We start from the raw sequence: 54,324 nt of genomic DNA, 5'->3' as shown, positions 1-54,324 counted from the left end.
TCGCCATCCCGATCGCCGTTCCGACAATTCCGGACTCGGCCAGCGGGGTGTCGAAGCAGCGCGCCTCGCCGAACTCCGCGGTCAGCCCGTCGGTCACCCGGAACACCCCGCCGAGCGCACCGACGTCCTCGCCGAACATCAGCACGGTGTCGTCGGCCCGCATCGCGTCCCGCAGGGCCTGGTTGAGCGCCTGCGCCATGGAGAGCTTCACGTGCGTCATCTCAGGCCTCCTCACGAGCCAGTTCGTCGGCCAGGAACGCGGCCTGTTCGCGCAACTGCGGCGTCGGCGTGCTGTAGAGATGCTGGAACAGCTCCGCCGGATCCGGGTGCACGTCCTCCATCAGACCGACCCGCAGGTACTCGGCGGTCTGGTCCGCGGCCGACGCAGCAGCCGCGCGCTTGTCGTCGTCCAGCAGCCCGGCGCCGGTCAGGTAGGCGTCGAGCCGCTTGATCGGGTCCCGCTCCAGCCACGGCGCGACCTCCGCGTCGTCGCGGTAGCGCGAGGCGTCGTCGGCGTTGGTGTGGGCCTGCACGCGATAGGTGTGCGCCTCGATCAGCTGCGGTCCCTCACCGGCCCGCGCTCGCCCGACCGCGGCGCCCAGGACGGCGAGCAGCCCGGCCAGATCGTTGCCATCGGCCCGTTCACCCGGTACGCCGTACCCGATGCCCTTGTGCGCCAGCGACGGCGCGGCGGTCTGCTTGGCCAGCGGGACCGAGATCGCGTACTCGTTGTTCTGGATGAAGAAAACGACCGGCGCGTGCCAGACGGCCGCGAAGTTGAGCGCCTCGTGGAAGTCGCCCTCGCTGGTGCCGCCGTCGCCGACCAGCGCCATCACCACGGTGTCCTCGCCCTTGAGCCGGGCGGCGTGCGCGACGCCGACCGCGTGCAGCAGCTGGGTCGCCAGCGGCGTGGACTGCGGCGCGACCTTGCGCTCGTACGGGTCGTAGCCGGAGTGCCAGTCGCCGCGCAGCAGGGTCAGCGTCTCGATCGGGTCGACGCCGCGGCTCACGATCGCCACCGTGTCGCGGTACGTCGGGAACAGCCAGTCCTGGTCGCCCAGCACCATCGTCGCCGCGACCTGGCACGCCTCCTGGCCGTGCGACGACGGGTACACCGCGAGCCGGCCCTGGCGCACCAGCGCACTCGCCTGGTCGTTGAGCCGGCGGCCCTTGACCAACTGTGCGTAACCGTCGACCAGGGTCTCCGCAGGCGGCAGCTGGTACTGCGCGTGGTCGTGCGCGGCGCCGTGCTCGTCGATCAGCCGGACGGGCTCGGCGGACGGAAGCAGACGCTCCTCGACGGTGGACATGGGGCCCTCCTGCAGGGAGACGGACTGATGCCTCATCGTCGTACTTGTGGCCATTCGCTGCCAGACCCTGCAGAATTGCGAGACGATCGGTCCACGCCGCAGCGTCATTGAGGAGCAAAATGTCCGAAGAAGTCGTGACCGACGCCGGGCGGCCTGGACAGATGGTCGTCGCCCCCGCGCTGGACGAGCTCGACCGCCAGATCCTCGAGGCGCTGACCCGCGACGGCCGCCTCTCGATCCGCGCCCTGGCCGACCAGGTCCACATCTCCCGCGCCAACGCCTACGCCCGCGTCGAACGCCTCACCGCGACCGGCGTGATCACCGGTTTCACCACCACCGTCGACCCCCTCAAACTCGGCCTGGCCACGTCGGCGTACGTCACGCTGAGTCTCCGCCAAAGCTCCTGGCGAGCCCTGCGCGAGCAACTCCAGACCATCCCCGAGATCAAACACATGGCCCTGGTCGGCGGCGACTTCGACGCCATCCTCCTGGTCCGAGCCGCCGACAACGAGGGCCTCCGCCGGGTGGTCCTGGAAAAACTCCAGGCCATCCCCGAAGTCCTCGGCACCCGCACGGCCCTGATCTTCGAGGACCTGGGGACGCTCTGACCAGGTGCTGTTGCTACCGGTCGTCGGCCTGTGCGCCGGTACTGTGCGGCGGATGCGGATCTTGGGCACGTTCATCGGGGGTAGTGGGCACTTCCGGCCGCTGGTTCCGGTTGCTCGGGCGTTGGAGGCTGCCGGGCACGAGGTTCGGGTGGCTGGGTCGGGCAAGGTGACGCCGGTGGTCGAGGCGGCGGGGTTCCGGGCGTTCGCGACGAGTGCGCCGCGGGATGCGGGTGCTCCGGCGCCGGTTCCTGAGGCGTTGGAGCCGGTGGAGGCTGCGGCGGAGGAACGGCACTTCGCCGAGGCGTTCGGTGGGCGGGGAGCACGACGGCATGCGGCGGCCCTGGTGGAGATCGCCGCGGAGTGGCGGCCGGACGTGATCGTGCGCGACGAGGCCGACTTCGGTGCTGCCGTTGCGGCGGAGAAGCTCGGAATCCCCTGTACGACGGTGCTGGTGCTCGCGGCCGGCTCGCTGCTGCGGCGGGAGCTGCTGGCGGGTCCGCTCGGCGAGGTCCGCGCCGAGCACGGCCTCGCACCGGACCCCGACCTGACGATGCTCGAGCGCGACCTGGTCCTGTCTCCGTTCCCGCCGAGCTTCCGGCATCCGGCGTTTCCACTGCCGGCCGGCACGTTCTCCTACCGCGCGACGGACGTCGTCCGGGCCCGGTCGGAAACTCCGACGGTCTACTTCACCCTCGGCACGCTGTTCCAGCCGGACACCGACGACCTGTTCTCCCGCGTCGTCGCCGGCCTGCGCGACGTCTCCGCGAACGTGGTCGTCACCGTCGGGGAACGCAACGACCCCGCGGCCCTCGGCCCACAGCCAGATCACGTGCGGATCGAGCGCTTCATCCCGCAGGACGAACTCCTGCCGAACTGCGACCTCGTCGTCTCCCACGGCGGATCCGGCAGCGTGCTCGGCGCCCTCGCGCATGGTCTGCCGTCGGTCGTCCTCCCGCTGGGCGCGGACCAACCCCACAACGCCCAGCGCATCCTGGACCTCGGCCTCGGCAAGGTCCTCGACCCGGTCACGCTCACCCCGTACGACGTCACCACCGCCGTCACCGAGGTTCTTGCCGGTAGCAACTACCGCCGAGCGGCCGAGCGCCTTCAGGCAGAACTCGGCGCCCTGCCCGACGTCACCCGCGCCGTCCCTCTGATCGAAGCACTCGCGAAGCACAACGACCGATGACCGCCTGGACCCTGCGCGACCACACCCCCGCCGACGAGCCGAGCTGGCTCCGCTGCCGAGTCCTCGGCTTCCTCGACACGGCGTACTTCGACGACGTCGCTACCCGCAAACCGTCCCGCGACCTCGAACTCGTCGCGATCGACAACAACGAGGTGGTCGGCCTGCTCGACGCCAGCATCGACGGCACGGACGCGACCATCGAGACGATCGTCCACCCCGACCACCGTCGCCGCGGCATCGCCCGCGCCCTGCTGGACGAGGCCTGCACCCGGCTCGCGGCCCGTGGAGCACTCCAGGTCGACGCCTGGACCCGCGACGACGACGGCACCCTCGCCTGGTACGACGCGCACGGGTTCGTGGAGGCGATGCGCTACCTCCACGTCTACGCCTCGACCCCGCAAGAGGCAGCCGCCTTCGCGGATCGGTCCGACCTGATGCCCCGCAGCGGCTTCTTCCACGCCTGGATCGAGCACGAGGACACGCTTCGCGCCGAGTTCCAGCGAGTCCACATCTGCCGCCAGTTCGTCAGGTCACTCGAGACCCCAGCGCGCTGACCGAGGGCCGGGTGCGGACCGACCCTCGGCTTCACCAGACCTGAGGCTGCCCGGGGACATGCGTCCCGAAGGTCCACTCGTACCCCTCGGGATCGACCACGCGGCACCGGTAGTTGCCCCACTCGGTGTCGCCCGGAGCCCAGATCGACTCCGCGCCGGCCGCGACCGCCGACGCGTGCACCGCGTCGACCGTCATCTTCGACGCCACCGCGACGTACAAGCCCCAGCCCGCCGTCTCCCCCTTGCGCGCCGGCCGTTCGTACCCGGCCTCGTCGGTGAACACCGTGAAGGCGACACCAGTTCCGTAGCGGACCTCGGCGTGCATGATCCCGCCCTGGTCGTCGGCGAACTCCATCGTCGTCTCGAACCCGAACGCCTTCTCCAGCCAGCGCAGCGCGGCCGGAGCGTCGCGATAGGAGAGCACGGCGTGCAAGGTGGCAGTGGTGTTGTTCTCGGTCATGAGTCCCAACCTGCCGGGAGTAGCGGCCACTTGACGGCCGCTACTCCGCCGATCTTCAGCGCCGGAACTGCCCCGGCCCGAACACCTGCCATCCGGCCGACACCGGGTCCTGGATCGACCGCACCGGCATCGTGAAGCTCCGGACCTGCCTGGACGGCCGGCTGATCGCCCAGAACGTCGGGTTCTTCGCCGTCGACCGGTCCCACGCGATGCCCTGACCCTCGATGTCCGGCAGGTGAACCGTCGCCACCCACCGCAGCTCCGACCCCGCCACCGGCAGCTTCATCACGTACGCCTCGCCGAGGTCGTGCCCGGTCAGGTAGAGCCGGCCGTCCGGACCCCACGATCCACCCGAGTTGCTCATCGGCTTGAACCGGTCGAGGATCGGCTTCGGGATCGTCCACCCGGCGACCACCTCGAAGTTGTCGTTCAGCTTCGCCACCTGGGTGGTGTAGGTCTGCCCGTACGGCGTGGCGGCGTCGTCCTCGCGCGGCTTGTCGTAGTTCGCGAAGCCGGCCCACCAGGCGCCGTCGTACCGGTCGAGCCAGGTCAGCGATCCGCGCTCGATGCCGAAGCTGTGCGTGCCGACGTGCCGCATCGTGCGGGTGTCGAACACCTCGATCGAGGACTCCATCGGCCACTCGGGGTAGTTCGAGTGCGCGGCGTACAGCTTGCTGCCGACCACGGCGGCGCTGTCCAGGTGCTCGAGCGGACCGTCGGTGTCCCCGGCGAACTGCAGCAACGGCTCACCCGTACGCCGGTCGTGCTTGGTGATCGTGCGGTTGTTCACCGCGTAGAAGTATTTCGCGTCCACCGCGACCGCCTGGTTGGCGTCGAAGGCGGGGAACGACTTGACCGGCGTCGCCGAGTACGCCGGCGGCTCGGCGGCCTGGACGACGGCGTCGGCGCGAGCGGTGGAGACGCCGTCCGGGCGGGCGGTGGCGACCGAGGGGACCGCGGCGGCGACCAGCACGGTCGACGCGGCGAGCAGGGCGGGGAGCTTGTTCATCGAGACCTCCGAGAGGAAAGGGGACTCCGGCAGCCTTCGCCGGACGCCGGAACGCGCGTCGTCCACCGAATGAACCTGCTTCGTCAGGCAGATGACCGGCACATAGGCTTGCCAGGACAAACCCAAGAAGCGAGGGAGATCCGATGGCCCGCCCGATCGTGTTGATGCCCGGTCCGATGAACCGCTCGGTGCCGGACGGGCTGGCCGACGCGTTCGAGGTGATCCGGCTGTGGGAGGCCGACGACCCGGACGCCGTGCTGGCCGAGCGGGCCAAGGACGTGGTCGCGGTGGCCACCGGCGGGACGGCGATCGACGCGGCCTTCCTGGACCAGCTGCCGAACCTGCAGATCGTCGCGAGCTTCGGGGTCGGCTACGACAAGATCGACGCGAGCGCCGCCGCCGAGCGTGGAGTCGTGGTCACGAACACTCCCGGCGTACTGGACGACGAGGTCGCCGACACCGCGATGGGCCTGCTGCTGATGACGGCCCGCGAGCTGTCCCGCGCCGAGCGCTACCTGCGCGACGGGCACTGGCAGGAGCGGGCCTACCCGTTGACCAAGGCAACCTTGAGCGGCCGGAGGATGGGCATCCTCGGGCTCGGCCGGATCGGTGAGGCGATCGCGCACCGGGCCGCGGCGTTCGGGATTTCTGTTGCCTATCACAACCGTCACCGCAAGGACGTGCCGTACGACTACTACCCGACGCTGGTCGAGCTCGCCACCGCGAGCGACATCCTGATGGTGGTGATCCCGGGTGGCGCCGAGACCGAGCACCTGGTGAACGCCGAGGTCCTGGCCGCGCTCGGCCCGGACGGCATCCTGATCAACGTCGCCCGCGGAACGGTCGTCGACGAGGCCGCCCTGGTCGAGGCACTGAAGGCCGGGACAATCCTGAGCGCCGGCCTGGACGTCTTCGAGCACGAACCCGAGGTCCACCCCGGCCTGCTCGAGCTGGACAACGCCGTCCTGCTGCCGCACGTCGGCTCGGGCAGCATCCCGACCCGGGACGCGATGGGCCGCCTCGTGGTCGAGAACCTGGTCAGCTGGTTCGAGCGCGGCGTACCGGTGACGCCTGTGCAGGAGTCGGCCGAGCTGGTACGAAAGACGCGTGGCTGATCAGGACGACGTACGGCGCCTCGCGCTGGAACTGCCCGAGGTGACGGAGGACGACGACCGCTTCGCGTTCTCCGTCGGCACCAAGGGGATCGCCTGGGTCTGGCTGGAACGCTCCGCACCGAAGGCACCGCGGGTCCCGAACGACGGCGTACTGGCTGTTCGGGTCGCCGGTGAGGCCGGCAAACAGGACTTGCTCGCCGCCGATCCGGACAAGTTCTTCACCGAACCGCACTACAACGGCTACCCGGCGGTCCTGGTGCGCCTGGCGGCCGTGAACGAGGCAGAACTGCGCGAGCTGCTCGTCGACGCCTGGCGAATCCAAGCACCGAAGACCTTGGTCAAGCAGCACCCTGACCTCTGAGTACGGCGTCAGTCGGCGACCTTTTCCAGGTCCCAGATCCGGCCGGTGTGCCAGGCGTACTCCCAGGCCTGGGTGTCCGGGGGTTCGATGCCGAAGCCGGTCAGGATCGCGTTGACCTGCTCGCGGTGGTGGTTGGCGTGGTTGAGCGCCTGGGCGATGAAGATCCCGGCGCGGGTGCCGCGGGTGTTGTCGTCGATGATCACCACCCGCTCGACCTCGATCGGCTTCGACAGCACGTCCTCCCAGATCAGCCGGCACTGCTCGTTCCAGCGCCCGAGGTTGTCGAAGTCGGCCGGCTCGTCGCTGTCCACGAAGTCCAGCTCCTGCTGCGCGAGCCGGCTCCCGTCGCAGCGCACGATGTGATCCAGCGTGGCCAGGATCCCGCCGTACGTCCCGACGCCGGTCACCTCCAGCTGCTCGGACGTGAACCCCTGCGCCCGGCAGAACTCGATCAGCTGTCCGGTCGCCCAGTTGTTGTGCCGGACCGCGTCCAGCAACACCTCGTTGGTCATGGCGTAGCCCCTCGTCGACGTCACCTTCGACGCTAACCCGGTCGCCCGTTCGGCCTGAACTGATTTAACGCAGCGCAGTGAGCAGCTCGGGCCAGTGGTTGTGCAGGGTGGTGAGGTGCGCCGTGGACCGCAGCTCGAGCTCGGCGTTGGGCAGCCGCTCGGCCAGCCACCGCGCGTTGCGGATCGAGACCTGCGGGTCGGCCATACCGTGCCAGACCGTGGTCGGGCAGGTGACGTCCTCGGGCCGGAAATCCCAAGTCCGAAAGGAGATCGCGGCATCCCTGAGGTAACCGTCTTGGTTCGCCAGCGCCTCGCGCGCAGCCGCGGCCAGCTCGCTCGCCGGCTGCAGCGCGAACCACTCCGCGTCGAGCGGCGGATGCCCCGTCGTCCATCGCGCGGCGAGCGCTTCGTCGTCGGGATCGGCCGGGTCGAGCCGCGCCACGTACTGCGCGAAGTCCGGGCGGATCCGCTCGACCGACTCCTCGACCTCCGCCTGGGCCAGGCCGGTGAAGAACTCCTGCTGGTCGGGCCCCAGGTCGTCACGGTGGTACGGCGGATCGAGCTCCGGCACGCTAGCCGGACTTGCGACGACCGCGGCCCGGGTGACCCGATCGGGATGCCTCGCCGCACAGGCCAGCGCGTACGGACCACCGATCGACATCCCGAGTACGGCGTACCGGTCGATGCCGAGCTGGTCCGCGACCGCCGCGACGTCGTCGGCGACCGACAGGTGATCGGAGGCGGCGGCGTCCGACCTGCCGTAGCCCGGCCGGTTGACCGCGACCAGGCGTACGCCGTACTCACGTGCCGCGGCCGCTCCGGGGAACGCCGCGCGCCGCGTGTCCGGGCAGCCGTGCAGGAAGAACACGGTCGTCGCGCCGACGCCGCTGTCCCAGTACTGCGCCTGCCGGCCGTCCGGCAGCTCGAGGGTGCTCAATCAGCTCTGCGGTGCGCCGATGTTGACCATCCAGGCGATGCCGAACCGGTCGGTACACATGCCGAACTCGTCGCCCCACATCTGCTTCTCCAGCGGGACCGACACCGTGCCACCCTCGGAGAGCTTCTCCCAGTAGCCGTGCAGCTCGTCGGTGTCGTCACCACTGAGGCTGATCGAGACGTTGGTCCCCCGGCTGTAGTCCATGCCCTGCGGCGTGTCCGAGCCCATCAGCGTGTATCCGCTCGGGGTCTCCAGCTGGCTGTGCATGATCTTGTCCGCGTCGGGCGACTCCGGCGCGCCGAACTCCCCGAACGTGTTCATCACCAGGTCACCGCCGAACACCTCGCGGTAGAACTCCATCGCCTCCCGGGCGTCGCCGTCGAACGCGATGTAAGGATTGAGCCGAGACGCCATCACACACTCCCCTTTGACCGAACCGCCCGCCTGATGCTTCGCACCCTAGACCGCCCCACCACCCCGGCGCGACGGCTCAGCCCCACAGTTGTTCGGCAACCTCGTCACGTCACCGTGCCAGCCCCCTCCGTAGTCATTGCCTAGGACAACCAATGCCCGCGCGCCGGGGTTCGTTCGGTCCGGTCGAGCAGGTGGCCGAGCTAATTCTCAGCGGGCTCCGGGAGCGCGGGCTAGGGTGACCCGATGATCCCCCGACACATCACCGTCGACGCCGAGAATCCTTACCAGCTGGCGACTTTTTGGAGCCAGGCGACCGGCTGGCCGGTCTCGTCCGACGACGCCCCCGGCGACGACGAGGTGCTGATCGAGGCGCCGGCGCCGATTCCCGGGCTGCTGTTCATCGCCGTACCGGAGAGCAAGGCCGTGAAGAACCGGGTCCACCTCGACTGGGTCCCCGAGGGCCGGACGCGGGACGAGGAGGTCACCCGGCTGCTCGGCCTCGGCGCCACCGTCCACGAGGACCACCGCACGCCCGAAGGTCCGGGCTGGGTCACCCTGCTCGACCCCGAAGGCAACGAGTTCTGCGTCGAGCGCAGCGCCGCCGAACGCGGGGCCTAGCTTGACGGCCCGCAGCGTCGCCGAGCGTGGCGGCTATCCGACGGCCCGCAGCGCCGCCGCGAGCCGGCCCATGTCGTTGGTGATCGCGTCGGCGCCGGCCTCGGCCAGCTGCGCGCCGCGCTCGGCCGACTTGGCGTAACCCACCGACCGCGCGCCGACCCGGCGGCCGAACTCGATGTCGCTCACCGAGTCACCCACCATGAGGCAGTTCGCGGCCGGCACGTCCAGCTCCGTCAGCACACCGTCCAGCAGCGCCGGGTTGGGCTTCATCAACCCCGGCTGCCCGAACGGCCGGCCCACCACGCCGGCCACCTGCTGCTGCAGGCCTTCCCGCTCCAGCCACTGCACGATCGACGGGGCACAGTTGTTGCTCACCACAACCACCGGCCGCCCGGTCTCGGCACAGGCGGCGAGGAAGTCGACCACCCCGGCCGTCACCGGCGCCGTACCGGCCGCCTCGATCTCGCCCGCGACCGAGGCCCGCTCGACGTCCTCGACGGTGTCCGGCGCGTGGGCGCCCGCGAACTCCAGCACCACCAGGTGCTCCACCGTCCGCCGGACCGCCTCGGGCAGCTCGACACCCGCCCGCATCAAGGGCTCCCGCGCCGCGTCCCCGATCCGGCTCCCGCTCCCCGTCGGGAACAAGTCCGCCACCGGCCCGTCGAAGTCGAGCAGCACCACTCGACTCCCCCGCAGCATTTCCGCAACCGTCACGAACCAAGTCTCACAGACCCCGCCGACAATCAGTCGATCGACGTGGCCTGGGACCACCGAACCTGCCAGCTCCCGTCGTGCCCGAGCCGGTAGACGTCCAGATGCCAGGCCGACAACCGCGCCGGCGGATTGCCGTCCACCGAGATTTCGATCGCCGACCGGTACCGCAGTACGGCGAGCGCCGCGTCCAGCATCACCTCGATGTCCGACACCGCCTCGAACCGCCGGTAGTCGATCCGCCCCTCCCCGATCCCCCCGAGGTACTCGTCCTTCGACCACACCACCCCACTCGGCGTGGCGATCCGGAAGTCGTCGGCGTGCAACGGCGCCGCCACCGCCAGGTCCGCCGCCACCAGGGCCCGCAGCCGGTCCCGCTCGATCTTCCGCAACGCGCCAGCATCCATGGGTTCAAGTTACTCGGGGCATGATGGACGGTATGACGCCGGACGAGATCCCCGAAGCCGCGCCTGATGAGCTCGCGTTCTCGCTCAGCTGGGAGGACGACGACGGCGGTCTGCGCGGCGAGCTGACGGCGGTGAACGTCGGCGATCGTCTCGTACGTCTGACCGGGAAGCCGGGGGTCACCCCGATCGGCACCGACGGCGTACCGCTCGACACTCTCACGGCCGTGACGCTCGAAATGCGCTCGCCCGGGTACGTCGTACTGGCGCCTGGTGCGCGGGCGACCGCGACCGTCTGGTGGGGCGCGTGGGACGGTCCGCCCGCCGGGGACAGCGCGCGCATCACCTGGGAGGGCGAGGCCGAAGCCGGCGTCACCGGCCCTCTCCAGCCGGAGCGCCGAGAGGGCGCGACCAATCTGTCGAGTTCCTGGTTCGCCCGGGCCGACTGATACTCGGTTGCCCCGCGGCACCCCCGCTGCCAAGGTCGGCGGCATGCCCACCTTCACCTCGTACGACGGCACCGAGCTCGCCTACCACCTGATCGGTGACGGCGAGCCGCTCGTCTGCATTCCCGGCGGCCCGATGCAGGCCTCCGCCTACCTCGGCGATCTCGGCGGTCTGCCGCGGCAGCTGGTCATGCTCGACCTGCGCGGCACCGGCGACTCCGCCGTACCGGCCGATCCCACGTCCTACCGCTGCGACCGCCAGGTCACCGACGTCGAGGCCCTGCGCAACCATCTCGACCTGGACCAGATCGATCTCCTGGCCCACTCGGCCGGCACCAACCTCGCCGCTCTGTACGTCGCCAAGCACCCCAACCGGGTACGCCGGTACGCCGCGATCTCGCCGAGCTCGTTCGCCGTCGGAATCCCGATCACCGCGGAAATGCGGCTCGAGACCGCCCGTCAGCGCGCCGGCGAGCCGTGGTTCGACGACGCCTACGCGGCGCTCGAGCACATCACCTCCGGCAACTTCGCCGACAACCTCTGGCCGGCGATCCGCCCGCTCTCGCACGGCCGCTGGGACGCCGCCGCGCAAGCCCTCGAAGCCGCCACCCCGTCCCAGCAGAACGAGGAGGCAGCCGCCATCTACGCCTCAGCTCTGACTCCCGACGAGACCCGTCCCGCGCTGGCGACGTTCGCCAACCCGGTCCTCGTGCTCGCCGGCCGGACCGACGTCGGCACCCCACCCGCCTTCGCCACTCAGTACGCCGATCTCTTCCCGAACGCCACCCTCACCATCCAGCCGGCCTCCGGCCACTTCCCCTGGATGGACGACCCTGCCGCCTTCGCCGCGGCTGTCGGCGACTTCTTCAGCCCGGTCCGTCCCGCAGCACACCACGGACCTGGTCGACAGTGACCGTTGCCGGGTCGAAGTTGCTGAGCAACCAGGTCGCGCCGGCCCGCTCGTACGGCGTACCGTCCTGGCCTGGTTCGATCTCGGCAACGTAGTCGTACGGCGCCGAGCTGTTGCGCAGGGCATCGATCTGTGCGACAGCCTCGGCGAACTGCTCCGGCGAGCTCAGGTTGACCGGGAAGAAGCCGTCGAGCCGCGCGGCTCGTTGCCTCGGGCGACTGTTGCCGGGGAACCCGGCCGCCCAGACCGGCACGTGCCGGCGTACCGGCGTCGGCAGGAACTGGACCCCGTCGACCGTGTAGTGCTCGCCGCGGTGGTTCACGACCTCGCCGGACCAGGCGGCGGCGAGGATCTCCAGGGACTCGTCGAGCATCCGCCCCCGCACCCGGTCGTCCAGCTCCTCACCGGTCCGCGAGAACTCCTCCCCGAACCGGTCGCTGCCCAGCCCCACCCCGAGCACGAGCCGACCCCCACTGAGCCGATCGAGCGTCGCCGTCTCCCGCGGCTTCCTCGGCCTCGGCCGCGATCCGCGCGACCACCACCGGATCGGCCAGCTCGTCGAACAACGGAAACCACAGCGCACGTCTCATACGCCGACGCTAGGAGAACCACCTGCGGGAGGGAACCGCTCGGCTCTATCCTGCACCCATGGACGTCCACTTCACCGGCGAGATCTTCCACTGGCGCGGCCCGTCCCCGTACCACTTCGTCGCCGTGCCCGAGGACGAGTCGACCGACATCCAGGCAACCTCGACGTCGGTCAGCTACGGCTGGGGCATGATCCCCGTCACCGCGCGCATCGGCGACACCGAGTGGACCACGTCGCTCTACCCGAAGGACGGCAAGTACCTGCTCCCGATCAAGGACGCCATCCGCAAAGCGGAGTCCCTGGAAGAGGGCCACACGGTCACGGCGCATCTGCACATCGCCCTGTGAGTTCGCGGCCGTACGCCGTCACTTCCGCAACTGCTCCACGCACGCCTGCCGAACGACCTCGGCGAGCTCGTCCTTCGTCCGGCTCCAAGGCCCGTCGAGATCGTCGTCAACCTCCCACAACGCACCAAGAGGCTGCTCGAAGGCCACGTCGGCATGCCCGGCCGCGAACACCAAGCCGACGACTTGATTGACGGCCCACTCCCACCGGACCCGCCCCTCGAGGTGCAGCGTGGCGATGTGGTCGTACGCCATCTTGAATGCCGCCTGCTCCGAAGACATGACATCGACCCCGGCGTCGGCCAGCGCCGCCGGGAGGAGATCCCGCACCTCACGCGTGTCACGCCCACTCAGCCCAGCCAACTCCGCGAGCGCGTCACCGTCGTACCCCTGGACCAGCCATTCAGCCGCCCACATCGGCACCCGCTCCGTCGGCAACTGCTCCAGCACCATCGCCGCCGCGACCACGCTCGGTGTCGGCGTCTCCCCCTCCGGTACGACGTCCCACAGCACCGCCCCAGTGTCGCCGCGTCGCCGCGCGGTCGCCACTGGCTTTCCATCCGCGTCTTGTCGGACCCACCTGGCATCGTCTCCCGCATGCCGATCCCAAGAGCAGTCGCGGTGGTCGTAGATGGTCGCCGCGCACTGGTGATCAAGCGCTACCTGCGTAAAACCTCAGCCGGCGATTGCGCCATGTGCCAAGCCGCCGGCCGGCACGACGCGCCGTGCCCCGGCCACCACTACGCAGTCCTCCCCGGCGGCCACGTCGAGCAAGGCGAAACCGCCGAAGCAACAGCGGTCCGCGAACTGACCGAGGAAACCACCCTCACCGCCCGAATCGACCGCCTCCTGTGGACCGGCGAGCACAACGGCCGCCCCGCGTCGTACTTCTTGATGACCGACGTCGCCGGAACGCCGCTCCTGTCCGGCCCGGAAGCCCAGGCGCACCGCCCCGACAACACCTTCGAGCTGCTCTGGGCCGAGGCGGACGATTTCGACGGCCTGGGTCTCTACCCCGCTGACGTGAGGACCCCGTTGACTGACCTGCTGAAGCGCACCACCTGACGTTGCGGGCAACGCCTGCAACCGATGACATGTTGGGTCAGGCCGACCACGAAAGCATGCGTCTAAGGGTCGCGTGAGGCGGGTTCATGCCACGGACCTCCATCACACGGACGGACTTCAGGCGCGGCAGCGCCAGGAGCGACGTGTACTCCAAGTCGTCAGCGACGATGGTGTGCAGCAACAGGTCTTCGAGCTGGGTGAGATGCCGCAGGAAGTCGATCGATTGAACGTGCGCCGTACGCGGAGACTTCCAATCGCCACCCAGCTCCAGGCTCTTCAGGCCCCGAAGCCGGCCCAGGGGGCTCAGATCGTGAGCTCGTCGCAGCCCCTCGACCACGAGGCTGTTCAGCGTGGTCAGGCACGCAAGCGGTTCGACGCTGGTGACGCGGGAGGCTCCTCCCAATCTGAGCTCTCGAAGGTTTTCCAGCTCACTCAGCGACGACAGGTCCTCGTAGTCACCCCACTTCACCGCGAGCCGCTGAAGCTGCGTCTGTCCTCGCAGGGCTGCGAACAGCCGTTTCGGCGTCCGCGTGACGAATTCCAGGTCACGGACCCCGCTCGGCCCCGCTGCAAAGAACTCGACCCACTCCTCGACCACGCGCCGCGCCTGTGCCGCCGAGTACGCCGTACCGAGTTGAGTGCAGGAGACCGCGAGCACCTCTTCCCCGCCGTACTCGGCCACCTCGGTCACCATCGGCACACCCCGACCTCGCATGCCGCGGACACTACCGCCCTTGACCGACAGGGCGGACGCATCGAGTTCGTTCAGTGGGTCAGCCGATGTGGACATCCCAGGGTCCGCCGTGCACCTCGAACGCGGGTTCCGAGCTGAACCCGTCCTCCAGCATCGGCTTGAAGCTCTGCACGGCATAGAGCTGGTAGGTCCCCGGTTCCAGCGGATAGATCTGTCCTGACGGCTCGTTCGGGTAGCCCAGATTCACCGACGATTCGTAGGTGAAGCTCTCACCCGGTTCGAGGGTGATCGTGCGCCCCATGTCCGGCCGATAACCAGGCGGCCTGACCACCACACCTTCCGACAGGACAGACAATTCCGCACCGAACCACGCGGTGGAAAGCCGCAGCAGTGAACCACCGACATTGGTGATCCGAGTCTCGATCGCCAGGAACGCACCCGTCACCCGAATCGGCCCGTCCGGGATCGACGCCGTCATCCGCAGCGGCACGTCATCTCGTCCCATCGACCCATTGACCCATGATCGCCGCATGCGTCAGAAAACGGAACTCCCATACCCGCCACTCTGCGATGAAGACTCATCTCCTGCTCTGCGGGAAGATGTCCAGGTGCAGATCATTCCAAGCACCCTGCGGTCGATACCGGGCGCCGGCCTGCGGTGGTTGCTGGGATTGCCCCGGCTGCCTGATCTACCACCACTGGATCACGCGACCCACCGTGCGTACGAGGAGTTCACCAAGAACTACGTCGACCCGGCCGGCTCACAGGCGCAACTACACCCGCCAGGCCCGACGGCGACCTACCTGCAATGGCTCGCAGATCATCGCCGAGTCCTGTTCCACGGCACGAAACGCGACAACCTCAGCGAACTGCGCCCCGACCGCGAATCCGAGGACAGTACGACGTTCGGCAACCAGCGCGCGGTGTTCGCCTCCGATGATCCCGTGTGGGCGATGTGGTTCGCCCTGCTGGCCCGCGGCCCCGGTTTTCGCTCGACGCGCAACGGCACCTGGTCGGTTCGCGGCGAAACGCAGCACCGGCAGTACTTCTTCTCGGTCGACACCGACCAGCCGGACGCGGAACTGCTGACCGACGGTTGGCTTTATATCGTCCCCCGAGACGGATTCGCGGCCGAGCCCGCCACAGCCGGACTGCTGCAATCAGCCCAATGGGTCAACCCCAACCCCGTCAGGACACTCGCCCGAATTGCTGTCACTCCGGCGGACTTCCCATTCACCGGCATGATCGGACGCCACACCGGCAGCGAATCCATGCTCCGCACCCTTCGCAACGCGCGCAAAACATCCCGCCGTTGACCCACCGAGGCGTTAGTTGCCTCAGGCATCAATCTTCCAACGCCTCCCCCAGCACCCGTACCCCTCGACGAATCCGGGACTCGTTCACATTCCCGAAACCGATCACCAGTGCCGGGCTGAAGGCTGTTGGCTCCACCGCCGGAGGCACCCGATAACGCCCCAGCGCATAGACCCGTACGCCGTCCGCCGCCGCACGGTCAACCACAGCGGCCTCCTCCAGCCGAGCCGGCAACCGCAGCAGCGCATGACACCCCGCGTCCAACCCTTCCAGCCGAACATGCGGAGCACGCTCGGCAAGCTCGGCAACGAGCACCCGCCGGCGCGCATGGTAGATCTCCCGCATCCGCCGCAGATGCCGGTCGAACCGCCCCGACTCGATCATCAGCGCGAGCGCGATCTGATCGAGCGCGGGCACGCCCCGGCTTGCCAAATGCTTCTCTCGCGTCAACGCTTCGACCAACTGCGGCGGCGCAAGCAACCATCCGATCCGCAGCCCCGGCGCCAGCGTCTTGCTGACCGACCCGAGCACCACCACCCGATCCGGCGCCAGCCCCTGCAGCGAACCAACCGGCTGCCGGTCGTACCGGAACTCGGCGTCGTAGTCGTCCTCCAGGATCAGCCCGTCGACCTCCTCGGCCCACGCGATCAGGTCGCGGCGCCGCCTCCCGCTCAGTACGACGCCGGTCGGGCACTGATGGGCCGGCGTGACCAGGACCGCCCGGGCGCCGCAGCGCGCCAGCGCCTCGACGTTCACGCCCTCCTCGTCGACCGGTACCGCCACCGGCGTGAGCCCGGCCCGTACGGCGAGCTCGTCGTGCTCACGAGGTCCGGGATCCTCCAGCGCGACGCTGTGGTGGCCGCCGCGGGCGAGCGCGCCGAGGACCAGGTTGAGGCCTTGGCGGAACCCGTTCACGACCACCGTGTGGGCCGCTTCGGCGGCGCCCGCACGAACGCGACGGTGATACCCCACCAGGACCCCGCGCAGGTGCTCCGACCCGGTGTCCGGTTCGTCGCCCATGGCCGCGGACGGCCCGAGCCGGCCGGCCTGGGTCAGCGCCCACATCCAGTCCTGCATCGGGAAGGACGCCAAGTCGGGAATGCCGTACTCGAAGTCCACCTCGACCGGCTGCGGCTGCGGGGGTCGGACCACCTCGGCGGGCTGCGTACGCCGTACGGCAGCACCCGGCGCGACCCGGGTCCCCGATCCGGTCACGGTGATCAGATAGCCCTCGGCAACCAGCTGCTCGTAGCACTCCACGACCAGCCCCCGGGACACGCCCAGCTGCTCCGCGAGCGACCGGCTCGACGGCAGCCGCTCCCCGGCGGACAACCGGCCACCCCGGATCGCGTCCCGCAACTGCCGCTGGATCTGCTGCCCCAGCGGCTCTGCGCCCGAGCGGTCCAGTCCGATGAGCAGCTCCGGCACCACACCCGCCCAGCGTACGGTCATCGGCGTCGCCTCAAGTGGTCCACTCCACGACCTCGCAATCGGTCCTTCAGAGGTGTCCGATCCTCGCCCAGGATGAACGCACGGACAAGCACAGGAGGCAACCCCGATGCGCAAGATCATCAACTCGACGTTCGTCACCTTGGACGGCGTGATCAACCACATGGACCACTGGCACTTCGACTTCATCGACGCCGACTCCGACGCGCTCACACTCGAGCAGATCACCGCGGCCGACGCGATGCTGATGGGCCGGCACACCTACGACGTGTACGCCGGCGCCTGGCCCGGCCGCGACAGCGAGTACGCCGGGCGCATCAACGCGATCAAGAAGTACGTGGCGTCCACGACCCTCACCGACCCGAAGTGGGACAACACCGAGGTCCTCACGGGCGACCTGACCGACGAGGTCCGCCGCCTCAAGTCCACCGACGGCGGCCCCATCCTCATGCACGGCTTCGGCCCGGTCGCCAAGACCTTGCTCGCGGAGGGGTTGTTGGACGAGCTGCACCTCTGGTACCACCCGTCGCTCGTCGGTGTCGGCACCGCCGACGACCGCCTGCACACCGAAGGGCTGATCGCCCACCTGCGGTACGCCGGCGTCCGCCCACTCGCCTCCGGCGTCGTGGTCCTGTCGTACGAGGCGGGTGCGCGATGAGCCACTACCAACTCCGGAGAACCTTCGACGCGACCCCTGAGCAGGTCTTCCGCTTCTTCGTCGAACCGGAGCCCTTCTCCCAGTGGTTCGTCGTCCCCGGCTTCCGGACGCCGTCCGAGTCCGTCCAGATGGACGCCCGCACCGGCGGATCGGTCAAGGCCACCATGGTTGCCGACGACAACGAGTCCGAACTCCCCTTCACCGTCCAGTACGGCGACGTCGAACCACCCCACCGCGTCGTACTGCGCCCCGGCGGCGACGAGGAGGTCACCATCACGCTCTCCCCGACGCCCGACGGAACCGAGCTGATCTACGCCTACACCGGCCCCGCAGCCGCGCCGACCGACCAGGCCGCGGTCAACACCATGCTCGACGAGATCGCCCGCCACCTGTGACCCTTGCGATCTGTGGGAGGACACTGTGCCGGTGAATCAACTTTCCCTATCGGTCCCGGCATACCGTCGAGAAGTTGGCGTCGTCGCACCCGTCGAGGGTGGGACGGTGCTCGTGCGGGTCGTGGACGGCGCCGTGGAACTTTCCGGCGATCCTGCGGGTCTGCGCGACTTGGCCAGATGGTGCCTGTCGCTGTCGGACTCGTCTGCACCGGATGGCTCTCACATCCATCTCGATCCTGGGACCGTCCCGCTGTCATTGCAGTCGACACCCCTGACGATCGCGCGAGACGACGGCATCGACGCCATACCCGACTGACAAGGTGAACAAATGCTGAATCAGGTAGCCGACGGCGTCTGGGTCCGGCAGAGCGAGTGGGTCTGGAGCAACACCACCGTCGTACGCGGGGACGACGGCTTGATCCTCGTCGACCCCGGCATCGACGGTTCCGACCTGAACCAGCTCGCCGACGACGTGGACCAGCTCGGCATCCCGGTCGTCGCCGGGTTCTCCACCCATCCCCACTGGGACCACCTGCTCTGGCATTCCCGATTCGGCGACGTACCGCGCTACGCCACCTCCGGCGCCGCCCAGGCCGCCGGCGAAGCCCGCGAACGAGCGCAACAAGCGGCCGCTGAGAACGCGTCGGGCATCCCCCTCGAGCTGATCGCCATCCTCACCCCACTCCCCGCGGACGGCGGCCCCATGCCGGGCGAGCTCATCGAGCACCAAGCCCACGCCATCGGCCACGCCGCCGTCCTCCTCGCGGACCGCGGCGTCCTGCTGGCCGGCGACATGCTGTCCGACGTGCTGATCCCACTCCTCGACCCCCGCCGCCCTGACCAGGTCAGCGCGTACGAGACAGCCCTCGCCCGCCTCGCCGAGGCCGCCGAGCACGCCGACATCCTGATCCCCGGCCACGGCACCGTCGCCAAGGGCTCTGAGGTGGCGGCGCGCCTCGCTGCCGACCGCGCGTACATCGACGCGCTACGCCGAGGAGCCAACCCGGTCGATCCGCGCCTGGATCTGGACTGGCTCACCGGCCCCCACCAGTCGAACCTGAAGCAGGCCCGCCCCTCATCGGAGTGAACTCCGCACCCTTGGTCGCCGCCGGCCGCTGACACCGACCGCGGAGATGACGATGGACCTGTACGACCACTGACAACCGCTACGAGACTTCCGTGGGCCTTTCGTCGATCTTCCGTCCTCGCGCTCGCGCACGCGTGTTGGTCAGACCGCCAACCCGATTCGTGTCGCCCGGATGCGCTCGCGCCCAAGCTCGCTTCTGCTGCACCATCCACCGAACACGTTCGTCGAGGTCGTTCCGAAGCTGTTCCGAGATTTCCAGCGGACCGTCTTGTTGTAAACCGCGCGGTTGTGCTCAGCCGGATCCTCACTGGTCCGGAGCCGAACAAGTTCCTCCGCCGACTCGATCACGGACTGAGTGCTTCCTGGAGTTGCTCTTGGGGCACTACCGAGGCACAGCATCGCTGACCGCCACTACCGTGTGCCGACACCGTCTTCATCTTTCTGCCCGTTTGCAGCGTGGTCGTCCCAGTCCTTCAGCCGCTCCCACTGGTAGCGGTCGATGAAGGCGCGTTCCTTCTCGATCCACTGCGCAAACAAGTCGGCCACATCGTCAAGCCCAACGCCCCGGGCCTGGAAGTGACGCAGCGGCGATCCATCCCGGTACTCCATTTCGAGCGTGCGCCCCGCGTTGCGCGCCTGGGCATAAGAGTCTCGTCGCCCGTCGCTGACGATCACGAAGCTGTCCGGCTCTCGTAGCTCCCGCGCCAAGAATGGCAACCACCGCTCCGGCTCCCCGACACTTCCTTCGGTCGTGTCAATCCTGATCTCGCGCATGACCTCATCTTCTCGAAGTTCTCGGTATGCCCCGCTGCTGCTCCACGGAGGAGTTCTGGTTGGGTGTTGGCTCGCCGCGATGATGAACGCTCACCGCTGGGCGCCTCGACTCCTGGCCAACCGACTGGCCGCAGCTTGGTTTATCCGACAGTGTGTCGTAATCTGCTTTTCACGACACACTGTCGGATAAAGGGAGCGTCGCCATGACTGCGGAGACCGATCGTGCCGAGATCATCGAACTGTTCGGGCGGTACGCCGACATCGCGGATCTGAAGGAGTTCACCGACCTGCCACGGCGCGTCCACACGGACCCGTTGACCATCGACTTCGAGTCGGTCACCGGGATGCCACCGATGACGGTTCCGTTGAGCGACTACGGTGATGCGCTCCGCGGCTCGTTCGGCGCCTTCACCGCGACCCATCACGCGATCACCGGGCACGTCGTCACCGTCGACGGTGACCGCGCGACGATCCACGCGCACGTCCGCGCCGAGCACTGGCTGCCCCAGGAAGTCGCCGGCGATGGTCCCGATCGCTGGCTGGTGGTCGGGTTCTACGACAACGAGGCGGTTCGGACGGCCGACGGCTGGCGTCTCAGCAGCGTGAAGCTCACCGCGGCGTACCAGGAGAACGCGCACCTGGCGAGTGCCGCTGCGGCAGGACAGGCACGATAGATGCCTCGGATTCGCGGCGGCAGCCTCGAGGAGCACCACGAGCTGGTGTGGGCCGACCTCGCGGACGCGACGCGCCGCCTCCTGGTGGAGCGCGATTACGACTCGATCAACCTGGGCCACATCGCGGCCGAGGCCGGGATCGCGCGGAACACCCTGTACAACTACGCCCCCGACAAGGCCGCGCTCGTCCAGGCACTGACCGAGCGAGCGAGCCGGCCGATGCTCGAGCGGGTGACTGCAATCGCCGCGCGTACAACGGAGCCTGCTGCGGACCGGCTACGCGCGATCGTCGAGGCGGTGCTGGAGGCGTCCACCGACCAAGCCCTGCAGCCGATGTTCCGGCCGGGAGCCGGTCCGCTGATCGACGAGATGGCGAAGGCGCCGGTCGGGCCGTTCCACGCGATCGTGGCCGAGGTGGAGAACGTCGTCCGGGACGGCATCGCCCGCGAGGAGTTCCGCGAGGTCGACGACGTACCCCTCACGGTGGAGTTGTTGTCCGGCGCGATGCGAGCGGCGGCCGAGCGCATCGGCCGCGACCCTGACACCTTCGCGGCCACGGTCCGTTCTGCGCAGGAGATCATCCTTGCGTCGTTGGCCCGCTAGGTCGTGCGGCGGGCGGTTGTCAGTTCGACCAGCTGGGGACGGCGAGCTGATCCGTACGGCCCGCGCGCAACAAGGCGTGGCCTACGGATGCAACGCAGGGTCTCAATCGTAGAAAGGCGGTGGACTCCACATCCCTACGAGTGTTCTGATCGCGGTGCTATGGAAGACCGTGCGGTTGTGACAGAAGCCCAGATCGCCGAGGGCCTTGGCCGGCTAGGTCTGGACTCGACATCATCGGTGCTCGTTCACGCGTCGCTGCGGTCATTCGGCCGAGTTGCCGACGGGGCTGAAGCGGTCTGCCGGGCTCTGGTCGGAACATGCGGGACGGTGATGATGCCCTCCGGCACTTGGGATCTGACCGGCGTACCCGCACCTCCAGGCCTGGTTCGGCCGCACAACGCGTACTACAACGCAGACACCTGGGCAGCCTTCGATGACGCGCTCGAGAGCGCAGTGCCGTTCAGGCCGGACTTGCCGGTCGACCGCTGGCTAGGACGGGTCTCGGAGACCATGCGGCTGGGCTTTGCGCACGAGCGGAGTACACACCCGCTGTTCTCCTTCCTGGCGGTCGGAACCCATGCGCGACAGCTGATCGAGGCCCAGCGGCTCGAATGGCCGCTCGGACCTATCGAGGCACTTGCCGAGCGAGGCGGACATGTACTGCTCCTAGGCGTCGGCCACACGTCGAACACCACGATTCACCTTGCTGAGCAGCATCTGGGTCGGTCCCGGTTCTATCGGTACGCCAAGGTGGCGCCAGGAGCATGGGCGGAGCTTCCAAACGTCCCAGGCGAAAGCCACAGGTTCGATGAAATCGAAGCTGCGTTGAGGCCAGTAACGACTGAGGTTCGCATCGGCGACTGCCGGGCTCGACTGGTCGGCGTCGAAGATGTGCTGACGTGCGCGACCAGGCTCATCGTGAATGACCCGGCAGCCATGCTGTGTAGTGACGAAGACTGCCGATGCGGAGCTGCACTTCAGCAACGGCTAGCCAGCCTCACCTGATCTCCGAAGCCCATGTTGAGCACGCGATCGGCGTCGCGAGGTATCGATGTAGCCATCCACTAGATTGCGAAGCATGCGGAACGACGTACTGGCATGGAGCGAGGATGTGCTGGGATCGCGGATCACCGACATCTGCGAACTCTCCGGAGGTCTGACCTCGACCATGCTGGCACTGACCGACGAGACCGGACGACGGACCGTCCTCCGACTGATGACCAACGAACCATGGAAAACCCACGGGTTCGCCCTCACCCAGCGAGAAGCATCCGCCCTGCAGACACTGGAAGACACGTGTGTGCCGGCTCCCACGAGCTTGGGGTTGGACGCAGAGGGTCGACACGCAGGGGTCGCTGCCCATCTGATGTCGCGCCTGCCAGGCGACCCCTCACCGGAGATCGACGACGCCAGTGTGACTGCGATGGCAACGCTCCTGGCTGTCATCCACGAGGTGAAGCCGGCGAACCCCTTCCGCACCTACGAATCGTGGGCGTGGGAAGCAAAGAGGACCCTGCCCGCCTGGACGAAGCATCCCGGCTCCTGGCAGCGCGCGTTCGACGTACTGGCGGAAGAGCCGCCTTCGTACCAGCCGACGTTCCTGCACCGGGATTACAGTCACCGGAATCTGCTCTGGAGCCGTGGCGAGATCGCCGGCGTTGTCGACTGGGTGGAGACCTCAACGGGTCCCGCCTGGCTGGATGCCGCGCACGCGGCGACGAATCTCGCCCTGGCTTTCGGGCCCGATCCCGCTTGGACCTTCCTGGAGCGCTACGCAGCGCTGACCGGCCACAGGCTGGAGATGTACTGGCTGGTGATGGACGCAGTCGGATTCCTGCCACCACCGGGAAGGAAGCCGATGTTCGGATCCCCGACTGAGTTGGAGCGCCTCGACCGCTGGCTGCACGACCTCATGCTGGCCGCCTGACCTTCCGTCAGAGCCAAGAGGCCGATCCCAGGATGGCGCGGGCGCTTCCAGCATCGGTGAGGTGTCGGTTGCTGTTGCGATACATCTGGGCGGGTGCTGGACAGGTAGGGATATGAGCAACCCTGTGGGCGGCGTTGGTCGAGAGGCGCGGTTCGTTGCGCTGTTCGAGGCGACGTACGCGGATTTGGTGCGGTTCGCGCAGCGGCGGGTGCCGGAGCCACAGGCCGAGGATGTGGTGGGCGAGGCGTTGCTGGTCGCGTGGCGGCGGCTGGACGACGTACCGGCGGCTCCGCGGGATGCGCGAGCGTGGATGTTCGGGATCGTGCGGAACACGATTCTGAACACGCAGCGCGGCGTACGGCGCCAGGAGGCGCTCGCCGTGCGGCTGGCGGAGGCCACGTCCTCGTGCTCGCCGGACGACGCCGACCTCGTCGCTCGCCAGGTCGATCTGGCGCGGGCGTGGGGACGGGTGTCTGCCGTTCATCAGGAAGCTCTGGCCCTTGCGGTGATCGACGACCTGTCGGCGCGCGAGGCTGCGGCGGTTCTGGGCATCTCGGCGGTCGCGTACCGGCTTCGCCTGTCCCGGGCCCGCCGTGCCCTGCGTGCACAGCTCGGTCACCGTGCCACACCTGCCGCCGCGCCGGCAGGTCTCACCGAAAGGCAGACGTCATGAAGCACCTGGACGAGTTCGCCGACCTGAAGACCCTCGACCCGGCCACCACCGACATCGATCCGCACAGCCCTCGGGCCCGTGCCGTTCTGCAGCGCGTCCTCACCACCGACCCGGTGGAAAACGTCCGGCCCCACCGGAGCCGCCGCCGCGTGCTCGTTCGAGTAGCAGTTGCCACCACTGCGGTCGCGGTCGCCGGGTTGACCGTGTTTGTGCCGCGAGAGAGCGGCCCGATGCCGAGCGGCGATTTGGCGTTCGCAACCTGGACCGCGCAGCCGACCGGCCTGTCCGCCGAAGAGCGTGCCGACGCGGTCAAGCAGTGCCGGAAGTCGTTGAAGGGTATGGGGCAGGACGACCAGATCAACCGCGCGGGGACGGCGATGGTCGAACGCCGAGGCGATTGGGCGTTGGTGATCCTGACCGGGCACGACCAGTTCGCGGCGTCCTGCATGACGAACGTCAACCCTCGCAACCGCCACGGTTACGGCTCCATCGACGGCCCCGGCCGCGCCCCCGTCGGGCCGCGTCAGCTCTCCCCGTCCCAGATGGGTACCAGCGGCGGTGGCAACTACGGGTACCTGACGTCCGCGGTTGGCCGGGCCGGTTCCGACATCGTCGGGGTGACCTACAACAGCCCGACCCGCGGCCCGGTGCAGGCATCCGTGCGGAACGGTTATTTCGCCTTCTGGGTCCCCGGCAGCGAGTTCGACGGACTCCATCCCGTGCCCGTCCGAGTCACATATCGCGACGGCACCACCGCGGCGGTCACGCTACGGCTCGGCTACTGAGGCGGGGATGCCGGGATCCGGCGCGAGCGAAGCGCCTAGAGCCAGGGCGGATCGTATCGGCTGACATAGGCGCGTGCGCGTTCTGTCGGATCTGCCCAGTACTGGTGCGGTTGCCGATGCACGTGCTTCTCCCAGAACTCCCGAAGGTCACTTCTGATCGTCTCCACCTCGCGGACGGGGAGACCCTCGAAGTCGCTGTTGACCTGCAGGAGTTCGGACTCGAGGTTCCAACCCGACGCATCGAACGCCCACGTGCCCCACCTGGCGTACACGTGAACCGGATGTTCGGAGTCACCCAGGTACATCGCTGCCAAGGCGATCTCCTGATCGGGATAGAAATCCCTACACGCCCAGGCCAGCACGTGGCATGCCCCACTCGAGAAGAAGGCCTGATCCGTTCGCTCCCAGGACACTCGTTGATCTGAGCGCTCGATCGCGGTTCGTCGGAAGACCCCACACGCCGTCACTGCCATCGGGCGATGCTAGCGAAGCGATCTTGTAATCGGGGCGCTGGCGGGGTGGCACAGAGCGTTGGCTGCGATCAAAGGATGGCGCGCCAACCTGCGGGATCGTTCGATCCTGGTGCTGAGGAGAGGCCGTACGTCGTAGATCCGCCAGCGCCCACCGAGCTCGGACGACCAGTCACACCGACGGGCCGCCCGAGGCGGTGGTATCGACTACTCGCGACTACTCGACGGCGAGCGCCGCTTCCGCCGGTCGGCCCCGCGTCGCACGCCATGCGGGCAAGAGCATCGCGCCCAGGGTCAGCAACACGGTCAGGGCGACCGTCGTCACGTAGATCCACGGCGATCCGACAGGGAGGAGGGAGTCGAGCCGCTTGACGCTGACGGGCACCAGGATCGCGACAGCCGCAGCGGTGCCCAGGACGACGCCGCTGAGAGCGACGATCACGCCTTCCAGACCCACCATCTGCATCACCTGGCCACGGGTGGAGCCCGCGAGCCGCTGCATGCCGAACTCCCGCCGGCGGGCTGTCATGCTCGACGCGAGGGTGTTGATCACCGTGATGGCCGAGTACCCCGCGATCATGACCACCATGATGTAGATCGCGAAGTTCGCGGTCCTCTTCTGGTCATCGAACTCACCGAGAAGAACGTCGCGGCCGCTCACGGCAAGGCCGTCCTGGGCAGACGCCCAGTCGGTCAGCTCGGTCTCCATCTGCGCCGAGTCGGTGTCCTTCTTGAACGAGACGAGCATCCGTGTCGCGACGCCCGCCGTCGTGTGGGCAGCGAGGGTGTCCGCAGGAAGCAACAGCGTGTCGTAGTCATCCGGAGCGGAGAACAACGCGGCCACCCGGACGTCGAGAGCTGTCTTGTCTCCAAGCCTGAGTGTGATCGCGTCGCCGAGGTCGACGCCCAACCTCTCGGCATGCTGTTCGTCGATCGCGATCGTGTCGTCGTGCAGGTCCGCGAACGAGCCGGCCGTGATCTTCACGGGCGTGGTGGCCTCAGCGCCTACGGGGGACACGCCCTGCAGGTTCCAACCCTCGTTCAACGGAGAGCTGTCCTTCGGATTTTCGATGAACCCCAGGCTGTCGATGTACTCCGAAGCGCCGGCGACACCGGGTAAGTCGTTGACCTGCTCGACCGCGCGTGCATCGAATCCGGTCTCGGTGGTCAACACGGCATCCGCGACCAGGTTGTCCGCGAAAGCCCGTCGGTCCGCCTCATCACTCGTCGTCTGCAGGTACAGCAACCCGGTCGACACCGCGGTCAGCAGGATGACCGGGGCCATCACGGCTGCCAGGCGGCCACTTCGGCCCCTGGCGTTGAGGACGGCGAGCTGGCCGGTCACCCCGCCGACCGCACGGACAGGCCACTGCCAGACGAAGGTGGTGATCTTGGTCAGGACCGGAGCCAGGAGGGCGGCTCCGATGGCAAGGAGAATCACGGCCGGCGCGCCAGTTGCCGGAGTGAGTGGCCCGCTCATCACGGCGATCGTGACGATGGTCAGTCCGATGCCGCCGCCGAGAACGACGAGTGCGAGGAGCAGGCGTCCGCCGCCGATCAGTCTCCCGTCGACGGAGACCTCCGCCAGCGCCTGCGTCGGCTTGATGCGAGAGACCCGTCGACCTGCGCCCAACGCACCGGCCAGAGCGGCGACGACCGCCACAGCCATGGCGGCGACGGTGGGGACCCAACCCTGGTGGAAGACGACGCCGTCAGCGGCGATACCGCGATCGACCAGCAGGTCGAACATGAACCTGCCGAGGAGCTGACCGGGCAGAACTGCCAGTGCGGTGGCGATCAGCGAGATCATCAGCGTCTCGCGGAAGATGAGCCGACGCAGCTGGCGAGACGTCGCGCCGATCGCCCGTAGCAGCGCCAGGTCCCTGTGCCGTTGGGTGATCGACAGGGCAAGCATGGACGACACCCCGAAGACCGACACCAGGAGCGCGAAGGCGGTGAAGACCCCGGCAAGGGCCATCACGGTGACCGCGCTGGCCTTGGCCTCGCGCAGCTCCGCCTGCCCCCGTTGATCTCCGACGAGGGTCACCGCCCTGTCGTCCAGCTCAGCGTCGATCCGCTTCCGCAGCTCATCCACGTCTGTACCCGGCGCGGCCACCACGCCGATCGCATCGACCGTCCCCGTCGGTGCCTTGCCCTCGAAGACGTAGCTCGTGGTCTCTCGCACCCCCGGCAGCGCCGAGAGCGTGTCCTCGAGGCCCGCGTCGATGCGGACGCGCTCGGGCAGGATGGGTGGTTCGTCCGGATCGCCGCCGGAGGCGTGGTACTCCTGGTCACCGGCGACGACGACGTCTGCCGACGCCAGCTTCTGCGGGGCTACCGCCGAGCGGGTCCCGGTCTCGATGAGGCCACCAGTGGCCATCATCATGGCCGCCGCGAAGAACATGGCCAAGAAGGCGGCAGCGAACAGCCCCGCTCGGAAGCGCAGGGTGCGGAGCGCAAGCTGCATCATCGGCGCTCCCCTCCCCGGGACTTCTCCAGGCGAGGCAGCGGCAGGGGTCGATCGTCGGCGAAGGCGCCCAGGTGAGTCATGCGCTCGGCGACGGACTCGGCGGTCGGCGCGTGGAGCTCCCCGGCCAGCCGACCATCCGCGAGGAACAAGACGCGATCGGCGTACGACGCCGCAACCGGGTCGTGAGTCACCATCACGATCGTCTGGTGGGCCGTCTGCGCCGAGTGCCGCAGCAGAGCGAGGATGTCCTGCGCCGTTCTGGTGTCCAACGCACCGGTCGGTTCGTCGGCGAAGAGGACGGCGGGTTCGCTGATCAGCGCTCGAGCGATGGCGACCCGCTGCTGCTGCCCGCCGGACAGCTCCGACGGACGGTGGTTCTTTCGCTGCGCCAGACCGACCTGCTCCAGCACGGTCGCCACCCTGCTCCGCGACGGCGGTCGCCCGGCGAGCCGGAGCGGCAGGGTGACGTTCTGGCGCACCGTCAGCACCGGCAGCAGGTTGAACGACTGGAAGACGAACCCGATGCGGTCGCGCCGCAGCTTCGTCAGCTCGGTCTCGTCCAGCTCGCTGATCTCGTGACCCTCCAGCAGGACCGAACCTGACGTCGGCTGATCGAGCCCTGCCGCACACTGCATCAAGGTGCTCTTGCCGGACCCCGACGGGCCCATGATCGCGGTGAAGGTCCCACGACGGAACTGCGTCGTCACGCCATCGAGCGCCACCACCTCGTTGTCCCGTTTGCCATAGACCTTGCGCACGTTCGTCAGCCCGACCGCATCCATGGCGTCGCCTGTGTTCATCAGAGATTTCCTCGCGATTGCTGTCCGGCCCATGCCGGACGGTTCATCACCAACCCTGTCGCTGACGCGCTTCGTGCACATCGTTCGTCAACACCAACCTGGTACTGGTGCCACCGGACCAGATCCGACGGCGTCTGGTGCAGACGCACTACGTCCCTCGGCCGGAGGTGGCCATGCCCTACGCTGAACAGATGCTGCCGCGGGTGAACATCGATGGCGCTGGCATCTCCCCCCATCACAGGCCGGGGCGGACCATCGGCCCGCAGAGCCTGCCGGTGAGGCTCGCGGACCTTGTCGGACGGAGGTAGCCGGCTCGTGCCCAGAGGTGGATCGTCCTGGGGCGAGGCAACGATTGTGACCACGGCATTCCTCCTGTGCCTGCTGGGGAGCGTGCTGCAGGTCGACGACACGGTGGCACCGCCATCCGCAGCGGCCTATCTGCTGGCCGCAACGTCGTCGGCGGTGATGCTCGCGCGCCACCGGGCGCCGGTCGCCACACTGGCGGCCACGACAGTGTTCGGCATGCTCGTCGCGCCGCTCGGACTGCTGCTGACTCCGCTCACCATGACCCCAGCCGTCATCAGCGCCTACACGCTGGGGATGCGCACCGAGCGGCGTACCGCCGTCGCGGCCCTCCTGACATCGGCGGCGCTGCTCGTCGTCTCGACACTGTTCTTCGAGGACGACCTCTCCTGGGAAGACACCAGCAGGTTGGTGACCGTGGCCTCCTCGCCGCTCGTGGCGGCCGTGCTCGGGCGTTTGGCGAGGCACCGGCAGGCCCATCTGGCGTACGTCGAGGAGCGGGCTTTGCGAGCCGAGGTGAGCCGGGACAGCGAAGCACGCAGGAAGGTCGGCGAGGAACGAATCCGCATTGCGCGCGAGCTGCACGATCTGGTCGCGCACCAGATCACGCTGGCGAACGCCCAGGCGAACGTGGCGGCTCACCTCTTCAGCACGAGCCCGGACAAGGCCCGCTCGAGCCTGGACGAAGTGGTCGAGACCACGCGCCATGCCCTCGACGAACTGCGAGCCACCGTCGGACTCCTGCGTCAGCGCGACGACGCACCTGCGTCACGTGAGCCGGCGCCCGGGCTGGCACACGTGCCGATGCTCCTGGAGTCCTTCCGCCTCGCCGGGCTGGAGGTGTCGGTGCACCACGACGGCACTGCTACACCGCTGCCGCCGGCGGTGGATCTCACCGCCTATCGCATCATCCAAGAGGCTCTGACCAACGTGACGAAGCACGCCACTGCTCGTAGCGCCGACGTCCGCCTCACGTGGGGCAGTGAGCGGGTGGGCATCAGGATCGTCGACGACGGCGTCAGTTCCCATACGCCGCTGGAGCATTCGCCTGGCTACGGTCTGATCGGGTTGCGCGAACGGACCACCGCCGTGGGCGGCACCTTCACAGCAGGCCCTCGACCCGAAGGGGGCTTCATCGTTACCGCCCACCTCCCGCTGCCCGTCGCCGAGTCCAGAGCGCGGACGACCGGCGGATCACCTGACAGGGAAGGCCGATGATCCGAGACGTGGCCGACCACGGACAGGACGACGACCAAGATGCCGGACGCCGACTGCGGGTGGTCCTCGCCGACGACCAGGCGTTGCTGCGGGGTGCCTTCCGGACTCTGCTGGACAGCACCGATGACATCGCCGTGGTCGGCGAGGCCGGCGATGGCAAGGAGGCCGTGGAGCTGACCCGCCGCACGCACCCGGACGTGGTCGTCATGGACATCCAGATGCCTGGCATGGACGGACTCACCGCCACCTCGCAGATCTGCGCTGACCCGGACCTGCGCGCCAGCCGCGTCCTGATCCTCACCACCTACGAGACCGACGAGTACGTCGCACAAGCACTTCGAGCAGGGGCGAGCGGATTCATCGGCAAGGGGATAGACGCCGACGGACTGATCGATGCCGTCCGCACGATCGCCGACGGCGACGCCCTCCTGTCCCCGGCCGCGACCCGATCGCTGATCGCCCGTTTCCTCGCCACCCCCATCGACACCGCGCCGCGCGATGCCGAGCGGCTCGTCGCGCTCACGCCACGCGAGCGCGAGATGGTTGCTCTCGTCGCAACGGGCCTGTCGAACCTCGAGATCGCTGATCGGATGTACGTCAGCCCTTTCACCGTTCGCGCTCACGTGCAGCGTGCCATGACGAAGCTGGAGGCCCGAGACCGCGCGCAACTCGTCGCCATCGCCTACCGAACCGGTCTGGCGCGCGGCTTTCCCGACGGGGATCCGGATCCCGCATAAGCGGCCGAACCGCGCGTCGTGCCCGGCCCACTGACAGCAGATCTCGTGTGTGGGGTGGGCTGACAGACTCGATGGGAGCTCACCAGGTGGAAGGCCTCCCCGTGCCCAGCTGCTACCACGAAGCCGCCGCCGGAATCATCAGTGCGTCCATCTTCCAGGTGCCCGGCTGCTGCGAAGTGCATCCGAGCACGGTTGGCTGCGCCAACATCAAATCCCGCACTGCCGACGCATCCACCGAGACCCATGTGTCCCAACGTCTGTGTGCGTACTTCGTGCGCACCGGGCAGGTCCGGGGACAAGGTGAGCTCCGACATCGCCTGTCTCAGCTTGGTAACGCGACCGTGAAGCACTTATCACACACGGTCACCGCTGTTATCGTCCGCTTATGAGCGTGGGGGATGGGGTTCCGGGAGGCGGTCTACCGGGTCGCGCAGTCTATTTGGCTTGATCAGCATCCGGACGACGCAAGCTCCCCGACGGCTTCAATGAAGCGTTTCACCTCCGCCTTACTGAGGTCCTAGAAGGCAGCACGCGCCCGAAGCTTGTTCTTCGGCGATCAACAAAGAAGGCTAGCAACGACGACTGGGACGAATGGCTCGATTGCTACACGATGGCACGGGATCGCGTCACGAATGCACTTGCGTCATTACCGGCCGAACACGAAATCCTGGACAATATCCCCCGGTCCGTGCACGGTGCGTTTCGTAGTATCGGCACCAGCCTCAAACATTCTGAGTCACTTACCGTCGGATCACCCCATTCGCACCGACAGGCGCGCTTGTATCGACGCTAGTGTGAGACATCTGTTAGGTGAAATCGACTCCGCGCTCGCGCCAACTCCGATGGAAGTAACACTCGTAGGTGTTATTTATGAGTATGAGGCTCTTCGTTAGGTTTTCAGCTTGCTACGGATACCGGCCGAGTTGCATGCCGCCTGGATACATTCGAGCCAAGCGTGGCTCGACGCGTGGCGGATGCACTAGCTCTCGATGGGGTCACCGCGCCTGACGTTCGCGTTAAAGGCGAACCCTTCGATGAACCTGAGCAGGTCCGATTAATCTTAAATGTGCATACGGTCGAGATCATCCGTTCTCCGGAGGAGAAACTCGTCGCGGCTCGGATTCACCGGCTACGAACGCTGTCGGATGGCTGGGGTGGGCCCAGTAGTCGAGCAACTCACGGGGAACCACTAGCCCAAGCGGAGCAAATGATTCCCACGCTGACCACGCTTGGAATCGACTACGGGATTGCCGCGAAGAAAGTTCGGCAACATTCCCGACGGCGGCGGCGATACCTGGGCAAGAAATAAGGCAGGCTCAACTCCCAGCGCTCCGCCTGGACCCCGCACCGGCTACACGGCTAAACGCCACGCCAACATCGGCACCGCTCACGTGCACACCGTGATCGACGACCACTCCCGCCTGGCCTACGTCGAAATCTGTGCCGACGAGACCGGTGGCACCGCGATCGGAGTCCTCCGCCGAGTGGTGGCCTGGTACGCCGACCACGGCATCACAGTCGAACGCGTCTTGTCCGACAATGGCCCGGCCTACAAACCCCACGCCTGGCGCAACACTGCACAAAACTCGGCATCACCCCGAAACGAAGCCGGCCCCAAACCAACGGCAAAATCGAGAGATTTCACCGCACCCCGGCCGACGGCTGCCCGACGCCCGCTTTCACCTCTCAGAAACCCAACGCCGAACGGCCCTCCCCGGGCTGCCTCCACTTGTACAATCACCACTGACCCCACAGCGCCATCGGAGGCCAACCACCCGTCACCCGACTCACCAACCTCCCTGGACAGCACAGCTAGCCCCTTCCACTGGCCGCTCGATTGTCCGGCCAGCACGACCCACGTCAAGAGCGCTTCGCGGCCCTACGGGATCGAGCAAGCTCGACACTTGGCGTGCGCCGCGCGACCTGGTTTTGCAGCTCTCAGGAGACGGCGCAGGTGGCGACGCGTCAATCTCCGGGCTGAAACAGCCAGCCTCTCGCCGTGGTTAGATTTCGGAGTTTGCGGCCGATCCGGTCCTTCTGACCCTCCGTATCGCACGAGCTGAAATCTACCGAAGCTTGGTCAGGGCTGGTCTCCGTTGCATCATCAACTGCCTTCAGGCCGTTGTCCTTAACCTCTTTTACGGTCACCCCGGCATGTGCCGATCGATTCCCGGCCTGCTGTCATCCAACGGACATACGCTCCCTCGGCGGTCACCGATTCGCGCATCGTCGACAGCATCTCCTGATCTTTGTCGTATGGTATTAATGCCAGCTTCATAATTTCGCCAGACGCAGTACGCCAAGTCGGATGAATCTGGCGAAGCAGAGGTTCAGCCTCAACGGTCAGCGGTATTGCCGGCCCCTGCAGTTCAATCAGCTCATAAGTCCTTGTGTTATCGGAGACGAGATGTATGCGCCTTGCGGTTTGAGGATGGCGGAAACTCGACGTCGCCCTCTGCCACTCGATGACAATCTCACCGGACGTGGTGACATCGACATGGATCAGCGATCCGGGCGATCGTGTTCGTAGCGAGGCAGCGGTTCGCAGGTGGCGCGGTCGATCCGGGCCAGCTGGTTGATCCGGCACCGCACCAGCACGGCGTGCACGGTCGAGGCCGGCATCCCGAGCCAGCCGGCGATCCGCGCCGGGCCGAGGCGGTGGCGCCACCGCAACCTAACGATCCGGCGCACCAGGCCCAGTGGCGTCTTGGCCGGGCTGCGGTGCGGCCGTGAGCTGCGATCAGCCATCCCGGCCGGCCCCTCGGCCCGGTAGCGCTGGGCCCACTTGGCCGCCGTGCTCGACGACACCATGAACATCTTCGCCGCGGCCGCACACACCCCGCCTGCTCAACAATCAGACGCGCCAGCTGCAACCGGGTCCGCGGGGTCAAAGTCGCGTTAACGTGAGGCACGAAGGCCGCCTTGTCGTGAGGCGGTTTCTAGACATCTCCACCTCCCAACCCGAACCCTTCACCTGTCACACCGACTCGCCGCCCGCCCCACGAACAACCTGCCCGGACATAACAGCAGCCACCCTCACCTGGTCTCCGACGAGCACGTTGAGCACGCGGTCGGCGTTGCCAGGGTCGCCGCCCATTAGATTGCGGAGCATGCCGAAACGACGTACTGGCATGGAGCGAGATGCGCTGGGAGCGCGGATCACCGCAGTATGCGAACTCTTGGGCGGTCTGACTCGACCATGCTGGCACTGACCGCCGCGACCGGACGGCGGATCGTCCTCCGGCTGATGACCAACGAACCTTGGAAACACACGGGTTCGCCCTCACCCAGCGAGAGGAGTTCGCCCTGCAGACGCTGGAAGACACGCCTGTGCCGGCTCCCACAAGCTTGGGGTTGGGCGCACAGCGTCGGTACGCAGGCGTCGCTGCCATCTAATGTCGCGGCTGCCAGGCGACCCCTCAACGGAGGTCGAGACGCCAGTCTGACTGCGATAGCAACGCTCTTGACCGTCATCGACGAAGTGAAGCCGGCGAAACCCTTCCGTGCGTACGAATGGGCGTGGGATGAAAAGAGGATCCTGCCGCCATTGGGGGATGCTAGCGAAGCGGTGCCTGTCGACGATGAGGGGGAACGAAGCCCCCCCGGGCGAGGAGACTGTCGCCTGAACTGGCCATCTGGGTCAAGGTGGGAAGCGGCCATCTCGGCGCTCCGAGTAGCCGGCGCGCGAGGCCATGGTTTCAGTCGACATTCTCGCGGTCCGTACGGGACGTCTCCCCCTGAGCAAGCCGTATAGGGAGCAAGTGCACTCGGCGACCCATGAGGCGGCCAGATCTCCGTGGGCGCAGTGTGGTTGCAGATCTCGTCCGCGGGCATCCCGCGCCGCGACTAGCTCAACCTCTGGAAACCGACCATCTACTTTAGCGACCCGATCCTCCATAGGACCAGGGAGATGCGCCAGTAGTCTCCGAAGACGGCCGATCGTAAATTCGAGAAGAATGCCCACGGCGACCACGCGGCTCTGACCAGCCCCTGCATGCGCCTCGGTGATATCTTGATGCCTGTTCTAGAACCGCCATCAAAGGTGCCGACCACGAAGGAGTGATCCGGTGAACACAGCTGGACCTGGACGGCTGCTTCCGACCGGAGCATGCTGGTGTGGCTGCGGCGAACAGGTCGCCGTAGGAGCCTTCTTCGCCCGGGGGCACGACAAGGTCGCCGAGGCCGCCTTGCTTGCCACCCGCTATGAAGGATCGGTGGCACAACTGCTTCACGGTCATGGCTATGACGCGGACCATTCCGTCACCAACGATGCCGTGCGTTCTGGTGGATGGGAGCGGTGTCCCGGGGGGGGATGCAACTATGCGGGCACCTCAGCCAGCGTGCGGAATCACCGCGCTAAGGCGGCGCACTAGATGGGTCGTTTGGTGGCTGGCATCCGCAGTAGACCAGACGGCGCAGCCCTTGCCACGCAGCCAGATACCGCCGGAAGGTCAGGTCAACTCGCTCTGCAGAGTCCGTTGCGGCACCTGGATGCTGAAGAGGTCAGCGCGCGCGTTCGCCGCGAGGTTCGCAATAGGGAGGTTCACCTTCCGCCCGTCAGTACCTACCGGTGGTGGGCGCGTCGCACTGAGGCTGTCAACGGGTCGATCATCGACGCCGTGAGCGCCGACAAGCCCGGGCGCATGGTGGTGAGCGATCCGTTCGCCGGCGGGGGCGTCATTCCATTGGCCGCGGTAATGCGCGGGCACAGCGTGTACGCGCAGGATCTGAATCCGTGGGCCGCTGCGGGTCTCGCCTCGATGCTGGCGCTTCCGGACCCGGAAGCGCTCAGGGACGGGATCGCCGCGCTGACTCAGCGAGTTCTCGCGAGCGCCCAGGCGGCGTACGGGACCGTGCTCAGCGACGGAACTCCGGGTTTTGTCACGCACACGTTTCGTGTCGCGGTCGCCCCCTGCACCCATTGCGGTGCCCGACAGCGCATGTTTCCCCACGCCCTGGTGACGCTGACCAGTCGGGTAGAACGTAAGCTGCCCGAGGCCTTCCTGGCGTGCCCCAACGGTCATCTGTTCAAGGGCCGCCGTGATCAGATCGCCTCCTGCCCCACGTGCGACCGAGTGACCGATCCGGACCAGGTCTACACGCCTCGGCGAGTGGTGACCTGTCAGTGCGGCGAGCAGGACCGCTTGGAGGCAAGGGCTTCGGCTTCAAGTCTGGAGTGGGAAGTCGTGCTAGTCGAGCGCGCCGGCGGTGGACGGCGAGAGCTGGCGCTCCCCACGGCCGGCGAGAAGACTGCAGCAACCGCGCTCCAGGCACAGCCCCGCATGAGCTTGGGGACGATTCCCGCTGGCCAAGAGACAGCGGTACTTCGTCGTCACGGTTTCAGCCGTTGGGAGGATCTTTACCCGCGCCGGCAGCGAGCTATGGTCGAGCGCCTCCTGGAGCTGGCGGCTGGCTGCTCAACGGATGAGAAGGTGGTTGCGGCACTCCGACTCGCGATCATCGGTTCGACCGAGATGGCCGGCCACCTGTCGCGATGGGACAGGTACTACCTCAAGAGCTATGAGTCCATGGCCGGCCATCGGTTCAACTTCACGACGCTGCCAGTCGAGCCGAACGTGTGGGGCACGACGACCAGCGGGCGTGGAACCACTCTGCGGAGACTGGTTCAACTCGTCAAGGCAGCAGAGTGGCTCCGAAAGCACACCGGCGGACAGCTGAAGGTCCAGGGTCCTTTGCATGCGGGCGCGGCTACTGTGTCTGCCCTGCTTGGTGAGGACATCGACGGTCGGCCGCTCGAGCGGCCCGACGTGCTGGTGGTGGCTGGCAGCTCTCAGCGTCAGCTTCTGCCGAGCGGGTCGGTGGATCTGGTTCTCACCGACCCGCCCTACCACGATGATGTGCAATACGCGGAGCTGTCCCAGCCGCTGCAAGCGTGGGCGGGACTTGCTGCTCCCGAGTCGGGAAGCGACGCCGTTGTGAACCGTGCAACCGGACAGCTCGTGGCTGATGGCAGTTACACGGCGTTGCTGGCGTCGATCTTTCGCGAGTCCGCCCGTCTTCTGCGCGAAGACGGTCACCTGATCTTCAGCTACGCCAACCGTGATCCGCAAGCCTGGGTGCAGCTGCTCGAAGCGCTGCAAAGCGCGGGACTCCGCGCCGCTGGCTGCACTGTCGTGCATAGCGAGAACGAGACCGATCATGCCAAACGCAATGTCCGCGCCTGCACCCTCGACCTCCTCTTGGACCTTGTGCCGGTTTCGAGTCGGGAGGTTGTGAAGCATCGCCCCGAACTAGGGGCTGGTGCAGAACAGGAGTTCTTGGCCATAGTCGCCAATTACGTGTTGTCGGTGGGCGAGCTGGCAAGTGGTTGGCAGCTCGAGTTCTTGGACAGCGTCTCTAATGCCGAGTTCCTGAAGCCGCAGAAACGACGTCACAGCGGGCTCTCGACGCCGCCGGCAGGCGAAGGATCTGCGCCGGCCGGGTAGGTCATGATGTGGCCGTCGAGGGGAAGACCCGGGACGAAGTCTGTCGTGGCGATGCTAAGGCGGACGCTGGTCCACCTGCCTTGCGCGGAAACGTCTCGCGGGAGGTGCGGCACGAGGTTGACCGCGGAGCACCATCCGACTAGCTCGAGGCTGTCGTCGCGGTTGCGTCGCACCGCGACCATCGACCATGCCGGATCCCTCTCACCCACGGCTGCCTCGTTACGGGACAGGAAGAACTCCACGCGCCCGGCAGAGGCGCTGCTGGTCGTCTTGACCTCGATCCGGTGGCGGTGCCCGGTGGTGTCCGGGCTGGTTACGTCGTAACCTAACTGGTCGCTGCGGAGGCTCACGCGGTTCACGGCCGCGGCCAGGTCTGGGCGGTCCCGCTCGATGAGATACTGCTTGCACAGGCCGACGACGTATTCCTCCCCACGGGCACCTTGCACAGCCAGTTGCTGCGCATCCAAAGTCCTGCCAAGACTCGTCAGGAGGGCCTCGCGTCGGGCGGCGTCATCGAGGAGTTGCTCGAGGGCTTCCTGGTCGGCTTGCGGGACATTCTCCCATCGGACTTCGTCGTCCACGACGGCGGCGTAGAGCCAGAGCGGCGGCTCTACGACAAGTAGCTCCTGGAGGAGGAGCTCTGCGGCGACATCGTCGGGCAGCCCACACAGACGCAATAGGGTCGGGGTGGGGATGTGGTTGCTTCCGTCAATGGTGACCAGGTGCGCTCGCTGCAAAAGTCGATGACCGGCCTGGAGGTCCTGGGAGCGGTAGAGACCGCCGGTTGCCAGTTGGTCGTAGCTGACAACGAGAGAAGCGGCGGTATTGCCGCCTGCGTCTAGGACCCGGCCCGCCAGCACGGCCGCCTGCAACTGGTAGGCCGTTGGCGTAGACCTCCCCGACCGCTGGTCGTGGTTGCCGTCGTTCACTGTTCCCCGCGGAGGTGGGCGAAAAGAGCGACCATGTCGGCAGTGGAGTCGAGCGCAGGACCGTAGTCCTCGTCCGAGGGGAGCGCCATTGTGCTGATGTCGGGGTCGTCGAGCATCTCGCCGAGACGCTCGGCCTTCTCCCTGATCCGGCCGTCGATCACCTCGTCGATCGTGCCGGCGGTGAGGAGGAAGGTGATCCGCGTTTCCTGGTCGGGGGGGAGGCCGAGACGGTGAATCCGGTCGATGCTTTGAAGGTACTGTCCGGCGTTGAAGGTGCGGTCCAGATAAATCGCGTCATGGCACACCTGGTGCAGGCTAACCCCTTCGCTCATGGCCGCCGGGTTCGCAAGAAGGACACAGCATGCAGGGTCGGTGCGGAATCGGGCGAGCTCGCCCTCGCGGGTGCGGGCAGCTGTGGAGCCGGCAACCTCGGAGGGGATGCCGCCGTAGATGAGCGCTGGCTGGTGAACTGCGAGCATCCGCTCGAGCCCTTGGAGGTTCCGCACGAAGTTGCTCCACACGAGCGTCTTTCGCCCCTGCGCGGCATTCGCTTCGATCATCTCGGCGAGCTGGCGGAACTTCGCGGGCGTCTCGTATTGGTTGTACTGCTGCAGCAGGTCCCACAGTTTGCTGCCAGGAGGTACGTCAAGCGGCGGGTGGCGGAAGCTGAGTGCGTCGTCAGCTCCCGAGCCGGCCGTGAGCAGCTGGGGGTTCGTGGCGGCCTCAAGCAAATACATCACGATGTCACCCATGCTGGCGAAGGTTGCCCGGTCGGCCATGTTCACCTCGAAAGCGCCCGCGTAGCGATCACGGAGCGCGTGGTAGATCTCAGCCTGGAGCGGGTCGAGGTTGACCTCGACGACGCGCATGATGGGCTGGTCCAGCCCGAGTTCGCTCTTTCGGGTCCGGACGAACAACGGTGCGATCGCCTCGGCCACCTGGGCGCCGGCGTCGGGTGGCGGCGGTGTGATGAGGGCGTCGGCCGGTAGGACACGGCGGCCTTGTCCGGGCCACAAATAGTCCATCAGCGCGATCAGATCTTGGGGGCTCTGCGGTGCCGGAGTACCAGTGAGGATGTCTCGCCGGGCCGCGAGGAATGCGATGCTCAAGCAGGCGCTGCCGAAGATCCCGTCCCAGCCGCGTTTCATCCGGTGCGCCTCGTCCAGGAGCACCAGGGTGGGTTTCCGGGCAACCCATCTCGCGATCGTCTCGTAACGGCTGTCGAGGCGGTGGTAATTTACGACAAGTACCTCGGCGTCGCTCGGCGCCTGGTCGACCAGCGGCGCGACGACCGGCCGCGCGTCATCGGGAAAGCAGACTTTCACTTCGTTCTGCCAGGCGTCAAAGGCTGAGAGCGGGGCAACGACCAGCATCTGCTCGACTCGCCCAGCGGCGCGCTCACTTTCGTAGACGGCGTAAGCGACGGTGGTCTTGCCGGCTCCAGGGACCGAGAAGTTCGCCCCGTTGGACAGGCCCAGGAGCCGCCCCAGGTCCCGAGTTTGGAACGGCCGCAGGTCACGCGCAAAGCGTGTTCCGGCAAGTCGGTGCGCGACCTCGACCGCATCGAGGGAGCGGGGGGCCGAGAGGGCGGTCTGCAGCAACCGCCGCTGCGCGCGGGTCTGTTGGATGATGTCGTCCAACTCAGGCGTGGAGACAATACCGACGCCGTACCGCTGACAGGCAGTACGCAGCCATCCCATGTTGCTCAGCAGCCGCTCGAGGGGAAGGACGACCTGTTGGCCGGGGCGCTCACCGTCGGAGCCCCATTCTCCGATGAGCTGCAGCCAGAACCCGTGGGGTACGTCACCGAGTCGGGTTGCCTGCACGACAGGCGGGACACCTGTGAGTGAGAGGCCGACTGCTGGTCCAGACGGTGCCTGCTCAGGCAGAGCAGGCTCAGACACGCGGGTCCTCGGCTGGGGCCGCTGCCGCGCTGAACGCCGCCGCGGCCCGCTCGTACTCCTGGACGGCGGCCCTGAAGGCGCTGTTGTTAAATCCCGGGCGACCTTGAACGTCAGCGTACGCTGCCGCGGCCTTATCCAGAACGCGCGCCGCCTCCTTGAGGTGGATCATGGGTGCTGTCAGATCGTCGATCTGCCGGAAGTCGCGCTTCTTATTTTCGATCGCGGTCGAGAGCCCGCTGAACAACTCGGTAGCGACGACGACACGAGGAAGCGTGACCGTCTCTCCCTCGGGTGTCGGAAGGGTGACGTCATCCTCGGGCTTAGTCTGCGCGAGCAACGTGTAGATCACGGACAGGCTGGGCTTGCCATTGACGACGGTCTGACTTTCGCCGTCGGCGTTTTCGTCGTCACCGAAGAAATCGCTGACTCCGGCCGGCGCGGCGCCGACCGGAGGCGTCACTGCGGCATGCGCTAGTAGGACGTCGAGATGAGGGGAGAGGGTAGTGGACTCACCGAGAGCGGGTGCGACGTAAGTATCCAGCAGCGTCGAGTCGATCTCCCTGAGACGCCGGTAGTCGACGCCGGCGATCATACCCGCGAGCTGAGCGTCGCGAATGCGCGCGGCTTCGTCGGGATTCGTGCTCTTCAGCCGCTGGTAGTCCTGATCGATCTCAATGAGAGCCTGGCGCTGGTCGTCGAAGTACAGAAAGTCGATGGCCCCACCACTGGCGCTCACAACTTCACGAATCAACCCCAATAGACGCAGTTCGCCCTCGACCAGGTCGGTGGCCGCCTTGGAGTCACGCCTACTGGTGGTCAGCGCCGGCCGCAGCGCACGACCGATCTCGAGGGTCGTGTAGTTCCCGCTATTGATGAGGTCTTCGATGAAGAGGAGCTGGCTGGTGAAGGTGTACTCCTGCTTGACATCCTGCTCCATCTGCAGCCGCAGCTCGAGCTCGGTGATCTCCTTTGGTCCGGCGTCCGCCGGAAGCACGATCACTTTGATGTACTGCCCGCGCAGTTCACGCAACGCTACGGCTCGGGTGTTGGCGTTGACCAGTACGCCGCCAGTGGTGAGAACGCCCGGGAAGAGTTGGCCCTCGTTGGCGAGCGCGTTCTTGATCCGCTCGTAACCGGGTGTATCCCTGAGAAGCCGAGCGATGATGCCCTGGGCGTGCGAACCGTATGGATCGGTGGCGACAACAGCCTGCTCGGCTTGGGGAAGGGACTGCAGTTGGGCCTTGATCCGATGGCTGTGCGGGCTCAGCAGTACAACGTCCAAATCAACCGAGGCCACGGGTAGGATGAGCTTGCTCCCCTTCCAGCGAAGCTCCTCAGCCGTTCCGCCGCCGGCGACGACGGCCTGCTTGGCGGCCTCGACAGCGGCCTGGATAGAGCTCTCGCGGGTAGCTGTGGTGATCGGTTGCGTCATGTACCTCTCCTGTGTGACGTGCGTTGAACCAGCATGTCAGGCGCTACCGACAGATGCGGCTAGGAAGGCCAAGTCCGTCAAGGTGTGCTCGGTGTAGACACGGCCATTGTACGCGCGCACGAGATCGTCGCTTTCTCCTCGATCAGCCCACCCAGTGCCGAAAAGAACCAGGACCGCCGGAACATTCAGCTTTTGGGGGAGCTGAAGGAGGGTAGCGGCCGTCTTACGAGCCGTGCCTCCGTCTCGTGCGATCGCAATCAGAACCGCGTAGCCAGCCGTGCCGTCTTTTCGACGGGTAACCACCGACAGCTGTCCAGGTGGCCTACCCTGGACGCCGGCATTGGCGCCCAGCAACACCTTGGCCACCCTGGCATCGCCCTCGGTTGACCAGTAGCCGACATCAGCCTCGTCGAGAGTAGCCAGGACTCGTTTGACCATGAGCTTGCTGATCTCGTTGTTGCTGCGGTTGCGGTGGGCGCTCCAGGCACTGCCTACGTCGCGCTGAGCAAGAAGCGTCCCATAGCTCACCCCTCCGGTGCGCAGCTTCTCAATCTCGCTCCAACCCGTCGCCCCGTCGAGGAGCAGCTCTACCGGTCGAGCGGCGACGGCACCGGCGAGCTGCGGCTCGACCCGGCCACACACGATATCGTCGATGATCTTGAAGGCACTCAGGACCTGGCTAGGGTTCCAAGTGCTATCGCTTTCAGTCGGCAGAGGGACCCCCCGCGCCTGAGAACGGGCCTGCAAGTCTCGCCAACTCAAGCCAGCGACCAACCCGAGTGCCTCGATCACGAGGGGGTCGGCGGCCTGGGCGGCCAGCACCGCGGCGCTGCTGATGTGGCTTAGGCTACCCGTCGTCGTGCGGCGAGCGACGTTCGCCAGTGCCGCCTGATAGCGGTGAGGAGGAACGATCGTATCGGTGGAAACTAGGTCTGCGCTGGTATCCAACGTGCTGTGCAGCGCGGCTCGGACAGCAGCCCGCAGCGCCGAAACGGCCCCGCGCACTCCGGCATCCGCAGCGGCCACCACAGCCCTGAGCACACTCGACACGTCAGCGCCGCCCAACAGAGGCCTTCCCTCGGCAATCCAATGGAGCGCGTCGATGGGGTCACTTCGTCCCGTCGCTGCCAGCAGAGTCGCCCGATCATGGGGGGACAGCGCGCCGGAGTTACCTGAGCCGTCGGTCATGCAAGCATTTTGCCGTATCTGGCGTGGACACTGCACGGGTATCGAACAGAGCGAGTCTCCGCATTTTGTATTCGAGTTGGTCGCGGCTCGGGTCCAGGACAGCTCGACCGCCATACCACCGGAAGCGGCTCGGGGCCTTGATCTCGGCGGTCTGTAACGCGTCCTCGACGTGGCGGGCAAGCTCGGGAGACACCTCGGCGATGATGGCCAGGAAGTCGTGCGGCTCGTCGCAGATTCAGCGCTGGCGGCAGCTCGTCGACAAAGTCGATGACCAGTGCGCGCCGTTCGTCAGCGATCTGGAGTGCCGGATATCCGGCGAACACAGAGCAGACCGGGCCGTCAAAATCGGGGAGAATGGCTGGGCTTCGGCGCAGGATGGCGGTCAGCGCTTCGGCGGTCATGGCTCGTAGCCCTGCCGAGTGTTCCCCAGAGGCTGTCCAACCAGCGGCTCCTGGTCGAGGGTACTGCGAACCGGTTGGGCGGTCGTTATCGCTGACCGAGTGATGAAAGACGACGGTGTCGTTGCCGACGGCATCGAATGTTTCGACGCTTTGCCCTTAATCTCGACCTCACGCTAAACGACGGGGTAGAAGCCGAAGAAGGCCTCCTCTTCCTCGTTCAGGAGACACATCTTAAACATCATCGGCAGCGGGATAACGCGGGCTTCCACGTGGACCTTCTGCACGGGCACAAGCTCTGCGAGCTCGCGGACCGCTTCCATGATGTCCCTGGCCGATCGGCGGGCGATGTCGGCAACCCAGTCGCGAACCGCTGGGTCATCTCCGGCCTTGGAACCAGCCCGGGAGGTACGGCGATCGGCTGGGGACATGTCCGGCAGCAGGCGGATTGTTACCGACTCGGGCGTCAGTCGTCCGCGCCGGATTCGCTCGATCGGCTCCTCAAGGGCACCGAGCAAGGTCTCACCGGTCAGGCCTGCGAAGTCGATGGTTACGCGAGTCTTCTCAATCGCCTGCTCGATGAGGGGCCGGAGTCCGGTCGCTTGGTCTGCCCGGCCGGGGACGTGAACGCCGCTGCCGACCCAGGACACGATCAGTCCTACATCGCGGAGAAGCTTGAGCGCCTGCTGCACGGTCATCCGCGCTACGCCTACTGAGTCGCAAGTTCCTACTGGGAGGGCATCTCTTCCCCCGCTGAACTTCTGCGTGAGGATCCCGGCTCGCAAAGAGGGCCGGTTTGCCCGGCGACCAAGGTCGGTCGACGCCTGGTGGGATGCGCGAGACATCGCCGCCTGGCTGGGCGCACAGCGCGAAGTCGAGGCCGCCTGATCAGCGTCCAGCGCTACACGAAGGGTGGGCAGCGAGCCCGGATCAAGTCATAGGCCGCGAGGTCTCTACGCGCATTTTCGACCGCGGAGCCGACGCCGTTGCCTGGGAGCAGCACCAGACTCGCAACCTCCACCTAGGCGAGTGGACAGACCCGAAGCGTGCGCGGGTTTCTCATTCGGCAGTTGCAGCGGACTGTTGGAGTACCGCAGTTCAGCAAGCGCCGGACTCGTGTGTCCGATGAAGCCGACTGGCGTCTCCACATCGCGCCACGTTTCGGCAACTTCCCTCTCGTGTCGATCACGGCCGCTGCGATGTCGAGCTGGGTCGGCTCGCAGCTCGCTGTCGGTCGCCGTCCATCCAGCGTCACCCGCTACCTGGCAACGCTGCGCTCGATCCTAACTACGCCATCACTGACAGCCGGATCACAGTCAACGTCGCTGCCCTGGCAAAGGCTCCCATTGGTGGGCAGTCGAGGCGGGAGGGCGTGCATCTGACGGAGGCACGGATCTAGCAGCTCGCCGACGCCTGCCGCGGCCGGTACGCCGAGCTGGTGTTCGTCCTCGGCCTGGGTGGTCTCTGCTGGGATGAGATGGCTAGGGACCAGGCTGGTGACAGGGTCCGGTGCCGGGTAGAGGTCTCGGCCCCCAACGGGCGGTGCTGGCTAGCGGTGGGTCGGGCGAACTGTTCGTAGACACCCTGACAACAAGCGCGCTCGGACCGTCCCCTGGTCGATGAGCTGATCTCGCTGGTCGACCGCAGGGCAGGCGTGAAGATGAACGGGGCGCTTGGCTGTTCCACGCTCCGCAGGGGCGGACCGTTGGCGTATCAAACCTGCGGGTCCATGACCTGCGTCACACGGCCGGCTCCGTCTGGCCAGGATCCGGAGCTGATCCCAAGGTCGTACCTCGAATCCTGGGGCACGCCTCGGCGGCGATGACGATGCCCCCCGGCCACCTGATCGACCAGAACCTCTGTCTGGGACGCCGCCCGGAATATCGGGGACACCACGGGGCACGGAAGCGAATTGAGGCCGGGAACGACGGAACCCCCGGGTGAAGGCCTGTCCTCTGACCTGGGGGTTCTGGTGGAGCCGCCTGTCGGAATCGAACCGACGACCTTCTCATTACGAGTGAGACGCTCTGCCGACTGAGCTAAGGCGGCGGTGGCCCGGGGGCCGCGGGAAGAGTGTAACGGGAAGGGTGGCCGGATTCCGAATCGGATTGGTGGGGGTCAGGTCCAGGCGGGGGCGGCGTGGGTGGCGTAGGTGTGGAAGGGGATGGCCGGCCGGCCGGTGAGGCGTTCGACGGTGTTGGTGGGGGTGCTGTGGCCGAGCGCGAGTTGGTTGGTGAAGTAGTCGAGCATCTCCTGGGTGGCGCCGGGGGTGGCCAGGTAGGCCTCGGGGGTGCCGTTGTAACGGATGTCACGGTGGGTGACGGTGGAGATGATCTTGCAGGCGTCGGCGAAGGACAAAGCCTCGGGGCCGGTGACCTCGTAGGTCTGGGCGTGGTGGCCGTCGCCGAGGAGGGCTTCTACGGCCACGGCGGCGATGTCCGTGGCGTCGACGAAGGCCTGGCGCTGGTCGGCCAGAGGCAGGGCCAGCTCGCCGGCCTGGATGGCGGGGAGGAAGAAGCCCTCGTCGAAGTTCTGGTTGAACCAGTGGGCTCGGACGATGGTCCAGCCGGTGCCGCAGGCGCGGATGGTGGCCTCGGCGGCGACCAGGCGGTGGTCGCCGATTTCCTCGGGGTGCATCGTGGACAGCAGGACGAGGCGTTCGACGCCGGCCTCGACGGCCTGCGCGACGAAGGCGGGGTCGACCGGTACGCCGTCCGGGGCCATCACGTAGGCGGCGGTGACTCCGTCCAGCGCGCCGGCCCAGGTTTCGGGGCGTTCCCAGTCGAAGACGTCGGGCCCTGAGCGCGAGACAGGGCGTACGGCGACGCCGCGGGACCGCAACTGGTCGGTGACGCGGCGTCCGGTCGAGCCGGTGGATCCGAGTACGAGAACAGTCATGTGTCCAGCACAACAGACGGCACCGACAGTTCGCGAAGAATGCACCTACCGGAGAAAAGTATTGACGCCGGCGTGCGGCTAAGTCAGAATTGTCCTCGCAGGACCACGACGACCAAATCCAGGGAGACCGAAGTGTTCGGGACGATGCAGAAGATCCAGCGGGTGGACAACCCGTTGTTCTGCCTGCGATCCCTGACCCAAGACTCCACCGAGCGCGGCCACGCGGCGCTGAGCCCGGCGTACGGCGGCTCTCCCGGCTGATCCCAGATCACCCAGGAGCCGCCCGTCGGGAGCACCCCGGCCCGGGCGGCTTTTTGTTTGCCCGAAAACACCTTTCGCTTCGGCCATGGCCGGCGACTCGCATTCTTGACAATTACACATGCCGTAATTCAGAAACAACGAGCTGTGGGCCAGCGGCCAGGCCACCTCATTTGGGATGAGGGAATCGGGAGTTCGAATCTCTCCAGCTCGACCAGGCGCCCGCGGGAAGCTCTGCTACCGGCCGAGCGGGCGCCACGTACGCCCGTGGCTCAACCGGACAGAGCACCTGTCTACGAAGCAGGGGGTTGCAGGTTCGAATCCTGCCGGGCGTGCTGTGTCCGAAGCAGAAGTGGGCGATGCACCGGGACGTGACCCCGGAGAAAGCGGGTTCGAGCCCCGCCGGACACCCCGATCACGCAGTACGACGTACCGAACGAGCCGCCCCGGCAACAACCTGTCGGGCACACTGGGGAAAGGAGGAACCACCATGAGCGGTGTCATCGTGCTCAACGCCTCGTACGAGCAACTCCACGTCGTGTCGATCCCGCACGCCATCCGGATGCTCGTCCGGGAAGTCGCGGTCGTCGAGGAGGCGCACGACGGCGCCAGCATCGGGCCGTTCCCCGTCCCCCGCGTCCTGCGCCTGGTCCGGTACGTCGTGACCAAGTGGCGCTACGCGACCGGCCGGTTGCAGTACACCCGGGCCGGCGTCCTCAAGCGGGACAAGTACATCTGCGCGTACTGCGGCAAGCCGGGCGCGACCACGATGGACCACGTCGTTCCACGGTCCCGCGGAGGTCGCGGCGAATGGCTGAACGCGGTCGCCGCGCACGCGTCGTGCAACGAGAAGAAGGGGTGCCGTACCCCCGAGGAAGCCGGGATGCCGCTGCTGTGGCAGCCCTGGGTGCCCTCTCGTGCGGAGATAGCCCTCTGACCTGAGCCCATCCGGTGCCGCGGTCGGAGCGGTGCCAGGTGGGCGTCGGCGTCCCACCCTCGGTTCTGACCCGAGGTCCCGCAGGTTCGAGTCCTGCCCTGGCAGCTTCAGACACTGCAGAACAGGAGTGGGGAGATGAACGGTCAGTACCCGGTCCCGCTGAGCGGGGCCAAGAGCTCCACTCTGATGTGGGCTCAGGAGCACGAGGTCGGGGCGCAGGCCCTGCAGCAGCTGCGCAACATCGCGGCCCTGCCGTGGGTGCACGGCGTCCGGGTGATGCCGGACGTGCATCTCGGCAAGGGCGCGACGGTCGGCTCGGTGATCGCGATGAAGCAGGCCGTGTCGCCGGCCGCGGTCGGCGTCGACATCGGGTGCGGCATGGAGGGCGTGCTGACCTCGCTGACCGCCGCCGATCTGCCGGACGACCTGTCGAAGATCCGCAGCCGGATCGAGGCCGCCGTACCGGTCGGGTTCCGGGCGCACGAGAACCCGGTGAGTGTTCGCAAGCTCGGTCTCGACCGGGGCTGGAACACCTTCTGGGGTTCGTTCTCGAGCCTGCACGACGGGGTGCAGGACCGGGAGAAGAAGGCGCAGCAGCAGATGGGTTCGCTCGGTGGTGGCAACCACTTCATCGAGGTCTGCCTGGACGACGAGGACCGGGTCTGGCTGATGCTGCACTCGGGGTCGCGCAACATCGGCAAGGAGCTGGCCGAGCGGCACATGCGGATCGCTCGCGGGCTGCCGCACAACGCCGATCTGCCGGATCGCGACCTGGCCGTGTTCCTGTCCGGTACGCCGGAGATGGAGGCCTATCGGCGCGACCTGACCTGGGCGCAGGAGTACGCGTCGCGCAACCGCGCGGTGATGCTCGCTCTGGTGATGCAGGCGGTTCGGGAGTCGTTCGACCACGAGATCCGGTTCGAGAAGCCGATCTCGTGCCACCACAACTACGTGGCGGAGGAGACGATCGACGGTCACGAGCTGCTGGTCACGCGCAAGGGGGCGATCCGGGCGGGACTCGGTGATCTCGGGCTGATCCCGGGGTCGATGGGGACCGGCTCGTACGTCGTCCGCGGGCTCGGCTCGGCGCAGTCGTTCTACTCGGCCTCGCACGGGGCAGGCCGACGGATGAGCCGCAACGAGGCCAAGCGGCGCTACACGGTCGACGACCTGATCGCCCAGACCGCCGGGGTCGAGTCCCGCAAGGACGCGGGAGTGCTCGACGAGCTGCCGGCGGCGTACAAGGACATCGAGTCGGTGATCGCGGCACAGTCGGACCTGGTCGAGGTCGTCGCGCACCTGAAGCAGGTCATCTGCGTCAAGGGCTGAGGTAGGCGGACTGTCGCGCTCACGCGGCGCGGCAGTCCGTCCAGGTGAGGTCCGCCTGATGGCAAGGGCAGCGGCTTGCTGAACTGTCGGCAGGTTTCTGCACTCAACAACCAACCAAGGAGAGGAGGACCGGCCATGGCCGACCTCAGGAACAGACGACGCAGGATTCCCGGCGGCAGGACCGGTGCTCCGGTCCAGCAAGGGCACGCGCTTCGGCGCGTGGACCTGGCCTGTGGGCACACGCAGCGGGATCGGATCGCGCACGCGGGCGATCACGTCTGGTGTGAAGCGGACTGTGCGGACTGGGTCCGCGTGGTCACGGTCCACGAGTAGATCGAAGTCCGGCGGCCCGCGCAGGGGACGGGCCGCCGGCGACTCCCTGGTGACGGATGCACGCCTGGCCCTCCGAAGGCCGGGTCCCTGGTTCGACTCCAGGCAGGGAGACCTAGCGCAGGAACCTCGCGACGAGGAAGACCGGGTACGCCGCCATGGCGGCGCGGGGCGACTCCGGGTCGAGCGATGGCTTCGGCTCGGCGAGGTCGTCGAGGACGAAACCGTGCCGGCGAAGGGTCGACAAGGTCCCGTCGGCTTACCACCAGCGCTCGGCGTAGTACGAACCGTCGGAGGGCCAGGCGTTGGAGACGCCGGGGAAGCACGGACGCAGGATTGAGAAGGCGAAGACCCCGCCTGGGTTCAGGACGCGGCGTACGGTGGCGAGGGTGCCGTCGAGGTTGTTGCGTACGCCGTCAGCGAACCCGTCGGCGAGCAACTCCGTGCCACCGCCGGCGGAGCTGCGAGACTGGGCGCATGCTCGACGTGGACGCGATGGTGTGGTCGGCCGACGAGGATCAGCGGGGCGGCCGGTCGCTGGTCGTGTTGCTGCACGGGCGGTACGGGACCGAGCAGGACATGACGCGCTTCTTCCCCGCGCTGCCGGACGGGGCGGTCGGGGTGTCGCTGCGTGGGCCGATTCCCTGGAGTGATCGCTGGGCCTGGGCTCCGGAGTGGACCGACGACGGCGCGGCGATCGGCGAGATCCGCGCGGTCATCGACGACCTCCTGATGTGGATCGACGGCCTGCGTGGCTTCGGTCCGGTCAAGCTGGTCGGCTTCTCCCAAGGTGGCTCCACCGCCTTGCAACTGCTGCAGGCGGCGCCGCGACGGTTCGCCGCCGTTGTGCAGTTTTGCGGGTTCATGGCCCCCGAACTGACCGGCCCGGACGACGAACTACGAACAGCCCGCCCGCCGGTGCTGAACATTCGCGGCGGGCAGGACACCGCGATCCCGGCCGATCTCGCCGACTACACCTCCGACTGGCTACGGCAGCGGACCGCTCTGACTGAGCTGATCTTCCAGGACACCGGCCACGAGATCACCGCGGAGATGATCGCCGCCACCGCCGACTATCTCCGCTGACCGGTCAGAGGAACAGCTTGTCGGGGTTGAGCAGACCCTGCGGATCGAAGGCTGCCTTGACGTTGCGCTGCAACTGCAGACCGACAGGGCCGAGCTCCTGAGCCAGCCATTGGCGTTTCAGTTTGCCGACGCCGTGCTCGCCGGTGATCGTCCCGCCGAGCGACAGACCGAGGTCCATCACCGCACCGAAAGCCTCCAGCGCACGAGCCTCGGCGGCCGGATCGTCCTTGTCGAAGACGACCGTCGGATGCATGTTGCCGTCGCCGATGTGCCCCGGGCATGCGATCAGTACGTCGTACTGCTTGCTGATCGCCTCGATGCCGTGCAGCAACGCGACCAGTTGCGACCGCGGTACCGCGACGTCGTCGATCAGCGTGGTGCCGAGGGGTTCAAGCGCGTAGTGGACGAGCCGCCGGGCTTCCAGCAGCATCGCGGACTCCTCCGCGTCGGAGGCGACCGCGACGTCGACCGCGCCGTGGGCGGTGCAGATCTCCGCGATCGCGGCGACGTCCTCGGCGGCGCGCGGGCCGCGGTCGGACTGTGCCATCAGCAACGACCCGACGTTCGCCGGCAGGCCCATGTCGCGGTAGTTCTGGATCGCCCGGGCCGTGACGCCGTCGAGGAACTCGAGCAGCGACGGCCGCAGCCCCGAGGCCATCACGGCCGCCGCGGCGGCGACGCCGTCCTCCACGGACAGGAACGTCGCGGCGGCGGTCAGTGCAGCCTCGGGCGCCGGCCGCAACGCTAGCGTCGCCTCGGTGACGATGCCCAACGTTCCCTCGGACCCCACGATCACCTGCGAGAGGTCGTAACCCGCGACACCCTTCGCCGAACGACGACCGGTGCGCACGACCTCTCCGGAGGCGAGCACGACCTCCAGCCCCCGAACGAAGTCGCCGGTCACGCCGTACTTCACGCAGCACAGGCCGCCCGCGTTCGTGGCGATGTTGCCGCCGACCGTCGACATCTCCCACGACGATGGGTCCGGCGGGTAGAACAGCCCCTGCTCGAGCACCGCGCGGGACAGGTCCGCGTTGATCACGCCCGGCTGGACCACGGCGACCTGGTCCTCGACCGAGACTTCGAGGATCTGGTTCATCCGCGCGGTCGACAGCAGGACGCACCCGTCGATCGCGTTCGCGGCGCCGGACAATCCGGTCCGGGCGCCCTGCGTCACGATCGGTACGCCGTACTCGCCGGCGGCCCGGACGACCTCCTGCACCTCGGCGGTCGAGCCGGGCCGGACCATCACCAGCGGTACGCCGGCTGTGCAGAACGTCGCGGTGTCGCTGCGATGAGCGTCCAGCACGTCGGCGTCGGTGACGACACTCTTGTCGCCCAGCGCCGACCTGAGCCGTGCGACCAGCTGGTCCCCGCTCATCAGCCCTGCTCCGCCAGCAGACGCAGGATCAGCTCGGCCCGCCGCACGCGTTCGCGACCGAGCGCCTCCGCGGTCGCGGCCAGGTGAAGGCCGACCGGGTAGATGTTCGGCGCGTTCCGCAGCCCCATCTTGAGATAGACCGGCGCCGCGACCCGTACGACGTCCGGTACGTCGTAGAACCGCACGTGCCCGCCCTGGTCGTCCGGGACCTCGATGTACATGTCGATCGGCACCGAGGTCACCGACCGGATCTCGGCCAGCACCGGCACCGGCAGGTCGGTCGAGACGTTCAGACTCGTTGCCCCCAGCCGCTCGTACAGCGCCGCAGTCGGTGCGTTGGGCAACGGCATCAGCACCGACGTCTTCAGCACCAGGTCCTCGGGCAGCGAACCTTCCTGCTTCAAGGACCCGAGCAGCTCCAGCACCCCGAGATCGCCGACCAGCAGACTCCGGACTCCGAGATCGACCGCCCGGTACGCGTCACACAGCGACGCGGCAACCAGCTCGTTGCCCCGCGCAACACCACCGACCGCCGCCGACACCTTCGCCTGCCCGCCGATGTCCCAGGAACCGCGCGGCCCGAGGAACAGGCAGACCTCGACGTCGCTGGACTCCCCGAGCTTGACCATCTCGCGGATCTCGCCGTCGGTCAGCATCATCACGCCACTGCCCTGCGAGATCCGGTCGACGGTCACGTCGCGCGCGGCCGCCTCGTCGAGCACGGCCCGCATCACCGCCGGGCCCTCGCAGCTCGGGATCTCCACCTTGTACGCCGTACCGTCGGCGAACCGCTTGTCCGAGTCGCCGGCCGCGCCGAATCCCCGCTCGGCCAGCAACGCGCGTGCTTCCTGCAGCTTCATACCTCTCCCCAGCTCCCGAGCGAGCCCGACGCGTCGGTCAGGTCTCGCGCTGTCCCGCTGATCTCCAGGTCGAACCGGTCGCCCGCCTCCTCCAGCAGCGCAGGCGACACCAGCAACTCGTGCGGCGACAACGTGTCGCGGATCCGGGCCAGCCGAAGCTCCGACCAGTCCCGCCGCCCACTCATCGCCGCGGCAGCCAGTACGGCGGCCGCGTCGTTCTCCAGCACCATCGGCAGCCGCGACCGGCGCGCTCCCCCGGCGCCCGACGTCAGCGCGTTCACGTAGCTCGCGCGCAGGTCGATCTGCTCCAGGATCCGGGCCGGGATCACGTCGGCCAGACCGAGACCGGACGCGTTGCCGTGCGACGCCTCCGTCAGCCGGTGCACGGTGATCGCGGCGATCGACGGCAGCTCGAACTCGGGAATCCCGTGCACCCAGCACCGGCCGATCACGTTGGTATCCATCCCGGTGCCGGACTTGTCCTTGCCCATCTCGTCGACCACCAGCACGTCCAGCTCGTCGAACGGCAGCCGGCCCATCAGGCTGCCGGCGCGCTGCAGCAGGGCGTTCTCGGCGGCGGCGCCGATCCCGTCGGGTGGTAGGAACTCGACGGTCGCGGTCTGGTCGACGGCGTTCTCCAGGATCGCCAGGCCGCCCAGGATCTTGCCCTCGGCAACGACGATCCGGGCGGCGGCCTCGATCGCGCCGCCCAGCGACGGGATGCCGCCGGCGTGCAGCGAGGCCGCGCCGCGATGGTTGCCGAGGCCGATCGCGAGGATCTTGGCCAGCCCGCTCTCGACCGGTCCGTGGAAGTCGGTGTGCGGTTTGACCCGGTTGACCAGCAGCACACCGTCCGCCGCGGCGGCGATCGCGTCGTGGTGCACCGGGGTGCCGTCGTCGAGCTTGCCGACGACAACGGTCTCCATCGTCGCCTCGACCGGGCAACCGACGGACTCCGGCGTCACGCCGAGGCCCGCCAGCATTTCTCGTTGCCCTTCGGCCGTCGCGCCACCGTGCGAACCCATCGCCGGTACGACGAACGGGTCGGCACCCGCGTCGCGAAGCCAGTCCACGGCCGCCTTCACCACCGGCACGAGGTCCCGGATCCCGCGGCTCCCCGCAGTCACGGCGATCCTGGCGCCCGGCTGGATCGCCGCGGGCAACTCGGCCAGCGCGGCCCGCGCCGCGCCGTACGGGTCGGTCTCGGTCGGAAGATCAGGGATCAACCGCCGAACCGGCGTGACCTGAGGCAAGGTGCCCTCAGGCCGCAGCCCACGGATGGCCTCGAACGGCCCCCAGCCGGTCATCAGTGACTCTGTCTCGCGACGGCCGAGCCGGTTCGGCCGATCAGGAAGTCGAGGTCGCACCCCTGGTTGGCCTGGGTGACGTGCTCGACGTACAGCTTCGCCCAGCCACGGTCCGTCGGCGCCGTCGCCGGCTGCCAGTCGGCGCGGCGCTTGGCCAGCTCCTCGTCGGAGACATCCAGGTGCAACCGCCGAGCAGGCACGTCCAGCTCGATCCAGTCGCCCGTCCGGACCAGCGCCAGCGGCCCACCGACCGCCGCCTCGGGAGCGACGTGCAGCACCACCGTCCCGTACGCCGTACCGCTCATCCGCGCGTCCGAGATCCGCACCATGTCGTCCACGCCTTGCTCGGCGAGCTTGCGCGGGATCGTCATGTTGCCGACCTCGGGCATGCCCGGGTAGCCGCGCGGCCCGGCGTTCTGCAGCACCAGCACGGTGTCCTCGTCGACGTCCAGGTCCGGGTCGTCGACCGCCTTGTCGTACTCCTCGATGCTGCTGAACACCAGCGCCTTGCCCCGGTGCACCAGCAACCGCTCCGACGCAGCGGACTGCTTGACCACGGCACCGTCCGGCGCGAGATTGCCTCTCAGTACGGCGGTTCCCGCGCCGCTGCCGAGCGGGTTGCCGACCGGACGGATCACCGGGTGCGCCGGCTCGCCTTCCTGGCCGCTCCAGTCGGTCCGCTCGGCGCGGGCGACGTTCTCGCCGATGCTCTTACCGGTCACCGTGATCGCGTCGGCCTTGAGCAGCGGCAGAATCTCCCGCATCACCGCGGGCAGACCGCCGGCGTAGTAGAAGTCCTCCATCAGGTACCGGCCCGAGGGCTGCAGGTCGACCAGCCACGGCACCCCGCGCGCCCACTCGTCCATGTCGTCCAGCGTCAGGTCGACGCCGACCCGGCCGGCGATCGCGAGCAGGTGGATCACCGCGTTGGTCGATCCGCCGATCGCGGCGTTGGCGCGGACCGCGTTCGCGAAGGCGTCGCGGGTGAGGATGTCGCTCGGCTTCAGGTCCTCGTGCACCATCTGCACGATCCGCTGGCCGGCCTGCTGGGCGA

Annotated in this window: 60 protein-coding genes, 5 tRNA genes and 2 pseudogenes (2 of these 67 running past the window's edge); 35 read left to right on the top strand and 32 right to left on the bottom strand. The window is 67.6% G+C overall.

The annotated features are described in order from the left end of the window. On the bottom strand, positions 1-220 hold the 5' portion of the coding sequence (locus BWI15_RS35415; protein WP_077018832.1) for an alpha-ketoacid dehydrogenase subunit beta. 767 nt of this gene lie to the left of the window's left edge; the window shows 220 of its 987 coding nt (coding positions 1-220); its start codon is at positions 218-220; its stop codon lies beyond the left edge, outside the window. A 1-nt stretch (position 221) separates the two neighbouring features. Next, positions 222-1,310 (bottom strand): thiamine pyrophosphate-dependent enzyme, encoded by a 1,089-nt coding sequence (locus BWI15_RS35410; protein ID WP_077018831.1) that lies wholly within the window; start codon positions 1,308-1,310, stop codon positions 222-224. Positions 1,311-1,429: 119 nt separating this feature from the next. Here BWI15_RS35410 and BWI15_RS35405 point away from each other — a divergent pair, with 119 nt between their 5' ends. The 3 genes from BWI15_RS35405 to BWI15_RS35395 are packed head-to-tail and all read left to right on the top strand — an operon-like array spanning position 1,430 to position 3,661. Then, positions 1,430-1,918, top strand: coding sequence for an Lrp/AsnC family transcriptional regulator (locus BWI15_RS35405; RefSeq protein WP_077018830.1), 489 nt, complete (start codon positions 1,430-1,432; stop codon positions 1,916-1,918). 52 nt (positions 1,919-1,970) lie between these two features. Next, positions 1,971-3,107 (top strand): glycosyltransferase, encoded by a 1,137-nt coding sequence (locus tag BWI15_RS35400; RefSeq protein ID WP_077019514.1) that lies wholly within the window; start codon positions 1,971-1,973, stop codon positions 3,105-3,107. Further along, positions 3,104-3,661: a GNAT family N-acetyltransferase gene (locus BWI15_RS35395; RefSeq protein ID WP_077018829.1), complete on the top strand. Its 558-nt coding sequence runs from the start codon at positions 3,104-3,106 to the stop codon at positions 3,659-3,661. Before BWI15_RS35400 ends, BWI15_RS35395 begins: the two co-directional genes overlap by 4 nt. Positions 3,662-3,692: 31 nt before the next feature. Here the strand turns inward: BWI15_RS35395 and BWI15_RS35390 are convergent, their stop codons facing one another. Then, on the bottom strand, positions 3,693-4,121 hold the full coding sequence (locus tag BWI15_RS35390; protein ID WP_077018828.1) for a VOC family protein: 429 nt from the start codon (positions 4,119-4,121) through the stop codon (positions 3,693-3,695). 55 nt (positions 4,122-4,176) lie between these two features. Next, positions 4,177-5,130, bottom strand: a complete 954-nt coding sequence (locus BWI15_RS35385) for a hypothetical protein (RefSeq protein ID WP_077019513.1) — start codon at positions 5,128-5,130, stop codon at positions 4,177-4,179. A gap of 143 nt (positions 5,131-5,273) precedes the next feature. Between BWI15_RS35385 and BWI15_RS35380 the strand changes: the two genes are divergently transcribed. Both BWI15_RS35380 and BWI15_RS35375 read left to right on the top strand, forming a co-directional pair. Beyond that, positions 5,274-6,245, top strand: coding sequence for a 2-hydroxyacid dehydrogenase (locus BWI15_RS35380; protein ID WP_077018827.1), 972 nt, complete (start codon positions 5,274-5,276; stop codon positions 6,243-6,245). Beyond that, a complete protein-coding gene (locus BWI15_RS35375) occupies positions 6,238-6,606 on the top strand; it encodes an MmcQ/YjbR family DNA-binding protein (protein ID WP_077018826.1) in 369 nt (122 codons plus the stop codon). The genes BWI15_RS35380 and BWI15_RS35375 overlap by 8 nt, the downstream gene beginning before the upstream one ends. Positions 6,607-6,614: 8 nt before the next feature. On the opposite strand, the gene BWI15_RS35370 is transcribed toward BWI15_RS35375, so the two are convergent. The 3 genes from BWI15_RS35370 to BWI15_RS35360 form a co-directional block, all read right to left on the bottom strand. Next, the gene (locus tag BWI15_RS35370; protein WP_077018825.1) at positions 6,615-7,118 is read right to left on the bottom strand and encodes a DinB family protein; all 504 of its coding nucleotides are present in this window, start codon (positions 7,116-7,118) and stop codon (positions 6,615-6,617) included. Positions 7,119-7,182: 64 nt separating this feature from the next. After that, a complete protein-coding gene (locus tag BWI15_RS35365; RefSeq protein WP_077018824.1) occupies positions 7,183-8,055 on the bottom strand; it encodes an alpha/beta fold hydrolase in 873 nt (290 codons plus the stop codon). After that, entirely contained in the window at positions 8,056-8,469 is a 414-nt protein-coding gene (locus BWI15_RS35360; RefSeq protein WP_077018823.1) for a VOC family protein, read from the bottom strand. A gap of 243 nt (positions 8,470-8,712) precedes the next feature. Between BWI15_RS35360 and BWI15_RS39665 the strand changes: the two genes are divergently transcribed. Further along, positions 8,713-9,087 (top strand): VOC family protein, encoded by a 375-nt coding sequence (locus BWI15_RS39665; RefSeq protein ID WP_077018822.1) that lies wholly within the window; start codon positions 8,713-8,715, stop codon positions 9,085-9,087. A 33-nt stretch (positions 9,088-9,120) separates the two neighbouring features. On the opposite strand, the gene BWI15_RS35350 is transcribed toward BWI15_RS39665, so the two are convergent. Together BWI15_RS35350 and BWI15_RS35345 are read right to left on the bottom strand one after the other, a co-directional pair. Then, complete coding sequence (locus BWI15_RS35350) at positions 9,121-9,801, bottom strand: HAD family hydrolase (protein ID WP_143466102.1); 681 nt, start codon at positions 9,799-9,801, stop codon at positions 9,121-9,123. A gap of 29 nt (positions 9,802-9,830) precedes the next feature. Next, entirely contained in the window at positions 9,831-10,205 is a 375-nt protein-coding gene (locus tag BWI15_RS35345; protein WP_077018820.1) for a nuclear transport factor 2 family protein, read from the bottom strand. A gap of 32 nt (positions 10,206-10,237) precedes the next feature. On the opposite strand from BWI15_RS35345, the gene BWI15_RS35340 reads away from it, so the two are divergent. Then, on the top strand, positions 10,238-10,651 hold the full coding sequence (locus tag BWI15_RS35340) for a DUF4232 domain-containing protein (RefSeq protein ID WP_077018819.1): 414 nt from the start codon (positions 10,238-10,240) through the stop codon (positions 10,649-10,651). Positions 10,652-10,694: 43 nt separating this feature from the next. Next, on the top strand, positions 10,695-11,561 hold the full coding sequence (locus BWI15_RS35335) for an alpha/beta fold hydrolase (RefSeq protein WP_077018818.1): 867 nt from the start codon (positions 10,695-10,697) through the stop codon (positions 11,559-11,561). Here the strand turns inward: BWI15_RS35335 and BWI15_RS35330 are convergent. Continuing rightward, on the bottom strand, positions 11,515-12,141 hold the full coding sequence (locus BWI15_RS35330; protein WP_202817794.1) for an LLM class flavin-dependent oxidoreductase: 627 nt from the start codon (positions 12,139-12,141) through the stop codon (positions 11,515-11,517). The two genes, BWI15_RS35335 and BWI15_RS35330, sit on opposite strands and share 47 nt — an antisense overlap. Positions 12,142-12,206: 65 nt before the next feature. Between BWI15_RS35330 and BWI15_RS35325 the strand changes: the two genes are divergently transcribed. Beyond that, positions 12,207-12,494, top strand: a complete 288-nt coding sequence (locus BWI15_RS35325) for a DUF1905 domain-containing protein (RefSeq protein WP_077018817.1) — start codon at positions 12,207-12,209, stop codon at positions 12,492-12,494. A gap of 18 nt (positions 12,495-12,512) precedes the next feature. On the opposite strand, the gene BWI15_RS35320 is transcribed toward BWI15_RS35325, so the two are convergent. Next, a complete protein-coding gene (locus tag BWI15_RS35320; RefSeq protein WP_083751180.1) occupies positions 12,513-13,040 on the bottom strand; it encodes a hypothetical protein in 528 nt (175 codons plus the stop codon). Positions 13,041-13,088: 48 nt separating this feature from the next. Between BWI15_RS35320 and BWI15_RS35315 the strand changes: the two genes are divergently transcribed. Continuing rightward, complete coding sequence (locus BWI15_RS35315) at positions 13,089-13,556, top strand: NUDIX domain-containing protein (RefSeq protein WP_193432210.1); 468 nt, start codon at positions 13,089-13,091, stop codon at positions 13,554-13,556. 37 nt (positions 13,557-13,593) lie between these two features. On the opposite strand, the gene BWI15_RS35310 is transcribed toward BWI15_RS35315, so the two are convergent. Next, on the bottom strand, positions 13,594-14,250 hold the full coding sequence (locus tag BWI15_RS35310) for a hypothetical protein (protein ID WP_143466100.1): 657 nt from the start codon (positions 14,248-14,250) through the stop codon (positions 13,594-13,596). Positions 14,251-14,329: 79 nt separating this feature from the next. Next, positions 14,330-14,740 (bottom strand): hypothetical protein, encoded by a 411-nt coding sequence (locus BWI15_RS35305; protein ID WP_077018815.1) that lies wholly within the window; start codon positions 14,738-14,740, stop codon positions 14,330-14,332. 118 nt (positions 14,741-14,858) lie between these two features. On the opposite strand from BWI15_RS35305, the gene BWI15_RS35300 reads away from it, so the two are divergent. Beyond that, complete coding sequence (locus BWI15_RS35300) at positions 14,859-15,566, top strand: hypothetical protein (protein WP_077018814.1); 708 nt, start codon at positions 14,859-14,861, stop codon at positions 15,564-15,566. A 28-nt stretch (positions 15,567-15,594) separates the two neighbouring features. On the opposite strand, the gene pdxR is transcribed toward BWI15_RS35300, so the two are convergent. After that, positions 15,595-17,016 (bottom strand): MocR-like pyridoxine biosynthesis transcription factor PdxR, encoded by a 1,422-nt coding sequence (gene pdxR / locus BWI15_RS35295; RefSeq protein ID WP_077018813.1) that lies wholly within the window; start codon positions 17,014-17,016, stop codon positions 15,595-15,597. 106 nt (positions 17,017-17,122) lie between these two features. On the opposite strand from pdxR, the gene BWI15_RS35290 reads away from it, so the two are divergent. From BWI15_RS35290 to BWI15_RS35280, 4 genes are read left to right on the top strand one after another with little or no spacing between them, the layout of a single operon-like run. Then, complete coding sequence (locus BWI15_RS35290; protein WP_077018812.1) at positions 17,123-17,671, top strand: dihydrofolate reductase family protein; 549 nt, start codon at positions 17,123-17,125, stop codon at positions 17,669-17,671. Then, entirely contained in the window at positions 17,668-18,066 is a 399-nt protein-coding gene (locus tag BWI15_RS35285; protein ID WP_077018811.1) for an SRPBCC family protein, read from the top strand. Before BWI15_RS35290 ends, BWI15_RS35285 begins: the two co-directional genes overlap by 4 nt. Before the next feature lie 31 nt (positions 18,067-18,097). Continuing rightward, the gene (locus tag BWI15_RS39135; RefSeq protein ID WP_143466098.1) at positions 18,098-18,382 is read left to right on the top strand and encodes an Imm32 family immunity protein; all 285 of its coding nucleotides are present in this window, start codon (positions 18,098-18,100) and stop codon (positions 18,380-18,382) included. A gap of 12 nt (positions 18,383-18,394) precedes the next feature. Beyond that, on the top strand, positions 18,395-19,153 hold the full coding sequence (locus BWI15_RS35280) for an MBL fold metallo-hydrolase (RefSeq protein WP_077018810.1): 759 nt from the start codon (positions 18,395-18,397) through the stop codon (positions 19,151-19,153). 411 nt (positions 19,154-19,564) lie between these two features. Here BWI15_RS35280 and BWI15_RS35275 read toward each other — a convergent pair whose 3' ends face one another. Continuing rightward, entirely contained in the window at positions 19,565-19,927 is a 363-nt protein-coding gene (locus tag BWI15_RS35275) for a hypothetical protein (protein ID WP_077018809.1), read from the bottom strand. Positions 19,928-20,130: 203 nt separating this feature from the next. Here BWI15_RS35275 and BWI15_RS35270 point away from each other — a divergent pair, with 203 nt between their 5' ends. The 6 genes from BWI15_RS35270 to BWI15_RS35245 all read left to right on the top strand — a co-directional run bounded on the left by BWI15_RS35270 (position 20,131) and on the right by BWI15_RS35245 (position 24,589). Continuing rightward, positions 20,131-20,601, top strand: a complete 471-nt coding sequence (locus BWI15_RS35270) for a nuclear transport factor 2 family protein (RefSeq protein ID WP_077018808.1) — start codon at positions 20,131-20,133, stop codon at positions 20,599-20,601. Then, positions 20,602-21,204: a TetR/AcrR family transcriptional regulator gene (locus tag BWI15_RS35265; RefSeq protein WP_077018807.1), complete on the top strand. Its 603-nt coding sequence runs from the start codon at positions 20,602-20,604 to the stop codon at positions 21,202-21,204. Positions 21,205-21,381: 177 nt separating this feature from the next. Continuing rightward, positions 21,382-22,209 (top strand): AAC(3) family N-acetyltransferase, encoded by an 828-nt coding sequence (locus tag BWI15_RS35260; protein WP_237771593.1) that lies wholly within the window; start codon positions 21,382-21,384, stop codon positions 22,207-22,209. 73 nt (positions 22,210-22,282) lie between these two features. Continuing rightward, entirely contained in the window at positions 22,283-23,131 is an 849-nt protein-coding gene (locus BWI15_RS35255; protein ID WP_077018805.1) for a phosphotransferase family protein, read from the top strand. A gap of 112 nt (positions 23,132-23,243) precedes the next feature. Beyond that, positions 23,244-23,804, top strand: coding sequence for an RNA polymerase sigma factor (locus tag BWI15_RS35250; protein ID WP_077018804.1), 561 nt, complete (start codon positions 23,244-23,246; stop codon positions 23,802-23,804). Further along, positions 23,801-24,589, top strand: a complete 789-nt coding sequence (locus tag BWI15_RS35245; RefSeq protein ID WP_077018803.1) for a hypothetical protein — start codon at positions 23,801-23,803, stop codon at positions 24,587-24,589. The genes BWI15_RS35250 and BWI15_RS35245 overlap by 4 nt, the downstream gene beginning before the upstream one ends. A 35-nt stretch (positions 24,590-24,624) precedes the next feature. Here the strand turns inward: BWI15_RS35245 and BWI15_RS35240 are convergent, their stop codons facing one another. The 3 genes from BWI15_RS35240 to BWI15_RS35230 all read right to left on the bottom strand — a co-directional run bounded on the left by BWI15_RS35240 (position 24,625) and on the right by BWI15_RS35230 (position 28,329). After that, on the bottom strand, positions 24,625-25,062 hold the full coding sequence (locus BWI15_RS35240; protein WP_077018802.1) for a hypothetical protein: 438 nt from the start codon (positions 25,060-25,062) through the stop codon (positions 24,625-24,627). A 214-nt stretch (positions 25,063-25,276) separates the two neighbouring features. Then, positions 25,277-27,529: an ABC transporter permease gene (locus BWI15_RS35235; protein ID WP_077018801.1), complete on the bottom strand. Its 2,253-nt coding sequence runs from the start codon at positions 27,527-27,529 to the stop codon at positions 25,277-25,279. Further along, complete coding sequence (locus BWI15_RS35230) at positions 27,526-28,329, bottom strand: ABC transporter ATP-binding protein (protein WP_077018800.1); 804 nt, start codon at positions 28,327-28,329, stop codon at positions 27,526-27,528. Before BWI15_RS35230 ends, BWI15_RS35235 begins: the two co-directional genes overlap by 4 nt. 354 nt (positions 28,330-28,683) lie before the next feature. On the opposite strand from BWI15_RS35230, the gene BWI15_RS35225 reads away from it, so the two are divergent. The 3 genes and pseudogenes from BWI15_RS35225 to BWI15_RS35215 form a co-directional block, all read left to right on the top strand. Then, a complete protein-coding gene (locus BWI15_RS35225) occupies positions 28,684-29,850 on the top strand; it encodes a sensor histidine kinase (protein WP_237771592.1) in 1,167 nt (388 codons plus the stop codon). Continuing rightward, positions 29,847-30,587, top strand: a complete 741-nt coding sequence (locus BWI15_RS35220) for a response regulator transcription factor (protein ID WP_077018798.1) — start codon at positions 29,847-29,849, stop codon at positions 30,585-30,587. Before BWI15_RS35225 ends, BWI15_RS35220 begins: the two co-directional genes overlap by 4 nt. 1,256 nt (positions 30,588-31,843) lie before the next feature. Further along, positions 31,844-32,403 (top strand): annotated as a pseudogene (locus BWI15_RS35215) (DDE-type integrase/transposase/recombinase); the annotation flags it as partial. Between the two features lie 654 nt (positions 32,404-33,057). Here the strand turns inward: BWI15_RS35215 and BWI15_RS35210 are convergent. Beyond that, positions 33,058-33,499, bottom strand: a pseudogene (locus tag BWI15_RS35210) (helix-turn-helix domain-containing protein); the annotation flags it as partial. 1,707 nt (positions 33,500-35,206) lie between these two features. Between BWI15_RS35210 and BWI15_RS35200 the strand changes: the two are divergent. After that, the gene (locus BWI15_RS35200; RefSeq protein WP_143466096.1) at positions 35,207-37,033 is read left to right on the top strand and encodes a hypothetical protein; all 1,827 of its coding nucleotides are present in this window, start codon (positions 35,207-35,209) and stop codon (positions 37,031-37,033) included. On the opposite strand, the gene BWI15_RS35195 is transcribed toward BWI15_RS35200, so the two are convergent. From BWI15_RS35195 to BWI15_RS35180, 4 genes are all read right to left on the bottom strand, one after another. After that, entirely contained in the window at positions 36,979-37,962 is a 984-nt protein-coding gene (locus tag BWI15_RS35195) for a DUF3883 domain-containing protein (protein WP_077018794.1), read from the bottom strand. The genes BWI15_RS35200 and BWI15_RS35195 overlap by 55 nt on opposite strands. Beyond that, positions 37,959-39,788 (bottom strand): DEAD/DEAH box helicase, encoded by a 1,830-nt coding sequence (locus BWI15_RS35190; RefSeq protein ID WP_077018793.1) that lies wholly within the window; start codon positions 39,786-39,788, stop codon positions 37,959-37,961. Before BWI15_RS35190 ends, BWI15_RS35195 begins: the two co-directional genes overlap by 4 nt. A 70-nt stretch (positions 39,789-39,858) precedes the next feature. Further along, positions 39,859-41,298 carry a hypothetical protein gene (locus tag BWI15_RS35185; RefSeq protein ID WP_077018792.1) on the bottom strand — a complete coding sequence of 480 codons (1,440 nt, stop codon included), beginning with the start codon at positions 41,296-41,298 and terminating at the stop codon, positions 39,859-39,861. A gap of 36 nt (positions 41,299-41,334) precedes the next feature. Beyond that, positions 41,335-42,486 (bottom strand): hypothetical protein, encoded by a 1,152-nt coding sequence (locus BWI15_RS35180; protein WP_143466094.1) that lies wholly within the window; start codon positions 42,484-42,486, stop codon positions 41,335-41,337. A gap of 200 nt (positions 42,487-42,686) precedes the next feature. Between BWI15_RS35180 and BWI15_RS39660 the strand changes: the two genes are divergently transcribed. Next, the gene (locus BWI15_RS39660; protein ID WP_077018790.1) at positions 42,687-42,896 is read left to right on the top strand and encodes a hypothetical protein; all 210 of its coding nucleotides are present in this window, start codon (positions 42,687-42,689) and stop codon (positions 42,894-42,896) included. A gap of 164 nt (positions 42,897-43,060) precedes the next feature. Here the strand turns inward: BWI15_RS39660 and BWI15_RS40365 are convergent, their stop codons facing one another. Next, positions 43,061-43,582: a hypothetical protein gene (locus BWI15_RS40365; RefSeq protein WP_077018789.1), complete on the bottom strand. Its 522-nt coding sequence runs from the start codon at positions 43,580-43,582 to the stop codon at positions 43,061-43,063. A 979-nt stretch (positions 43,583-44,561) separates the two neighbouring features. On the opposite strand from BWI15_RS40365, the gene BWI15_RS40780 reads away from it, so the two are divergent. Continuing rightward, on the top strand, positions 44,562-44,828 hold the full coding sequence (locus BWI15_RS40780; protein WP_083751178.1) for a tyrosine-type recombinase/integrase: 267 nt from the start codon (positions 44,562-44,564) through the stop codon (positions 44,826-44,828). Between the two features lie 29 nt (positions 44,829-44,857). Here BWI15_RS40780 and BWI15_RS35160 read toward each other — a convergent pair. Both BWI15_RS35160 and BWI15_RS35155 read right to left on the bottom strand, forming a co-directional pair. Further along, positions 44,858-44,933 (bottom strand) — tRNA-Thr (locus BWI15_RS35160). Between the two features lie 69 nt (positions 44,934-45,002). Next, the gene (locus tag BWI15_RS35155) at positions 45,003-45,782 is read right to left on the bottom strand and encodes an NmrA family NAD(P)-binding protein (RefSeq protein WP_077018788.1); all 780 of its coding nucleotides are present in this window, start codon (positions 45,780-45,782) and stop codon (positions 45,003-45,005) included. Positions 45,783-45,914: 132 nt separating this feature from the next. On the opposite strand from BWI15_RS35155, the gene BWI15_RS40540 reads away from it, so the two are divergent. The 7 genes from BWI15_RS40540 to BWI15_RS35135 all read left to right on the top strand — a co-directional run bounded on the left by BWI15_RS40540 (position 45,915) and on the right by BWI15_RS35135 (position 48,306). Next, positions 45,915-46,043, top strand: a complete 129-nt coding sequence (locus BWI15_RS40540) for a hypothetical protein (protein WP_269087202.1) — start codon at positions 45,915-45,917, stop codon at positions 46,041-46,043. Positions 46,044-46,181: 138 nt separating this feature from the next. Further along, a tRNA-Pro gene (locus BWI15_RS35150) sits at positions 46,182-46,257 on the top strand. A gap of 44 nt (positions 46,258-46,301) precedes the next feature. After that, a tRNA-Arg gene (locus BWI15_RS35145) sits at positions 46,302-46,375 on the top strand. Positions 46,376-46,377: 2 nt separating this feature from the next. Next, positions 46,378-46,451: transfer RNA gene (locus tag BWI15_RS39655), tRNA-His, on the top strand. 79 nt (positions 46,452-46,530) lie between these two features. Then, positions 46,531-46,977: an HNH endonuclease gene (locus BWI15_RS35140; protein WP_077018787.1), complete on the top strand. Its 447-nt coding sequence runs from the start codon at positions 46,531-46,533 to the stop codon at positions 46,975-46,977. A gap of 32 nt (positions 46,978-47,009) precedes the next feature. After that, a tRNA-Gln gene (locus BWI15_RS39650) sits at positions 47,010-47,082 on the top strand. A 30-nt stretch (positions 47,083-47,112) separates the two neighbouring features. Further along, positions 47,113-48,306 (top strand): RtcB family protein, encoded by a 1,194-nt coding sequence (locus tag BWI15_RS35135; protein ID WP_077018786.1) that lies wholly within the window; start codon positions 47,113-47,115, stop codon positions 48,304-48,306. 445 nt (positions 48,307-48,751) lie between these two features. Here BWI15_RS35135 and BWI15_RS40535 read toward each other — a convergent pair whose 3' ends face one another. Continuing rightward, positions 48,752-48,883, bottom strand: a complete 132-nt coding sequence (locus BWI15_RS40535) for a hypothetical protein (protein ID WP_269087201.1) — start codon at positions 48,881-48,883, stop codon at positions 48,752-48,754. A gap of 12 nt (positions 48,884-48,895) precedes the next feature. Continuing rightward, positions 48,896-49,075, bottom strand: a complete 180-nt coding sequence (locus BWI15_RS39645) for a hypothetical protein (protein ID WP_077018784.1) — start codon at positions 49,073-49,075, stop codon at positions 48,896-48,898. Positions 49,076-49,113: 38 nt separating this feature from the next. Here BWI15_RS39645 and BWI15_RS35120 point away from each other — a divergent pair, with 38 nt between their 5' ends. Further along, the gene (locus tag BWI15_RS35120; protein WP_077018783.1) at positions 49,114-49,722 is read left to right on the top strand and encodes an alpha/beta hydrolase; all 609 of its coding nucleotides are present in this window, start codon (positions 49,114-49,116) and stop codon (positions 49,720-49,722) included. Between the two features lie 4 nt (positions 49,723-49,726). Here BWI15_RS35120 and BWI15_RS35115 read toward each other — a convergent pair whose 3' ends face one another. The 4 genes in view from BWI15_RS35115 to BWI15_RS35100 are tightly spaced (each overlapping or abutting the next) and all read right to left on the bottom strand, a layout consistent with a single transcriptional unit that may run on beyond the window. Then, a complete protein-coding gene (locus tag BWI15_RS35115) occupies positions 49,727-51,103 on the bottom strand; it encodes an FAD-binding oxidoreductase (RefSeq protein ID WP_077018782.1) in 1,377 nt (458 codons plus the stop codon). Next, positions 51,103-51,963, bottom strand: coding sequence for a hypothetical protein (locus BWI15_RS35110; protein ID WP_077018781.1), 861 nt, complete (start codon positions 51,961-51,963; stop codon positions 51,103-51,105). The genes BWI15_RS35115 and BWI15_RS35110 overlap by 1 nt, the downstream gene beginning before the upstream one ends. After that, positions 51,960-53,270: a DUF2088 domain-containing protein gene (locus BWI15_RS35105; RefSeq protein WP_077018780.1), complete on the bottom strand. Its 1,311-nt coding sequence runs from the start codon at positions 53,268-53,270 to the stop codon at positions 51,960-51,962. Before BWI15_RS35105 ends, BWI15_RS35110 begins: the two co-directional genes overlap by 4 nt. After that, positions 53,270-54,324, bottom strand: partial view of an IlvD/Edd family dehydratase gene (locus tag BWI15_RS35100; RefSeq protein WP_077018779.1) — the 3' portion only. It continues 823 nt past the right edge of the window; only the last 1,055 of its 1,878 coding nucleotides appear in the window; its start codon lies beyond the right edge, outside the window; its stop codon occupies positions 53,270-53,272. Before BWI15_RS35100 ends, BWI15_RS35105 begins: the two co-directional genes overlap by 1 nt.

Origin of the sequence: Kribbella sp. ALI-6-A (assembly GCF_001984195.1) — a bacterium.
GTDB lineage: Bacteria > Actinomycetota > Actinomycetes > Propionibacteriales > Kribbellaceae > Kribbella.
The sequence above is the reverse complement of the archived record's forward strand: the minus strand, read 5'-3'. Positions and strand labels throughout refer to the sequence as shown.

Bases quoted from the DNA above. Each gene is read 5' to 3' on its own strand.
- BWI15_RS35410 (WP_077018831.1), bottom strand. From the start codon at position 1,310: ATGTCCACCGTCGAGGAGCGTCTGCTTCCGTCCGCCGAGCCCGTCCGG.
- BWI15_RS35405 (WP_077018830.1), top strand. From the start codon at position 1,430: ATGTCCGAAGAAGTCGTGACCGACGCCGGGCGGCCTGGACAGATGGTC.
- BWI15_RS35400 (WP_077019514.1), top strand. From the start codon at position 1,971: ATGCGGATCTTGGGCACGTTCATCGGGGGTAGTGGGCACTTCCGGCCG.
- BWI15_RS35395 (WP_077018829.1), top strand. From the start codon at position 3,104: ATGACCGCCTGGACCCTGCGCGACCACACCCCCGCCGACGAGCCGAGC.
- BWI15_RS35390 (WP_077018828.1), bottom strand. From the start codon at position 4,121: ATGACCGAGAACAACACCACTGCCACCTTGCACGCCGTGCTCTCCTAT.
- BWI15_RS35385 (WP_077019513.1), bottom strand. From the start codon at position 5,130: ATGAACAAGCTCCCCGCCCTGCTCGCCGCGTCGACCGTGCTGGTCGCC.
- BWI15_RS35380 (WP_077018827.1), top strand. From the start codon at position 5,274: ATGGCCCGCCCGATCGTGTTGATGCCCGGTCCGATGAACCGCTCGGTG.
- BWI15_RS35370 (WP_077018825.1), bottom strand. From the start codon at position 7,118: ATGACCAACGAGGTGTTGCTGGACGCGGTCCGGCACAACAACTGGGCG.
- BWI15_RS35360 (WP_077018823.1), bottom strand. From the start codon at position 8,469: ATGGCGTCTCGGCTCAATCCTTACATCGCGTTCGACGGCGACGCCCGG.
- BWI15_RS39665 (WP_077018822.1), top strand. From the start codon at position 8,713: ATGATCCCCCGACACATCACCGTCGACGCCGAGAATCCTTACCAGCTG.
- BWI15_RS35345 (WP_077018820.1), bottom strand. From the start codon at position 10,205: ATGGATGCTGGCGCGTTGCGGAAGATCGAGCGGGACCGGCTGCGGGCC.
- BWI15_RS35340 (WP_077018819.1), top strand. From the start codon at position 10,238: ATGACGCCGGACGAGATCCCCGAAGCCGCGCCTGATGAGCTCGCGTTC.
- BWI15_RS35335 (WP_077018818.1), top strand. From the start codon at position 10,695: ATGCCCACCTTCACCTCGTACGACGGCACCGAGCTCGCCTACCACCTG.
- BWI15_RS35325 (WP_077018817.1), top strand. From the start codon at position 12,207: ATGGACGTCCACTTCACCGGCGAGATCTTCCACTGGCGCGGCCCGTCC.
- BWI15_RS35315 (WP_193432210.1), top strand. From the start codon at position 13,089: ATGCCGATCCCAAGAGCAGTCGCGGTGGTCGTAGATGGTCGCCGCGCA.
- BWI15_RS35310 (WP_143466100.1), bottom strand. From the start codon at position 14,250: ATGGTGACCGAGGTGGCCGAGTACGGCGGGGAAGAGGTGCTCGCGGTC.
- pdxR (WP_077018813.1), bottom strand. From the start codon at position 17,016: ATGACCGTACGCTGGGCGGGTGTGGTGCCGGAGCTGCTCATCGGACTG.
- BWI15_RS35290 (WP_077018812.1), top strand. From the start codon at position 17,123: ATGCGCAAGATCATCAACTCGACGTTCGTCACCTTGGACGGCGTGATC.
- BWI15_RS35285 (WP_077018811.1), top strand. From the start codon at position 17,668: ATGAGCCACTACCAACTCCGGAGAACCTTCGACGCGACCCCTGAGCAG.
- BWI15_RS35280 (WP_077018810.1), top strand. From the start codon at position 18,395: ATGCTGAATCAGGTAGCCGACGGCGTCTGGGTCCGGCAGAGCGAGTGG.
- BWI15_RS35275 (WP_077018809.1), bottom strand. From the start codon at position 19,927: ATGCGCGAGATCAGGATTGACACGACCGAAGGAAGTGTCGGGGAGCCG.
- BWI15_RS35270 (WP_077018808.1), top strand. From the start codon at position 20,131: ATGACTGCGGAGACCGATCGTGCCGAGATCATCGAACTGTTCGGGCGG.
- BWI15_RS35265 (WP_077018807.1), top strand. From the start codon at position 20,602: ATGCCTCGGATTCGCGGCGGCAGCCTCGAGGAGCACCACGAGCTGGTG.
- BWI15_RS35255 (WP_077018805.1), top strand. From the start codon at position 22,283: ATGCGGAACGACGTACTGGCATGGAGCGAGGATGTGCTGGGATCGCGG.
- BWI15_RS35250 (WP_077018804.1), top strand. From the start codon at position 23,244: ATGAGCAACCCTGTGGGCGGCGTTGGTCGAGAGGCGCGGTTCGTTGCG.
- BWI15_RS35245 (WP_077018803.1), top strand. From the start codon at position 23,801: ATGAAGCACCTGGACGAGTTCGCCGACCTGAAGACCCTCGACCCGGCC.
- BWI15_RS35240 (WP_077018802.1), bottom strand. From the start codon at position 25,062: ATGGCAGTGACGGCGTGTGGGGTCTTCCGACGAACCGCGATCGAGCGC.
- BWI15_RS35235 (WP_077018801.1), bottom strand. From the start codon at position 27,529: ATGATGCAGCTTGCGCTCCGCACCCTGCGCTTCCGAGCGGGGCTGTTC.
- BWI15_RS35230 (WP_077018800.1), bottom strand. From the start codon at position 28,329: ATGAACACAGGCGACGCCATGGATGCGGTCGGGCTGACGAACGTGCGC.
- BWI15_RS35220 (WP_077018798.1), top strand. From the start codon at position 29,847: ATGATCCGAGACGTGGCCGACCACGGACAGGACGACGACCAAGATGCC.
- BWI15_RS35185 (WP_077018792.1), bottom strand. From the start codon at position 41,298: ATGACGCAACCGATCACCACAGCTACCCGCGAGAGCTCTATCCAGGCC.
- BWI15_RS35180 (WP_143466094.1), bottom strand. From the start codon at position 42,486: ATGACCGACGGCTCAGGTAACTCCGGCGCGCTGTCCCCCCATGATCGG.
- BWI15_RS39660 (WP_077018790.1), top strand. From the start codon at position 42,687: ATGATGGCCAGGAAGTCGTGCGGCTCGTCGCAGATTCAGCGCTGGCGG.
- BWI15_RS40365 (WP_077018789.1), bottom strand. From the start codon at position 43,582: ATGACCGTGCAGCAGGCGCTCAAGCTTCTCCGCGATGTAGGACTGATC.
- BWI15_RS35155 (WP_077018788.1), bottom strand. From the start codon at position 45,782: ATGACTGTTCTCGTACTCGGATCCACCGGCTCGACCGGACGCCGCGTC.
- BWI15_RS35140 (WP_077018787.1), top strand. From the start codon at position 46,531: ATGAGCGGTGTCATCGTGCTCAACGCCTCGTACGAGCAACTCCACGTC.
- BWI15_RS35135 (WP_077018786.1), top strand. From the start codon at position 47,113: ATGAACGGTCAGTACCCGGTCCCGCTGAGCGGGGCCAAGAGCTCCACT.
- BWI15_RS35120 (WP_077018783.1), top strand. From the start codon at position 49,114: ATGCTCGACGTGGACGCGATGGTGTGGTCGGCCGACGAGGATCAGCGG.
- BWI15_RS35115 (WP_077018782.1), bottom strand. From the start codon at position 51,103: ATGAGCGGGGACCAGCTGGTCGCACGGCTCAGGTCGGCGCTGGGCGAC.
- BWI15_RS35110 (WP_077018781.1), bottom strand. From the start codon at position 51,963: ATGAAGCTGCAGGAAGCACGCGCGTTGCTGGCCGAGCGGGGATTCGGC.
- BWI15_RS35105 (WP_077018780.1), bottom strand. From the start codon at position 53,270: ATGACCGGCTGGGGGCCGTTCGAGGCCATCCGTGGGCTGCGGCCTGAG.